This window comes from Legionella longbeachae (assembly GCF_004283175.1).
Lineage (GTDB): Bacteria > Pseudomonadota > Gammaproteobacteria > Legionellales > Legionellaceae > Legionella > Legionella longbeachae.
The window spans coordinates 1-57,671 of the sequence record NZ_RXNW01000022.1 but is presented as its reverse complement, the minus strand read 5'-3'; the positions used below and the strand labels follow the sequence as shown (position 1 = coordinate 57,671).

Sequence of the window (57,671 nt, the reverse complement as noted above, 5' to 3'; positions counted from 1 at the left end):
ATAAGATGGATTTTTGTACAGATTTTCGTTTTTGCAACGGAGCCACATCTTTGTGATGTACTCACTTTATTATGACTTTTGTCCCTTTAAAATCATTATTTTCGCTGGATAATTCAACGAACTCATGGTTTAACCACTTAGCATCTTCTGTAAATAGACGCACACAACCATGACTTGCACGGTACCCAGGAATATCATTAGAACCATGAAGGGCAAAACCTTTATGAAAATACATGCAATAAGGCATCCTAGCGTTATCGTAGGTATTAGAGCGACACTGCTCGTTTTCTTTACTAAAGATGCGAAACATTCCCGTGAGTGTTCTGCATGATTTGGGGCTATCAACGCACTTATCGCGACCTGAGGAGATTGGCCCCCATTTTACTAGATGCCCCTGTTCGTTGTACGCAGACCATGCCAGTTTCTCCTGATCAACAATAATGTGTTTCTCTCCCTCTATCTCAACCTTTAAAGGGAAAGGAGAAATATCAAAAAGGTTTAAATTGGTTAAATTAATAGGAACAGCGATTTCTTTGCCAGGCCAAAGAGCATTGTAACTTCGATTCAACCGTTGCACCAAATCACGATGTTGGGGATCTGGAAAAAGGCTTTCCCAACTATGACCGCGTGTCACTTTCAAGCAATCATATTGTGGGTAAGTACAGAGGGCAGGTCCATAATAGACTGAACTATACGCCCATGATAGTTGTAATGTTGCCAAAAAAGCCAAGAGTATTTTTTTCATAATCCACCCTCGTTTTTGATTGTTGCTCATGAAAAAATCATATGCATTCAAAACCCAAGTGTATGAATAGTATTTGCCCTCCTTCGCTGTGCGCCAAGGAAGGCTGAAAGCCGAGGCGCATAGTCCGCGATAGAGTGCGATTTACGCAGACAGCCCGTAGGGATGCGGAGTAAATCTTTATGCAATCGTTAAGTCGTTGGTGTAGGCATACGCTTTGCTCGTTCAGAGCAAACGTGCCGGAAACAGGACGCTCGCGGCCTTTAACCTGTCGCGTTGGCGAGTGAATTCTGGGGACTTGGATGTCCCAGAATTTTTAACGAGGTAGCGACACGCTTGGATTTAATAATAGGACATTAATTTTGAATTGTCAGACAGAATACGAATCAATGGTTAGTTTATGCAGGAGTAACTTATTTTATTAAAACCGAGCCATATAGGCATTGTAGTTTCGTTTGAAGTCGTCACTTTCCTGGTATTTTAGTAAGGCATTATTAATGCTTTGTAATAAAGTTAAATTATCCTTGTTAACCGCTATGCCTAAACCAAAACCGTAACTAAAAGACGGGCCTAGTACTGCAAATTTTTGTGCAGAGTGTGACTGCCAATAAAGCGAGGTAGGTTCATCCATTAAACCAAAATTAATCTCGCCTCTATTTAATGCTTCGATCAAGTTATTTGAATTCGTATAAGAAATAATGATTGGTTTTATTACTTCCATTTTAAGGAGAAAGTCGGGATAAATAGAACCTTCTGTAATACCAATCTTTCGATAGTTTAGAAGCTCTCTACCAAATGATTGGTTAGCCAGCTTTTTAGGACCAACAAAACGTGTCTTACTTAATAAATAAGGAAAAGAAAAGTTCACCATCTTTGATCGTTCTGCTGTGATAGTAATCGAACTAGTAGCTACATCAACCTTTTTTATACTCACTTCATGAAGCATTTTATCAAAACGAGTGGGAATAAATTGACACGGGCGCTGTATGGTTTTGCAAATGTACTCCATCATTGAAACATCATATCCATAAAGCTGATTGTTAGCCCCTCGCATCACAAATGGGGGGTTAACGGGGTCTACTGCAACTCTAAGTGGCTCGCTTTGAGCTCGAAGTGGTTGAGCAATGAAAACACAAACAGAGAGTAGAAAATAAATAAGTTTCATTTTATCAATCCAAGTTTTATTTACCCAAAGGATATATGGTTATGATTTATTTGAAAACGATTAAGTAAGTACCTCACTTAATACAATCTGTGTAGCACGTAAGGATTTTTCAATTTTATTGGACTCTCACTCGGAATTGTATCGAGCGACAACATCAAGTACACTTACTGTGATTAATTATAAAATAGCTTCATGAAAAAATCAGATTCCTTTTACAACCTAGAAACTCTTGGCGGTACTCTATTATTCATTGCTGCAGTACTTGCAATAATTGTTGCTAACTCCCCTTATCGTATGGGTTATGAACATTTTTTAAGTATTAGTGGCAATGTCTCTGTTGGAAGTCTCTCTATAAAAAAACCGCTCCTTTTGTGGGTTAATGATGGATTAATGGCCATATATTTCTTATTGATAGGACTTGAAATAAAACGGGAAATTAATCGCGGAATTTTAAGTAACAAAACAAATCTTTTAGTTCCTGCCCTTACGGCATTAAGCGGATTGATATTTCCTGCATTAATATTTATTTTCTTTAACGCTCATAATCCAGTGTACCTTAAAGGGTGGGCAATCCCCACTGCCACCGATATTGCCTTTACCTTAGGTATTGTATCTCTTTTAGGCTCTCGAGTTCCTTTTTCACTCAAAATTTTACTGACTGCAATTGCCATTTTTGATGATATTGCAGCCATTATTATTATTGCATTATTTTATACTGAAAACTTATCACTACTCTCGCTTTCACTCGCTTTATTGTTTACCTTGATTTTGATTGGCTTAAATTATTTTAAATGTCGCCGTATTTCATTATTCATGCTTTTTGGGGCCGCTTTGTGGGTTGCGGTATTAAAATCAGGCGTTCATGCCACTCTTGCCGGGATTGTAATTGCCATGACGATTCCTGATGAGGGGAAACAATCTATGCTATCTCGTTTAGAAGATGGATTACATCATTGGGTTGTCTTTTTAATTCTTCCCCTATTTGCATTTGCTAATGCAGGCGTAACTTTTATTGGACTTGATGTATCAATGTTTACTCATCCTATCGTACTGGGAGTCGGATTAGGATTGTTTCTTGGCAAACAATTCGGCATTTTCATCTCTTTAGGTTATTTTGTAAAATTCAAGCAAATTCTTAAAGCAGATAAGGTAAGCCTTACTCAAGTCTATGGTATTGCTCTCATTTGTGGCGTTGGCTTTACCATGAGTCTTTTTATTGGCACGTTAGCCTACCAAAATAATGATTCAAGTTTAATGCCTATGGTTAAAATTGGCGTGGTGCTTGGTTCTTATATATCAGGATTAGCTGGATTTTTAATGTTAAAACGGGCATCAATCAAACGTTAGCCATACAGTACTTTTTTATAGGGACAAACTTATTTAATTAAGGAGGATAATCATGGAAAAAAAGACAGCTATTGTTACTGGGGGTACAGGCGGAATTGGCACTGCAATTTGTCAACGCTTAGCAACAGACTATTCCGTAATTGCCTGTTACTTCAAAAATGGTAATCATGAAGAGGCTATTCAGTGGCAAAGAGCACAACAGAAAGCAGGATTTGAGATTGATATACTGTATGCGGATATTTCACAGTTTAATGATTGTGAACAGCTGGTTTCACTGATTATGGAGCGCTATGGTCAAATCGATGTATTGGTCAACAATGCAGGGGTGACCCAAGATTCCAGTTTAAAAAAGATGTCGCCAGAGCAATGGCAATCTGTATTGGATGCGAATTTAACCAGTGTATTTAACATGACACGCAATACCTTACCCGCAATGCTTGAAAAAGGATATGGACGGATTATCTCCATTTCCTCCATTAACGGACGTAAAGGTCAGTTTGGACAATGCAACTACGCTGCAACCAAAGCCGCTTTATTTGGCTTTACCAAAAGCCTGGCACTTGAAGTAGCGAGCAAGGGCATTACGGCGAACACCATCTCCCCTGGCTATATTGAAACGCCCATGCTGAGCACCATGCGAGAAGACGTATTAAATACTATAATTTCAGCAATACCGGTTGGGCGTGTAGGCCTCCCACAAGATGTTGCAGAAGCCGTTGCCTTTTTGGCATCTTCTGCATCAGGTTTTATCACTGGGGCCAATCTGGATGTGAATGGCGGCCAGTACATGTAAGAGGCTCAAAAGCAATGGTTCAAACACAATGCTGAATCGTTGCTTTCTCAAAAAACCGCTTCAAGGAGGAATAAGTAATGCAACGATTTCATAATATTTTATTTGTTAGTCATGGAGTGAAAGATGAAACAGAAGCCTTACAGCTGGCACTAAAATTAGCTTCTAAAAATGAAGCACAACTGCGTATCTTAATTACCTGCCCTCCTTTTCCTGACACACTGAGTGAGTATAAAGCTTCTTATGAAGAGTCTCTAATTGATAAAATGAATAAAGCCATTCAATCTGCAAAATCAGGACTTGGCTTTGCTAAAAAGAAAATCCCCATCGATGTTGAAGTAGATTGTGGCACGACACCCGATATCCGAATCATTCGCCATGTTCTTAAAAATTCTCATGACCTTCTCATTAAAGCAGCGGAAACACCAGAGAGCATGAAAGGATTTAAAGCCCTGGATATGGAACTATTGCGCAAATGTCCTTGTGCCTTGTTTCTTTATCGCCCGCTGAAACACACCCTACAAGACATTCGCATTGCAGTCGCTATCGACCCCAAAGATGAAGAGCCTGCCGCACAAGATTTGTCGCTTCGTTTATTAGCGCTTTCGCATTCATTGAACACCTTTTATCAGGGGAAATTAAGCATCCTTTCTTGCTGGGGGTTTGTACTGGAAAATTATTTAAGAGACAGCGTCTGGATAAAAATCTCTGAAGATGAACTCGAAAAAATGGTCGTTGAAGAACAACATGCTCACGGATTGTTGCTACGAGATTTAATTAAGCGGTCGCAAATTTCTGGGGAGTACCATATAGAGCACCCCAAAGGGCAACCGGAAGAGGTTATCCCAGAAATCATAACTCATAAAAAAATCGACATTTTAGTAATGGGTACCGTCGCCCGCACTGGTATATCAGGATTTATTATTGGCAATACCGCAGAGAACATTTTGCAGAAAATTGATTGTTCATTACTGGCATTAAAGCCTCTTGGCTTTGTTTCACCGGTAAAAGCGTATTAATCAGGGAAAAAGTATCATGGCAGAACAACAAAAAGACATCCTCTCAGAACCATGCTGGCATGAGCAATCCAAAGAAACCATTTTTGCCACATTAAATACTACAGAACTTGGTCTAAGCGAAGAGGAGTCTCAAAGCAGATTAAAGGTTTATGGCTTCAATCGCTTACCAGAGCCTAAAAGAACAAGCACTTTTTTTCGCTTTTTACTCCAGTTTCATAACATACTCATCTATGTGTTATTAGCAGCTGCTCTGGTGACTTCGTTCTTACAACACTGGGTAGATACTGCGGTTATTTTAGCTGTCGTTATCATCAATGCCCTGATAGGATTCATCCAAGAAGGAAAAGCAGAAAAAGCACTGGATGCGATTCGAAAAATGCTCTCTCCTACTGCTATGGTAGTACGGGATGGTGAACGACTGCGCATTGCCGGCGAGAAGCTTGTTCCAGGGGATATTATTGTGTTGGATGCAGGAGATAAAGTTCCTGCGGATGTACGCATAATAAAATCTCATGGTCTTACTATTCAGGAGGCCATACTCACTGGCGAATCCGTCCCCGTTGAAAAACACATCCATCCTGTTTCAAGAAATGCTGCATTAGGAGACCAGTCGTGCATGGCCTTTAGCGGGACTTTAGTGACCAACGGCCAAGGCAAAGGGATTGTTGTAGAAACAGGCTCCACGACTCAAATTGGATGTATTAGTGGATTATTGTCACGCGTAGAATCATTAACTACGCCATTAGTCCTACAGATGGGGCTGTTTGCAAAATGGCTCACTTTATTCATTTTATTAATTGCTGCAATTCTTCTTGGCTATGGTTATTTTGTCCAGCATCATCCGTTTGGTGAATTGTTTATGGTCGTCGTTGGTTTGTCGGTTGCGGCTATCCCTGAAGGCCTTCCTGCAGTTCTTTCAATTACCCTGGCTATTGGCGTGCAAGCCATGGCGCGACGACACACTATTGTACGCCGACTACCTGTCATTGAAACCTTAGGCTCAGTTTCGGTTATCTGTACCGATAAAACCGGTACCCTGACCCAAAATGAGATGACCGTCTCTTCAGTCTTAACCAGTAATCACTTATTTATTTTGGATGGCATCGGTTATGAACCTCAAGGAACGATTACGTTAAACGAAGAAGTGATTGATAACAACGAGCATCCTTTGCTTAAAAAACTCGCACGTGCTGCAATGCTTTGTAATGATGCCGCACTTCATGAACAAGAAGGGATTTGGACTGTAGAAGGAGATCCCATGGAGGGTGCTTTACTCGCATTTTCCGGTAAAACAGGATTGATTCTAAAAGAAGAAAACGCATCCTGGGTACGTACCGATGTGATTCCTTTCGATGCCAGACATTGCTTCATGGCTACCTTAAATCATAACCATTTAAAGCATGCAATGATCCTTGTAAAAGGCGCTCCTGAACAAGTTTTGAAGATGTGCCAAAATCAACAAACCAATTGGGGTGAAATACAGCCTTTAAATGAAATGTATTGGAAAGAGCAAATGGAGCAAATTGCGGCCCGTGGACAGCGTGTACTGGCGTTTGCAATCAAAAAAACAAAGCCAGAACATACCGTTTTGGAATTTGCGGATGTTGAGGGCAGTTTGACGTTACTTGGAATGGTTGGCTTAATTGATCCTCCAAGGCTTGAATCCATTGCGGCGGTGGCACAATGCCATGCTGCAGGAATTGCCGTCAAAATGATTACAGGGGATCATGCCAGTACCGCACTTGCCATTGGTCGGCAAATAGGACTTAAAAATTTGGACACGGTATTAACGGGTATTGACTTGGATAACATGAATGATGCGACACTCCGAAATGCGGTATTGGATACCGATATTTTTGCTCGCACCAGTCCTGAACATAAATTAAGACTGGTCATGGCATTGCAATCGCATGGTATGACTGTGGCCATGACCGGTGATGGGGTGAATGATGCTCCAGCATTAAAACGGGCGGATGCTGGAATTGCCATGGGCAAAACAGGCAGTGAAGTTGCTAAAGAAGCCGCTGAGTTCATACTGACAGATGATAATTTTGCTTCTATTGTGGCGGCTGTTCGGGAAGGCCGTACCGTTTATGATAATCTTAAAAAAGTGATTAGCTGGACTTTGCCTACTAATGCGGGTGAGGCAATGACCATTATCCTGGCACTGCTCTTAGGCTTAAGTTTACCCGTAACGCCCATTCAAATTTTATGGATTAATTTGATTACTGCGGTGACGCTTGGTCTTGCTCTAGCCTTTGAACCTACAGAAGAACGAACCATGGTTCGTCCGCCTCGTCCACGAAGTGAACCTTTGCTCACTGGCGGTTTGGTATGGCATATTATTTTGGTTTCCATTCTATTTATCTGCGGGGTTTTTGGCATCTATTTTTATGCACTGGATCGTGGATATTCACTTGATCTGGCCCGAACAATCGCGTTGAACACCCTGGTTGTACTTGAAATTTTTCATTTGTTTTATATTCGCAACATTTATACCACCTCACTTACATGGAAAGGGGTACAAGGAACCAAAGTGGTGTGGATGGCAGTTATCGTGATTACTGTGGCACAGTTTGCAATCACCTATTTCCCTCCTTTGCAGACACTATTTATTACTGAAAGTATCCCTTTTTGGGATGGGGTACTCATTGTTGCAACAGGAGCTGTTTTTTTTGCTGTGATTGAAATTGAAAAGCAGCTTCGCTTAAGGATAAGTACTATAAGACAGGCCAGTGCAGGAGAAAATACTCTCTATGGGGACAAGGTCTTATGATGGATTGGTCATTAATACATGCTTCCCCATTTTATGAGTTAACTTCGCTTCTCATGATGGCAACCATTGTAGGTTTTTTCTGTTTGCTGCTTCGACAGCCAATGATTGTAGGCTTTATGGCTCCGTTGCAAAAACGAACGATGGATTATACTTCAAACTAAAACTATTAACTGAGACTTCAAATGCGATCCACGAAACCTGTGGCATTTAAATGGCGTCATTTTCATGGTGAAGTAATTCTGCAATGTGTGCGTTGGTATTGTAAATACGGGATCAGTTACAGAGATTTGGAAGAAATAATGTCGGAACGTGGTCTTTCTATAGATCACACCACACTTTATCGTTGGGTTCAGCATTATGCCCCTGAATTAAAAAAAATGTCTTGGCTGGCATAAGAAACGTTATGCCAATCGTTGGCACCTTGATGAAACCTATATCAAGATAAAAGGTGAATGGAAATACCTGTATCGTGCAATCGATGAACGGGGTAATACCATTGATTTTTATCTGTCTCACCGACGCAATGCCATTTCTGCGAAACGATTCTTGAAAAAAATGATAAAGAGCAATCCCACCTGTGATATTAGTGTGATTAACACTGATAAAAATCCGGCCTATGGCCAGGCTATTAAAGAGCTTAAGCAGGAAGGAAATCTGGCTCCCAATATAAGTCATCTGCAGATAAAATACCGCAATAACCGTCTCGAGGCAGATCATGGGAAGCTTAAGCGACTCATCAATCCAGTCAGGGGATTTCAATCCATGAAAACTGCCTATGCAACCATCAAGGGCTTTGAAATCATGCGCATGTTTAAAAAAGGACAGTTCAATATCTGGATGTATGGAACTCGGACTGAGATCTCATTTATTAATGAACAATTTGGGATCTACAGCTGAGATCTATCCAGAAGATGGATTTTTGTACAAGGTTTTGTTTTTGCAACTGAGCCGAACAACTTAATTATGTAAAGCAAAATGTTCTTAGCTCCTTAAATGAAACAATTGCAGATAGAGCATACGGTTCATGTGAAATTATCTCTTTTTTAAGAGCTCAAGCATTAACAACCTATATCCCTTTGTGTAGTTCCCGAAGTGGTTCTTCTGAAAATAGTATTGTTGAAGGTTTTCAGTATGATTCAATACAGAATCAGTACGTATGTCCTCAAAATGCCCTATTAAAACCCCTGTAAATCACAAGGAGATACAACAATCTATATTTCTTCCACGAAGGACTGTAAGCAATGTTCTTTTTCTCCAAATTGTTTGGCAAAGATCAAAAATAAAGGATCAGCTCGATATGTCACTTGGAATAAATATGCTGAGCTTTATAATCAAATGAAAAACGAAATGGAACAACAATATTTTAAAGAAAAACTATATGAACGAATGTGGAAATTAGAAGGAGTTATGAATGAATTAAAAAATTATCATGATTTAAAACGAGCTCAATACAGAGGATTGGAAAACACACAAATTCAAGCCTATTTTGCTGCTATGGCTTTAAATATCAAGAGATTGATATTTTTTATTCTTTACGAAATAGCACTAATTTTGATCCAACTTTAATCATATTTTTCAACAGGCTGCCCCGTTTTATTTCCATCTTATTTATTTCTATAATTTATATAGAAAGTCTCAAGTGGCAGTTCAAACTATGGAAATAAAATATTCAGATACTTCTGTTCGATGGATGGAAGAGACTTTAAAAAAATTTAAAACTAAATGTGAACATGAATTAAGGAAGGACGAGCCTACAACAACCTCAATGAAAATTTTATATCATTACACAAATTTGAATAGTCTCAATCTAATTTTGTTAAATAGAAATTTTTTATTTTCTGATTTTAGATATTTGAATGACAGTCTCGAATTCGAATATGGCTTGCATTTAACTAAAAATATATTGGATGAATTAAGATTTAATAATAAGGAAAAGTTTTTAGATAAACTCATTTCATTGACTAGTGATCAACAAAATATCAATTTCTATATAAGTTGTTTTTCTGACATTTATACGAATTTATCTTTGTGGCGATACTATGCCGATGATGGTTGCGGTGTAGCTATTGGTGTAGATAGTAGGTTTTCTTTCGAACAGGAACAAATTGAAGAAAATCCATATCTAGGAAAAGTAAATTATGGGGAAGCTAGTTTTAATACATCTCTTTATAAACTAATAGGTAGAGTAAATTCTATAATCAATTGCCAGTGCTTCAAAAGATTGGATCAGAATAAACAAGAAGCAATGGAAAAGGCTCTTCATGCTGAATTGGCAGTATTTATTATTACTCTAAGCATTCTTATTAAACATCCCAGTTTCAAGGAGGAAGATGAGATAAGATTGCTTTTAATCGACGGAAAATATAGTAGAAGAGATATTCATCCTATGGGCTTCCATTATCCAAGGGAAAGAAGAAAGGAGTGTACTTTACCTTTTAATCATTGGGGCATTAATGAGACTCTGTCTATTTTAAATTATACTTCTACTAAAGAAAAAAGGTTTCTTATTTCTACTCAATTAAAAAAAGATAATTTTAAGGAAATTTGGATAGGGCCAAAATGTCAGCCTCATATAAAAGGGAGGATAATTAAAATGATAAATGAATTAGGTTACGATACTTCTTTAATGAAAATTGAACAGGTGAACTTACCCTATCAATAGTTTCCCCTTAAATTGTTGAGTTTGAATATTTAATTAATAAATCATCTTCGGTGTGTTTATCCCAATTTCTGCCACTTATAGTTGATTTCCATGCACTCATTTTTTCGTATAAATATTCCTTTTTATAACGCAAATACAAAAACTGGAATTATATAATACCCTGTATTATAATACAGGGTATCACCAAGAATTTCTTTTTATGAAACAATTTAAAATAAAAAAATTTAATAATGAAGCAAAACAGTCATCACTAAAAGATGAGTTATTAATTGATACAATAAATAATTTTTTGAAATTAAGTCGTGAAGAGCAAAAAAAATTTGCTCTAGGAGCTGGGCTTTTTAAATTAAGAATTGCTAGCAAAGAAGGGCGAGGGAAAAGTGGAGGCTCCAGAAGTATTTTAGCTTTTAAAAAGGATAATGGAGTTTTTTGGCTACATTTATTTGCTAAAAATGATAAGGGTAATGTGACCACATCAGAATTAAAAAAACTTAAACATTTAGCTGATATTATGCTTTCTCTAACAGAGGAGCAAATTGAGAGATTAAAAGAGTCAGGTGAACTTTTTGAGGTAAATGAAAATGTCTAACATTCAAGATACGATTAATAGTTTGGCAGAAGGGCTTTACAAGGCTGAAATTATTGACAAAAAAACCCTAAGAGAGCTTTCAGATAAAGATATTCCTGTATTACATGAATTTACAGGAGAAGAAATCCAAGCATTACGAAAAAAACAATGCTTAAGCCAATCGGTATTTGCAAAATATTTAAATGTTAGTCCAGCGATGGTTCGTAGTTTAGAGCAGGGCAAGCGTCATGCTCATGGCGCTATTTTGAAATTGCTAAATATAGTTGAATCTCATGGAATTAATGGATTGCTTTAATTCAGAAAGCGCAAAAACCGATGAGGTAAATCTTTTTTTAAAGTCTGATTAATATTTAAACCAGGCACTGAAGGTGTATTATTTTTCATGATTATTCTAATTCATATGTTGGGGTTGTCTGAAGACCTAACACTGCTCCAAAACGTTGTGAAGCAAAATTAAAAGAACAATAAGAAATTAATTTGCTAATTTCGCTCTATATCTTTATCTTTTAATGCTTTTGTATTGAAATTACTTTTGGTGTGTAGGGGGCTTTGCGTGTAAGTGATGAAATTACTCAAGTGGAATTGGCGAAGAGAGTAGGGTATCTAAACAATTTCTTAGTGATGTTGAGTATATTATAAAAGGTGTCAGGATTGCTTTTGCCAAGAAAATCTTAGATGCTTTAGGTTATTCCATTGAGCCCTTAATTGAGCTTCTAATTGGGATCAATTAAGAAGGTAGCATTTAAATATATTATTGGACTAAAACATGCTTCTTAAATGAACTATTTTAATAAAATAAAGGGGTAATAATTTCCAGTATGAGCCGAATATGCGGTAAAATTAATTTGCTTGAAGAGAGCTATGGCAATAAAATTTATTCGTTCCCATATTGTCAAGAATGATCATATTTGTATTGCGGTCCTCTGACATGCAACGGCTTAAAGCTTTTCCATCGTATGTCTGACTCGAGAATATTTCATTTGCTTCTTCAGATGAGCTAATTAAATCTTGTTCTCCTAAAGCACTTAGTATTTTACTTATGTAAATATTTTTTTCACTTTTAACTATATCTCCGATTTTAATTGGTTCGCGTTTTTCTGTAAGTTGTATTTCTAAGTAATTATCCCCAGTATTCTTGGGGTTGAGTTTGGATGTTTTGGTTTCACATTTTTTTTTAGGATTACCATATCTATAGGTTTCTTGTCCATTTTTGATAGGATCACTAAAAATTCCTATTAACTCGGCTTTTGTGAAACAAACATTATATTCTATAGTTATAGGAGTATCACTTGAATTTATAATATCAAAACTTTGAATCGTTTTATGTGCTAAGGCTGATTGGAATGCTAAAATCAGCAGTAAAAATAAAGCAAATTTCTTCATTTTTTTATATGTAGTGACAAATTAATGAATTATAATTGATCAGTTGGGGTATGTAAATACCACTTGAGCCACTATGTAGACAACGCACTTGCAATTAATCTGTATTGGTTCAACTGGTATAAAGACTCTAACTCTTTAAATGAGCTCTGTAAAAAATAGGTGTCTGGCTCTTCCTCTATATAAGGAAGAGGGTAGTTGCATAGCTAGTTGAATCCGCCGTGAAATTAACAGCATTAAGTCTGATTGCTGTGAAAAGTAGACTTTAAGCTAGAAAACTGATCTCGAAATAGTTCAACCCTTGAAAAAAGGTGTTGCAGATCAATTGATGTTGAAAAATAAAAATACATAAGAGAATAAGTAAAGCTCATTTTTTCTCAGATGCTCTTATCTTTCCATTTTTATCTACATAAAAATAACCACGGAATCCAATATGTTTGCAATCAAATCAAAATAGCCATGTTCCTTATTATTATAAAATTTGTAATTTGAGAATGGAATAAAGAGTGGATTTCTTGAGGATCCTAATTTATCTGAATTAAGTGTAGAGATGTATGTACATGGAATCATTAAAAAATAATTAAATTTTTCATTATATGTGTATAACCTAATTTACTCGCTTGATCTTAAACTTTCTTTTTTGATTAACTTTGGTGTTAGAGTATAAAAAATAGATGGTGCATATTTAAACATGTGTGAAATTTAAATTCAAATTGTTTATTGTAAGGATTGTCAAATCACAGCTGAATCTTGTTGGTACTAGATAGAGTAAATTGCACACCAAATGTAGTTTATTAAAGCCGCTGTTTTCGTGAACTGTAAAGGCTTTGTTTCTTAACCTTAATCCAGGTTGCCGTAGCTGAACTTTAGGCAGATCTATAGCTTCAAGGCATACCCAAAGAAGTTTTATTAAGAACACCACTACCAATCATGGCTTCTTGTTTTTGTCTTACAAAATCTCTGGCGTGCATCGTATTGCCCAGTATTTTTTGATAACCAAACATTGCAAGCTCGGATAGATTTCTCTTGCCATATTTCCTTTTTTTTCTGCCACATCATTCAACCGTACTCTTTGATTTCCTGAATATTTCTGTGCCGGCGCGATTTTGTTTTTTCAACAGCATTGGAACAAGGTGGGATAACCACATCAGCATGGGGAGAATGTTGAAGAATAGAATCATAAACTGATGTCTTGTCAAATGCTTCATCGCCTGTGAAATGGTCAATTACATCATCAAATTGTCCAATAAGGCATCAATCTGCTGATCATCTTTTCAAATCTATCAGTCAGAACACAGGCTTCTATATAGTGACTCTGATTGACACCAGCATGAAATTTTCGCCAGCTTGCTTTGCGAGATAATTCATATTTCTCAGTATGCCATTCACCACGACCAAATCGTTTTAAGCCAGTAGAGTCAATAGCATGAACTCCATCGACTGTCTTATCTGTTTTTTTGTACCCTGGGGTTTTGATATTTAAAACACAAAGCCTTTTGCTTAAGGTGCTGAAATCAGGACACTCCAAGTTTAATCTCATTATCTGAAAAAAGGAAATAATAAAACCTTGGGTTTGTCGTAGCGGTAGACGATATACCTGCCGTATCTCATGGCATGTGATAATGGCAAAATCTGTATAACGTTTTGGCGAACCGCTACCATCATATATCCTTTCTTGCTCATACCACTGGGATATTGCGTCCTCCGATAGCCAAACCTTAATGTTTCCTCGGTTGTTTAAATAGCAGTGAAGGATAACCCAATTAATCGCTATACTTTTAAACCCTTTGTTTATACAATAACCTCTGATCATCATATTAAAGAGGAATTAGCATGATTACGCTTGAAATTTTAGAAGAGGCAGTAGGTATCGAGCATCTTAGTGATAATGAGTATTCAGAGTTAGATACTCACACTCAGGAGTTGTTTTTTTCTTTTTCCAATGAAATGCAACAACCGCACTCTAATACGATTGTTAACTTATAAGAATGCCTAATCTTGTCGTTGTCGGTTCAGGAATAAAATCACTCGCTCATCTAACAGAAGAGACTAAGCGAGTGATCCGAAATGCTGATAAAGTGCTTTATTTAGTTAATGAAGAAATTTTAAAGAGTTGGATCTGCCGTGAGTCTAAAGAAGCTGAATCTTTGGAGCCTATCTATTTTAATTATCCCAAAAGAATAGATGCATACTATCATTTAACTTCCTATATGATTAGCGAATACCGTAGGGTTAAAAATTTATGTGTTGTCTATTATGGACATCCTACGGTTTTTGCTGCATCTGCATTAAATGCAGTCAAGCAAATACAAGCTGAGAGTGGTCAAGCACGAATTTTACCTGCAATATCTGCAATGGATTGCTTGTTTAGTGATTTGCAAGTTGATCCTGGTGAACAAGGTTGTTTTTCAATTGATGCTACAGAGCTGTTGCTTTATGAGCGTTCTATGGATGTTTCATCACATACTATCCTTTGGCAAGTGGCCAATCTAGCTTCCCATGATACACAATCGACAGCACAACTGTCTGTATTGACTGATTATTTAAATAAATACTATTCTTATGAGCAGCGTATATGTATTTATGAAGCAGCTATCTTACCCACGCTAAAAGCTAGGGTGGAATGGATAAAACTAGATATATTGGATAAATCAGATATCACCCCTACATCTACCTTATATATTCCTCCTAATCCCCAAAAGAAATTGAGTCAAAAATATGTCGATCTTTTGGGGATTAATATTAAAAACTATCAATTATCTACTGAGCTGAACACACCCTCTAAATAATTTCGCATCACTAGCAAATTTATTATTCTCAGCACAATAAGAAAACGAAAACCGCTGATCGCTATCAACTATCTCTGTAGAGTTTTTTATCTTATTAGATCCTGTTGCTTTGTAGTGATAAAAAGAGAATTGGATGTTTTTACTAACTTGATAGAGTGAGCTACCGCAAGCATCACCTTCTTCATCGGTAAATTCCTCTTGATAAGCAAGCAAAACATTTTTTAATATCTCAAGCTCAGTTAGCGTGCTATTACTTTGATTGGTTTTAAAGGTATTAATTTTAGAAAAGGGGCAAAGCAGAGGGTAATAAATGGTATCGTTCGGTTGATTTAACGAAGCGGGTACCATTAGGGTAGGCGTATATTCTAATCCGTAACATTCATTATAAATTTTTTGAAGATTATGAGCGGGTAAATACTGTTCATCAACAGCTGGCTTTACGCCTATTCCCGAGCCCATGCAGATATTGAAAATATATTTTGCGGTGTCCATAATGAACGGAGTGGGGCGGAAACGATTTATTTTTTTAGCACTTAAAAACAAGTCATTGCAAGAAGCATCATAAGTGCTTCGAGTTAATTTTTTTCTTAAGCTTTCCGAAAAATAGAGCTTTAATTTTAGCCATTTTTCATTATGCTTTACTTCCTTTATAAACTCTTCCGAGAAATAAAGTATTTGGCTGTGCCAATTTATTTTATTACTTTTATCTTGGAGAAGCTCTTTAAAAACAAGATAATGTTCATAAGGTGATTTCGGCGCAGGTAAAGAAACATTAAAATACTTAAGGATTCTTCCATGTTTTCGGGAGCAACCTATACTGGGTAGCATAAAAGAGGATAAGGCTCCAGAAGAGACTGATAAAACGTTATTCGCTACTGTTTTATCCTCATCAAAGACAATTTGCATATTGAAAATTGCTCCGGGCCCTTGTACGCAATCAGGAAAGATACGCTCATTTTCCCCAAAATAATGCCATTCACAATATTTATCCATAATCATGCCAAGAGGGAGGCTGTTTTTTCCATAACCTAAATGCTGAAATAACACAGGATCGGTATGCTTACTTTCTATCTTCTCTAACTTACCAGAGCTTGTAGGTAAGTAGGCGAAATTTCTAATACCAAAATGTTCTCCAAATTCGTAATGAGCAAGGAAAAAAGGAGTATTTATAGGAGCAATTTGCTCCATAACATGATAAATGGAGGGATTTACTGCTTTGATCTTATGTTTGATTTCATCCCAGGAAACCTGTTCAATTTTGTTCATCCTAAACACCTAATACGCAAGTATGGAATTTATCTTTATATGTAAAATTAGATAAATGAAAAAAAGACTTAATTGCAGGCAATTTTAATGTTAGAGTCGCACCGTTTTCAAGGGAAAGTTAAGGAAAAACATGACTGTTACGATTAAAAAAATGCCCAAAGGACTTATATCGCTTTATTTCATTCAAGCTTTTTCAACATTTGCCTATGCGATACTTTATTCTTCGCTGTCCTTGTATTTAACCAAGCAGCTTGGTTTATCAAACGTTGCTTCCAACAGCATCGTAGGATTATTTTTAGTGTTTAATTATGCACTTCATTTACTAGGAGGAGTGATAGGGGGCAATTATTTAAGTAATCGTGTGCTATTTCTCATTACTACAATTTTAAAAAGTATTGGGATTTTATTTCTTGCTTGGTCACAAACAATAACGTTGTATATGGGGTTAAGTATTTTCCTTATCGGTTGTGGCCTCAATACAACAAGTTATAACTCTTTATTAACACAACAGTTTGATGCAGAAGACAATCGCCGTGAGAAGGCCTTCTTTTGGAGCTATTCAGCAATGAATATCGGTTTTTTTGCTGGCTATATAGTTAGTGGATTTTACGATCAATCCAATTACTATGACTATTTATTCTATGCCAGTGCCTTGATTAATATGTTGACCGTTTTTTTTCTAGCATACAGTTGGAACGATTTAGCAGATCATAATACTTCCCTTAGTTTATTAAAAAATAATGTAATGAAGCACAAAAAGCATCTCTTTGGTGTTATAGGTATTTTCTTTCTCTTACCTTGTCTCATTTTTTGTTTTAATTCAGCTCAATTAAGCAATTATTTAGTTATGGCTATGAGCATTATTATGTTTTTTATAATTCTGTTTTTGGGATTGAGACAAAGAATAAAATCAGACAAACAAAAAATCATGGCTTATCTCATACTAACGGTTACTTCTATTATATTTTGGATGATCTATTTTACAGGACCGATGGGCATTACGCTGTTTATTAAAAATAATGTAAATAAACAATTTCTTAACTATGAGCTGCCAACACAATGGATTTTAAATATAAATGCAATCCTTATCATTATTGGGGCCCCATTAATGTCGAGTTTCATTAATAAACTTCAAATTAAAGGCTTTAAGATTTCTATTACTACCCAGTTTATATGGGCATTCATTATCTTAGCGCTTTCTTTTCTTTTTCTTGCATGTTCTGTTGTTTTTTCAAATGATCAAGGCTACTGCAATTTATGGTGGGTCGTCCTGCATTTTATAGCTCAGTCAATCGCCGAATTATTAATTGGGCCAGTGGGTTATGCAATGATAGGGCGCATTGCTCCAGCAAAACTACAAGGGCTTTTAATGGGAACTTGGATGATGGTGTCTGGGGTTTCAGCATCATTATCGCAATTATTTTCTAATGCTATGGTCAAAGCGGAATCTTCAGTTCCATTAGTGACTAATACGGATTATTTGCATGTATTTAATCAATTGAGTGCTTGGGGTTTACTTGGAGGAATCTTTTTATATTTACTTTCAGGAAAAATTAGATCCTTTATTGATGGTGCAGAGAAACAACAAAACACCATACTCGAAGCTGCTTAACGAATTTACAATATTAAAGAGACTGTGCTCTTAAATGATTCAAAATATATTTTACCCTCAGAAATTTCGAAGGAAAAAGAGTAATTTTTTCCCCTAAAAAGATATGGTTAACTTAGCTTTTAACGGAAAAGTTTTCTTAGGGAATATTGGGGAAGTATTAGATGAATCATTTAAACGATACTTGGGTATCTGGCTCTATTGTAAATTTTAATTATCAAAAAGAGGCTCAGAAGCCTCTGATCGAATTTATATTGAATTACAGTTGTTATGATTTATATACATTAGCAGAATTATTAGAAATTGAAGCGGTTATATTGCGCAATGTTCTGAACAGTAAATGCTATTTAAAACCGATTGTTGCTCTGAAACTTATCAATTGGTTTTTGGTATTGATAAGTGAATAGTATCATTAGGTTTTGTGTTTAAATTATACAGATATTTGGGATATATTTAAGGTATATTAATTAGGAAGAAATGTTAGGGATGTAAAAATTATTACTCCTACCGCGCATAATGTAGATGAAATTTGTAATTTATTGATTGAATCAATAACATTAAGTTGTGCTCCAGATTATGATAATGACCCTCAAATTATAAAAGATTGGCTCGCCAATAAAACGCCAGAAAATATATCTCAATGGATTAACTCCAAAAATAATTTATCTTTTGCGGCCGTTGAAAAAGATAAGATAGTAGGTTTTGCATTAATGAATAGAGAAGGCGAAATATTATTAAACTATGTTTTACCAAGTTATCTATATCAAGTGTGGGTCAGTTCCTGTTAAATGAAATGTAGTAGGTTGCAAAATCAAATGGTATTCAGGCATTAACGGCTATAAGTAGCATTACAGCAAAGAGTTTTTATGAAAAAAGAGGTTTCATTAAAACGGTTAGCCTGGATATGTTGGAAGTCTATTAGGAGATTTTCCACTAATTAAAGCCCTCTAGCGTAAACCTCATCTATATTTTTCCTGTAAAGAATTTCTATTGTAAGAAGCTCTAAACCCATTGTATTTACTGCGCTCACCTACTGTTCAATAAATTGGCCATTTGGCATTTCTTGGAGGAGTATTGTTATATTTCATCTCGGCAAAATCTTGTAATTTTGATCGATAGTTTGGTGGGGTTGCTAAATTAAGTTAGATTGGCCATGTGACCACAAATGTCTCAATTTGTATTTTATCCTATGGAATTTCTATAGAAAAATCATAATTTTTTCCCAAAGTTGGATGTGTTTAACTCGCTGTTTAGGAAGAAAAACTTTTAGGACTGCAAAACAAAATGATGGATTTTAATTAAGGAGTTTTAATGAATAATTCAGCTGTCAATTTAATAAGTAAACCCCTCGCCGAAATTTTTAATAGAGATCAAATCCCTAGTATTCGAAGTATCGAAGAAAATGGAAAACCAACCTATTTAGGCATTGTAAAAAATTTCCGCTCTATAGAGCAATTAGATCAATTCATTCCTCAAAATGGAAGGCTGGCAGCAAGTTGGGTAAGACTAGCAAAAGATGAAATATTAGAAGTGCATACTCATCCAGTTAGCTCATTATACATAATCACAGAAGGTGAGGCTTATCTATTAAATGGAATATCTCAGCAGTTACTTAAGAAAGGAGATATTATTACTATCCCTCCAGACGCTGATCATGGATTTATAGGAGCAGGTTTAAATGGATATTGGGGGCTTTCAATTCAGTTTGAGGAAAGAGGAATTTATGAAGATCCAAAGCAACCCCTTGTTAACTTCAAAGATCCATTTAACTATCTGAAAGAATTACAATTAATAAATTCCAAATATATGGAACGCTTTGAACAGAATGAAATTTTTAATGCATTAGGTGAAGAGCAACTATCAGAGAGTCAAAAAAATAAATTTTTAGATTACTTACAAATACTTTCTGACAATTTTCAAAAAATGGTCCTCATTAGAAGTGGACTTACTGATAATAAAGAATTCGAGTGCCTGTTTAAAGAACATTTAAAAGAAGAGTTTGGACATGATGAAGCATTAAGAAATAGCAGGGATAACCTGGTAAAGAGGGAAGATGCAATTTTTGAATCTTTATGTACGTGGTTCAACTATAAAATGCTAACTCTGGATAATTTGGAAAAAATGGTATTAGTGCACTTAGTCATCGAGTCTTCAGCTGATCTATTTTACAATAAAATTGGGCATATTTTTAATACCAATAAAATCACTCATTTTGAGTGCCATTCTGAGCACGATCATAGTCATAAAGATGTTGATCAAGATCTTTTTAAACATATTAATAAAAACACTTTTGATGCATTGAAAATAATTCAAAAACAAGGTTGGGACATTGTTGAAAAGCAGTATGAACGGCTTGCAGAGCTTATTTTAGATAAAGTAATGTGATGATAATTACAATTATTGGGTTAGGTGGAGTGGGGCAGCAATTGCTCCATTCTTTACTAAGTTCACCGCAGTTGTCAGGAAGTATTAGTGAAATAAATGTCATTTGTCATAATTCAACATTAATAGCAAAAGCCATATATGATGATATTTTGAGCAAAATATATACCTCTCATATATTTGGAGAGCAACAATTTCAGAATATTCCTCTGGTTAATTTTACCTTAAATTATGATTGTATAAGTAAGACTGATCTTCTGGTTTGTTGTTATGGTATACCTAGCACCTTTCCTCTTAAAGATAGGAACAGTCTTGCAAAAGATCATTTGAATTTAACAAATAACATTTTTAACAAAATCAAACCATTTGTTAAAGAAGGCTTAATAATAATCAATTCTGTTAATCCAGTAGATATAATTTCTTGGCATATATCGGAAGTTTCAGACGTTTTGAAAGAACGCATTTTTGGAATATCAGGGGCACATAATACTGCAAGATTTATGATGGCTATTGAAGAAGTATTAGGCTGCAAATACAGTGATATAAATAAGAATAGTTTGTTTGTTGTTGGTGAGCATGGAAAGTATTTCATTCCTCTAATCAATCTCATTAAAATTAAAGATGAGCTACTTATAGACATTGCATCATCTGCATCAATCAATAAGATAATTGACATTGCAAAAAATAAAGGCTTGGAAATATTCAACTCCAAAAAATCTCCCCCATGTTTTGGTCCTTCATCTGCAATTTATGAGTTAATCACTGTTTTGCTTATGGGCAAATCAAGCACGTATTGCGGCTCAATCTGGATGCAAAAATATAATTGTTTTCTTTCATGGCCATTTAAGATTATTGATGGTTACGTAACTCCTCTAGAAATAGATTTAACAGAAGACGATTCTAAAGAATTAATGGATTGTGCATTTCATCTTATTAACTTTAAAGAGAAATTATCCAATGGAAAAAATTCATAAAGATTCATTTAATGCTTTATATTCACTTTTTAAAGATGAATATAAATGGCTTTCTCCTTTAAACGGATTTTTTTGGTTAAATAATGAGCTTATTGAGAAATATTATAATTTTGGAAGTGGCTGCTTAAAATACCAAACAATCCTGGAAGAATTATTTTATCAAAACAAGCAAGTTGAATTTGATGTTACTTCAGATATAAAAAGAAATGGATTTTATTTAACCGATCACATTATTGGGATGTTAATGGTAATTATAATTGAGGCTAGGAGCGCTAATAAACAAATTTTAGACACTACACTGGCAAGTAAAATTTACCATGTGTTAACTAATTCTCCTGATTATCAAAACAAAGTTAATCAAAATACAATTCACCATGCAAATTGCATAAGACTTGGAGGCGTTATTTTAGATATTTATAAAAAAGTAAAAGCTAATATTACTCAAATAGAAAGTAATCTATTAACGTTAGAAAAAAAAGTTAAAAATGAAACGCTTGCGAATAATAAATTAATTCAGCAGGCTGAATTTTGTTATGAAAAAAAGAGTGAATTAAAATTAATTCGAGATAATATTAAAGCAATAAAGCTAAGGAAACAAACAGCTTTAAAACAAGCTGACTCTGTAAGCAAAGGAAAACTAATCACTTTACTCAATGATTCTATTGCCCAAGAAACAGAGGCTCTAAGAGCAAAAATTAAAGAATCATTATTATCTGCCGGATTATACCGGATTTATGAAGAGCGAAATCTTAACATCAAAAATTTAGAATATACCAAAGAGGAACTAACGAAAAAAAAGCAAGATAGGATAGATTCATTCCTATTAATTTTATTGGATGAATGCAATTTACAAGGATTAGATTCCGAGTTTGTGAGAGATTATTTACCAATAGAAAAATACCATCGTTATGTAGAAGAAAAAGTACTTTGTTTTATAGAACGTAATGATCCCCAATTGGAACTTTTAAATAAAGGAGCTCAAGAGCTTGCTAAAGCGTTCGAATATTTAATTTTAGATGATTTCCAATGGCAGAAAGTCGTTAATATTTTATTAGGTTTCTTATGGTTAAAAGTAGGTGGAACTCCAGAGAGAGTCTATCAGTATATTTCGATTTTAAAAAACTACAGCCCAGGAGTTTTTAAACATACTCTATCTGATGAAAAATTTTGCTCTTTATCCCATGATTTATTTTATAGTGAAGTGTTTGGCCGTTTTTTCCCTCCACTTTGTATCACTACCACCTGCACCCCTAACAGCGATACAACAATAACTTTTTCAGATTGCGGAGAAAGTTCATTAAGAAATTTTATTAACATATTGATTAAGAATAATGACGAATTCATCCTGGATTCAAGCTATTTAGAAAAAACGAACCTTAATATAGATGCAAGAGTCATTAAATTTTATAAAGACAATAATAGTATTTTAGATATTAAGAAAATAGAAAGTCATAATCAATGGGCTCAAATTGTCTCTAAATTAAACACATTGGACCCTTCAATTAAATATTTATCGCCCAGGAATAAATCATATTGTGAGCTCGCAGCTGGGGGCCGTAACATGCTTAAAGTGCTGAAAATTCTTTTTGGTACCGATGATGTTGTTAAAATTTGTGAGGAAATTTCGTTAACTTCTAATAAAAGAATCGAATGTGATTTATCTCAATTTTACCCTGAAAATGACAATATTTGTGACTATGAAAATTTCATTAAAATTACAATTAATAAGACGTATGTTTTTTATTGGTATTTTTTAAAACAACATTTCAGGTGCAAAACTACCGATTTAAATAATGAAGAAAATGAATTAAAAATTAATAGCTTGCATGAAATACATAAATGGTTTATAAGTAAACAGATTGATTTTAATTCTTATAGAAATATTATTAGTTTTATTACTAAAGAGATGCATATTAAGGATGTATTAGATTTGTGTAATAATCTCGATATTGGGCAAAATCAAAAGTTAGAGCTAGTATTTACTGCTAAATTAAACTCAATAGACTCTATGTTTGATTTTTGTATGGCAGTACTCAGCAGAGACGAATTAATTTGCGAGAGTACTTTGATTATTATCACTCGCATCATCGATAGAATTACAGATCATCCTGTTATTAAGGAACAAACTAGGGCATTAGTACAATTAGTTAAGAAACTCCAGATTGAACCTCTTTATCCAGTTTTGGAACGCTGGTGGACCAATTAACTAATTCTCATTGCAGAATTGTACATGGAGTATATTGTGAATAAGAAGCTCTCTCTTTTTGTAATCATATCCTCATCATTAATAACATTAATGACGAGTGATATTTTTTTGCCTAGTATGCCGCAAATAGCGGAGTATTTTGCTGTAGACAACTCTAAGGCTCAGCTTTCAATATCATTATTTTTAGGTGGACAAATACTTTCCACACTTTTCTGGGGTCCCTTATCCGATAATATTGGAAGAAGAAAATCTTTTTCAATGGGAATGTATTTATTTTTTTCAGGCACAATAATTTGTATTTTAGCTACTAATATTTATACATTTTTATTGGGTAGAATAATACAAGGTATTGGAGGTGTTGTTGCTCCTGTAGTTGGATGGGCTTTGATTCAAGACATGTACCCTAAAGATAAAAGTGCCGGAATTATGTCCTGGATAGGAAGTATTATTGCTCTAGGACCAATGATTGCTCCAGCACTAGGTGGACAAATCACAAATTACTTTCACTGGAAGGGCGATTTTTATTTTATTGCGTTCATTACTGGTATTATCTTGATAGGGCTATCCGCGCTACCACGGAGCCGCTTAACAACAAAAAAAATGGGTTCAACAAAACATGCTATAAAACAATATTCAAAGATTTTAACGAATAAATTATTTGTAAGTTATGTTTCGTTATTTGCATTATTAGCATGTGGCCAATGGTGTTTCTTAACTATGGCTCCATTTTTATATGAAAATACAATGCATTTATCTGCTGATAAAGTTGGTTTTTTAATGGCTTTAAGCGCATCTTTTTTCATTATGGGAACAACATTAGCGTCTCGTCTGCTGAATAAATTGGGAATTGATAGACTTATTAGTATGGGCACTAAATTATCAACCTTTAGTGGAGCAATATTACTAGGATTTCATTTTACGGGCATTTATAACCCGATTTTTACCTCATTGGCATTTGGATTTTATCTTTTTTGTGCGGCTTTATTATGGGGAGCAAGCTCATCAAGAGCGTTACAATGCTATGAAGAGCAGAGAGGTGCTGCATCTTCAATCCGAAGCTTGCTAATGATAGGTTTTTTTGCCGCGGGTAGTTATCTGGGTACATTAATAAAGAATGATAGTCTTTTAGATGTATCCATAATACTTATTATTTTATCTATTAGTTCGATTTCGGTTCATTTTTCTACAATGCCAGAGAAGAGCAAGATAACTTTAGTAGATAATGCTTAGGCTCGTTTATGGTGGAAGTGTCGTGTGAAAATTGGAACTGGTTCAATTCAAAAAATAATGGAAAAATGGAGCCAACCCATGCACAATTAGGTTTTAATTATCTCTCAGTTACAAATATTTTTTGAAGGACGGTTGGACTGGGAGTTAAGTTAGAATTTCTAAGCTGATACAGTTAAATGAACACTCTCTTTAATTTTTATCGGGTTTAAAATAGGTGTGTCCTTTTATTCCTTGAGGAATAATATTGTGTTCTTTCATTCTTTGTAAAATTTTGAGAAGCTTCTGTTTCGGAAATCGTTTTTTTGAGAAATGCCAATTATTATGAAATTCCTCAATGATAATTTCATCTGTAATTTCTTTTTTATCAATTAGAAGATCATTCCAGCACGCAAATAATGTAGCTACAACTTCAGCCTGATCAGTGTTGAGATCTTTGAACTTGTTGATGATCTTTTCTAGTTCTATTAATTCATTACCAAAAATTTCTTTCTTAATATTTTCGATATTGTCGATATTTTTTCCTGGAATGTATTTAACTCGTTTGCCTTCTTGCGCTGTTGTGAAGTAACCTTTATCAAACGCTAGTTTTTCTATACTAACTTTTTTATTGTAAAGGATATTATAATCAACTGGCCCAGCTACTTCTCGATAATACTTTGTTTTTAAGTTTTTCTTGCTCATCATATCTGCGATGTAAAATACTTTTGCAAATTTTGTTTTACCAAAGCCTTTACTGTTACACAAAGATTTAACTATCATGGTACCTAGTGTTAATCGTACTTCGTTTACGGGGAATATTCGTTTTGGTTCATTCACTATATCTATCACATAGTTTTTTAGAGATGAACCAAAATAATTAATTTGATGAGGGTTAATTAATAACTCGAAAAACAATTTCTTCGTATCTTTTAACAAAGCTCTCATGTCTTTTAATAAGTTTAATAAAATCACGTCATCTCTTTCTCTGGCATAATCCAGAATTTGGACAATACCAGCATTTGGAGTTAGTGTGCCTTCACCAATAAAATATTTCCTCTTATAGGCGACTTTTATTTCGGATGAGTAATGAAATCTACTTTTCCATTCTTTGTATAATTTAAGAACTGCATTGACTAATTTTTTTGGTAAAAAATCTTTATCTGATTCTTCCAAAAAATCAGTTGACATAATTTTTGACCAAAATGAGTCTGGATAATTGGGTGACATAGGATTAGAGCAATATATTTCGTTTAAACCCTCAACGGGGTTATTAGCAGGGAATGATGTTTCTATACAATCATTTTCAGCAAACCCAATTGCAAAGCTATACCAAGTGGCTATTTTTTCTTGTTTTTCTTTTAAAGTGGGTGTCCAAATTTGCATAGCATCAGTCCACATTGGAGGGGGATTATCAACAAATGTTTTTGTTAAGGCGTACCACAAGAATAATTTTTTGGCATCTAAATAATTACTTGCACAATAACCTCGGCTGTCAGGTTGGCCAGAAAAACATCTGTTTCTTCTTACTCTCAGAAAGCGCTCATCTAAAGTAAACCAAGGAACATTTTTCATTTCTGCAAATGTCCTGCAAGGTGTTAAGTCTTCCATAAAACCTATAGTATTACCATCACGATAGCCATATGCGCTATTATTATTTAAGCGGGCATCATCTTTTGGTAGCCCACCACAAAATATATTACTTACTTCATTTTTACGCCTATTTCTTATTAAATCTTTTCTGGTTAGATGAGACCAGTCTTTGATACTTTTCCTTTCCATACCAAAAGGTATTAAAATAGTTTTTTTATCAGAAATTATTTTTTTACAAAATGTATCTACAATTTCACTTTCTTTCCAATCTACCTCACATAATTGTTTCTTCTTTAACCAAGTTAAATCACGCAACTCGATAGTAATTTCTGGATAAGTAATTTTCTGATTTTTATAGGACCAAATTGTAAATGCAATTGGAAATTTTCCTTTTAAATCAAAAAATTCTTTCCCATCAAAGAGTGCACCACCCATGTAACCAAATGAGTTGAAAATCTCTTGCTTTAGTTTAGAAAAAGATTTTCTATTTGTTAACCATGCAGATTTTGTAAATAGGAGTAGTCTAGTATCGCCAGGCAAACCACTTTCCACTACTTGATCGCAAATTAATTTCATTTGTGCTAGGAAACAACAATAACGTTCCGCTTGGGCCTCTTTACCAATACAATTAATAATTGATTGGTGTATGGAGTAATTTATTGATTCAGCAGAAGTATCATCATCTCCTCGATAGGGCGGGTTACATAAAAAGGCAATTGGCTTATCAAATTTCTTTCCTATTTCTTTTAACGCTTGCTCTACAATATCGATATAATCTTTTGCACTTTTATCTAAAAAATTTAAACCTTCGCCTGTTCCTACTTTTGGAACTACCGTAAACCTACCAGCATGCCAGGGATCTTTCTTCAATCGTTGATCTACAGCATATAAAAGGTCAGGTTCAAGCTCGCTAACAATCTTGTGCCGTAATTCTAATGGCGACCTCCAGTTAGTAACTAAATTTCCACTACCACAAGCAGGATCAATAACAATATAGTTTTTACCTAAATCAGGAATGCTTTGTTTCACTAACCACATTACAAATTTTGAGAGATTAAGATCGGTAAAATATATACCATGTTGTACTCTAAAATTTTTATCAACGCTATCTATAGCCTTATCATATTGAGCAAAAAACTCATCCATATTTTCAATATCTGATTGATCAATATAATAATTTTCCACAAATTTTTTAAATTCAACCCTTCGACCTGGAACTAGATATCTTATTGCTTCGCCAGAAAGAGAAGCTTGTGTTTGGTCTCGTTTACTTAAAGAAACAATAGAGTTTTCATCCCAACTGTAAATCATTGTGTAAAAAGCTGCGACAGCTTTAATAGGTTGTGTGTAGTCAAAAAATTGAGCAAGTTCTTTTAGTATTTTTGTAAAGTTAGTCGGAGTAATTTTCAATCTAACTTTTTCACAGGATCTTAATGTGTTCTCAAAAGAAGCAATTTTATCTACGAAGTACTGCTGATTTTCATTGAATAAAAGAAACATTTGATCGTCAGACCAAATTGCTTTCTCGAAGACCTGTTTTTCAAGGTGCTTATAATCTGAGGCTATTTTTTTACCTATTGTGCTAGAAGCGCCTGAAGACGTGAGGCATGCCTCAATTATATCATCAGGGAGATCATTTATTTTCCAGACACCCAAGAAGCCTTTTGTAGCTACTACAATAACCGAAAAATCAAGATCCCTCTTATAAGCTAATCCCTGAAATAGTCCACTGTACCAGTCTTTTGTTTTGCCTTTAAGTTCTAAAACAAAATGACCTTTTACATAACCATCGCTTCTGCTTGCATCAGATTGACGAGTAAAGTTAGGAAATATCTTTCTAAAATAACTTAAAGCTAGATCTTCATTTGCTTTTTCATGAGGCTGGCCTAAATATCGAAGCAATCCTTCAATATGAGCAGGTAAGCTATTTTTAGACATTATATTCCCTTACGATTTAACCGATTATATTTTGGCCACTAATTAAAATTATAGTTCTTTATTTATAGTTCACTTTCATAATAATTTAGTTTTGAATCAATCTGTAAAAATGTAATCAGCATGAGAAAAATGTATTTATATTCAAACATTGCCCCGTCAGAGCCACATGAGGCTTTGAGTTTTAATATATATTGAATTTACAATGACATTAACCATCAATTGACTATGGGCTGCATTAAACACAGTAATGTAATTCATAGAAAACCTTACCAGTTATAAGCGAAAAGGATTTAAAGCAGAAAACCTAGTTCAAAGATTGGTTTGTAAGTCATATAGTAATATTCCCTTCGTATCTTATTGGATATCGATATTTATCGTTTCTTTTCAAGAAATTACGTGATATTTCGGATGGAAAAATACAGATGGTGGGCGCAGCTGGAATCGAACCGAGCGACTTCTGTAAAGTAAGAACAGCACTCTACCACTGAGTTATGCGCCTTTAGTAGGGGCAAATTTTATCAAACATTAAGGTGTCTGTCGATCATTAACCGATTGATTTTTAATGTGTTGTTCAGTGAATAAATAGGCTATGTCCTATTGATAGATTATTAACCTGGCAACAAGAAAAAGAATTATTGAAAGAATGGAGTTTGGGGTATTATTAAAAGCGTTTGAATCATTCTAAATCTCTTTATTAGTGCCATTAGCCTCTACAACTGAGTTATCCTCTGCCTTAACATAACAAAATAGAATTAACTCCTCGTCAACGACAATCTGGTTGTTTGTATTACTAGGTAACACTGAAAATAAATAGTGTTTTATTATAATTTTTTACTGTGGCTGCTAAATTTTCAACGCTCTACTTAAACTAATCAGTGTGCCAATAATGATACCATGAGTTTCTGTGCCAACCTTAACATTGGCCCAATCTGGATTAAGTGCAATGAGTTCAAATTCTAAAACGGATTTTGAAGCAGATAATTGTTTGTATTTGCGAATAATGACTTCATTATCCTGTTCTAATTTAGCCACCACAAAATCTCCAGGATTAGGTTGAGTATGTGGATCCACAACAGCCACATCTTTAACCTTTAATTCGGGATACATGCTGTCGTCTTTTATTTCCAGTGCAAATACATGCTCGCCAACGCGTTCAGCCAGCGGGGCACTAATTGGAATCAGTTTCACTTTGTCTGAATAACTTTCACTCTTAATATCATGAATGATTGGTTCAGGATTACAGGCCTGTTTAAAATCTAAAATAGGAATCAAAGCACCTAGCCCAGGAGCTTGTTTTAGCTTTCCTTGTTTGTCGTCCGACAAACACATTAAAAAAGCAGGGGCAACCTCGAGGGCATGCGCCAGTTGTTTTATTTCATTAGGTCCAGGAGTGCGTTCTCCGCGTTCATAATTGTTAATCCGTGATACTTTTAGGTTCTCAGTGAGCTCTGCAAGCGCTTTTCGAGTTAACCCTTTAGCAAGACGTTCATTCCTAATTCGGTTACCAATTTTTTCTTTAATGCTCATATCCGTTTGTACATAAGTAATTTTTAAAAAATAGAATAACACATATTGATTAATTCTCAATATGTGTTAACTTATTATTTTTATGCACATAACGTGCATTTAAGCACGATATGTTTCTATTCTCGGTTCAAGGAAATGAAGAGGACAAAATGTACTTCATGATTAATGAAGAAGAATTAGGGGCTTTATGTGGGTTACCCCACATTCAGCAGTTAGCCTATTTAAGAGGGATTAGGCCTTATATGAATGTGAAGACATGTCTCGTTGGTATAGAGCGAGGTATTAGCTATCAATCGATTGCCGAACAGCTCTATGTAGAGCCTCATCAAGGCATTAAAAGTTCCAGTTTTTCTCGGGCACAAATTAGGCGCGCTTTGGCAGGACTAGAGCGTGCTGGGCTTATTCAATTTCAATCGGAAGAAAAGCAACTTATTTTAAAATGTAATTTAGCAATTACGGATTATTGTGCGCAAAAAAAAGCCGTCACAAACCCGTCATCTCAACCCGTTCCAGTCGATTCCTTAAAAAGCATTGAAAGCACTGGGTTTTCTGGCCATAAGCTAGCAAAAGCCGACACAGGTGAACAGGAGAAAGCCGTCCTACCTCATAATTTAAATAATAATTATTTATTTTTATATACGCATTTCAATCAATTTTGGGCTGTTTATCCCAACAAGAAATCACAGCAAAAAGCTTGGCAAGAGTTTCAAAAAATTAATCCTAACGAATCACTGGTGAAGAATATGCTAGATGCGTTGACACTACAAATTCAACAACATGAAGCGTTACAAGATGCTGGCCATTGGGTTCCAAACTGGAAAAATCCAGCTAATTGGTTAGCACAACATTGCTGGAATGATGAATTAACCCCTGTTACAACTTTGGAGCAAAACCATGCAAAGAATGCAAGATATTCTACAAAAAAATCGCCCATTGAACACTTCAGCGAATCCTGTAGTGATGCACCTTTCGAATTTGAAGAAGATCCCAAACCAGACACCAGTTCAAGCAACATCGTACAGTTCAGAACGGCCTGAAATCAAAGATACACGAATTGATACTTTGTTTTTTCGCTTCGGAGCTATTTACGGCCATCTGTGGTTGAGCTTGCATCAAAATGAAAGGCTATTGGCGTTTGCTAAAAAAGAGTGGTCTGAGGGGCTGTGCTCTTTTGATAACACCACAGTAAAAGAGGTATTGTTAAAGTGTCGGGAGCAAAACGCTTATCCACCGACACTGCCTCAGTTCATCGAGCAGTGTAAAAACATAAAAAAACGCAAAGAGGCGTATGTCTCTTCAGGATATGCCAAAGATCATATATGCCGTCCTGATATAGCAAAAAAGCATCTTAAAAATATGCTGGAATTTTTAAAACGATAATTATTGATAGGAGAAAACGATGTTGATTTTAAGTAGGCGTGTCGGTGAAAGCGTTGTCATTAATGGTGAAATCATTTGTACGGTTCTTGGTTTTAAGGGCAACCAGGCTTCTTTAGGCTTTGATGCGCCTGAGGATGTAGTGATTCATCGAGAGGAGATTTTTAAAAAAATTCAGGAGGAACAAATCGAGCGCATTAAGGAACAGGCGGCTTAGTTATCCAACGTTTGCCTGGGCATTTGTTCAGGCAATAGAGTCTAACGAGGTGAGAGTATGAGTTTAGTAGAACCACTACAAAATAAAGTCTCGAGTTGGATTCAAGGATGGCCTATAAAAACGATTCTTTTTTTTAGTATTTATTTTATTGCCCGTTTGTGTTTTGCAGAAGATGCTTTGGTAGATGCAGAGCCCGTAATCAAAGACACTTATAACGGATCGCTTAAAACCTACCTATACGTAGGTGAGGCAGTAGCTGCCATAGTAACGCTAATTTTTACGCGTAACATTAAGCATTTAGGTGGTGTATTGCTTCTTGCGGTATTTCTGAACATCGTTGCACGACTTGCAGGGTTTATCTAATGGATCAGGCGCAAAAATATAAGACACCACAATACCTTAATGAGCCTTATCGTTTGATTCTGTTCACTTTGGATGAAGTGTTCGTTGTAGTCACCATACTTTATTTTTTGGGTTTTGTGTGTGAATTAGTGATTACTTCAATGGTGATGAGTTGCTTCGTTTTGTTTTTGATGAAGCGCATGAAGGGCAATGAAGGCCCTTCGTTTTATACCCATTTATTTTATTGGTTTTTTTCAATAGCACCTAAGTTACGAGCAACACCACCCTCATGGATACGAGAATTTTTAGGATAATGCATGAAATTAAAACAAAAACAATCGGAACTCCTTCAAATGAAAAAGAATCAGATAATGCTTTTAGCCCTCAGTGGGACTTTGTTGGCATTAGCGCTGATTCAAGGGTTAACCGTTGTTTTTTTGTTGCAGTATGCTCATAACAAGCATGAAATTCATTTTATTCCTCCGCATATTTCTAAAGAGTTCAGCATCTCTCATACAGGTATTTCTGAAAGTTATTTACGCGATATGACCTCTTTTTTGGTGCAACTGCGATTTAATGTAACGCCTACCTCGGCGCACTATCAATTTAATACACTTTTAGGTTATGTGGATTCCTCATTGTACGGAGTGATTCGTGCACAACTGGTTAAGGAGGTGGAGCTGATTCAGCAAGAGCATTTATCCAGTGTGTTTTATCCCATCCTAATTGAATTGGATTGCAAAGGTTTAACTGCCAAAGTCTCTGGCCAAATGAAGCGCTCAGTAGGTGCAGAACTCATGTCTGAGGTCAAAGAAACTTATCTAATCCACTTTGCTTACGAGCAAGGTCTTTTAAAAATAACACGGCTTGAGCGGGTGAACGGATGAAAAAAGCAAGCATCATCGCGTTGTGTCTGACCATAAACGCAAGTTTTGCAGCGCAAATAAAAACGATTATGAATTATGATGAGGTGTCGGTTAATGCATCGATTACAGAACCCAATACTTTATTATTACGAGATGATCGTATTGCACAAATGCAGGCACCGGCAAATACCTTAATTGATGTATGTAATGGTAAACCTAATTGCAAACTCATCGACCAAACAACAGGTGCATTGACGTTTATGCCATCGCCTTTATTTCATACTAGAGCATTTAGTCTGAACCTCACAACTGAGCAAGGAAATTTCTACACAATTCGAGTAACTCCAAAACCTATTTCCTCACAAACGATTTTACTCAAAACGTACCAAAAGCCTGTGATTCCCAAAGTGCCCCAACTGTCTTTCTATGAACAGAGTTTACTTATTTTTTTGCGCCATTTGGTGAATGAACGTATTCCAGAGGGTTTCACTCAAGTCACTAGCAGTAAGCCAAAATTATATAAAGGACGATTCACGCATCTTCGCTTATTGACTACGCTCACAGGCAATCAATGGCAAGGAGAAGTCTTTGAGCTAACCAACACCTCACAGCGTCCCATTGACGTTAAGGAGTCTTGGCTGAACTGGAGCAAAACAAAAGCAATAGCCGTTGTTAGTCATCATCTTTTGCCGCGTCAATCAACTCTTGTTTATAGGATAAGTACTCATGTCCATTAAAATCAAAAAACAACAATGGTGGGCTTTAGGTTTAATCTCTGGCTCTTTAACAATTGTTTTGGGTGGGTTGGCTTATTGGAGCTCAAAATCCTCCGAAACTCCATCAGAAGAGAAACCTAAGTACCACAAGCACCAGCTAGCAAGTCCCGTGTCTTCGGCAACGCGAGAGGCCTATTGGATTGAGAAAACACAAAATGCATGGAAAGCACAAGTGCAAAAAAGCCAACAAGTAGACAAACACCTTAAAAATTTAGGTGACGAAAAAAATCGTCAGCAAAAACAAATTCAGTCGCAAGAAGAACAACTCAAAGAACTGAAAGCTATTGTAGTCGCGTTACATGAAGAGGTTAAAACCACACAAGAGGTGATGAGAAAAACCAAAAATGAATCGCCTGAAATGACCGAAGTGCAACAGTCTTCTTTGTTAGCGGCGGATTCAGGCTTTATTAATTATTCTGCCAAACTAAACCAAATCAAAAAACCTCGAGTAAAAACATCATCCAATTACGTGTTTTCAAATACCTTCGCTAAAGCCAAAGTATTACAAGGTGCTGATGCTGCCGCAGGGGTGTTAAGCCAAGCGAATCCTGATGTCATGATTCTACAAATTATTGATGATGGCGTCATGCCTAATGGTTATCGTGCGCCTCTGAATGGGTGTTTTGTCAGTATTTCAGTAGTAGGCGATATTTCTAGTGAACGTGGTAAAGGACGAACCGAGCGTTTAAGTTGTATTCATCCTAATGGCACCATTATTGATACCCAAGTTACGGGAATTGTATCGGACTCTAAAAATGGAATTCGTGGTCGTCCAGTCTGGCGTGATGGCCCTATGGCGAGAAAAGCATTTTGGGGGAACTTTTGGGAAAGCTTAGGGAGCATTGGCCAACGTTATGCATCCGATTACAGTACATCCCCATTAGGTTCTATAGAAACTATTCAAGCACCTAAGATTCCTTTAGCTGCAGTATCCAGTGGAGGTGCTGGAGCGGCCAAAATGTATGCGCAATACACCATCAAACGAGCGGAATTGTATCACCCAGTCATCGAGCTGCCCCCTGGGACTATTGTGGATGTGACTTTTCTTAAAGGGTTTTGGCTCGATGGAGGAACAGATACTCAAGAACCAGCGGTTCAAGCTTCACGTGAAGCACCTTCCGTCAATGAACCTGTTGTTTCTAGTGAGGAGCGTGCTGCCCAGCAATTTTTCAACCAAAACCATTCTTTTTAATGGAGTACATCATGAAGGCAGTTATTTATTGTTTCTTAGCAAGCAGTGCTTTACTCACAGGATGCAGTACATTGAATGAGAATTTTGATTGTCCATCACCGCAAGGTGGCTCTTGTAAACGCATGGATGAAATTTATGATGAGCTCAATGGTACAGAAAGACATAGACAAGAGGTTGTTCGTATACAGAAAGCGCCTGGAGCAATGAAAATTTGGGTAGCACCTTATCAAGATGAAGAAGGGAATTATCATCCTACAAAAGCAATTTACAGCACGCTTTCCGAGGTGTAATTAAATGGTTGCTTCCTTGAAAAAAACAGTTTCAAAATGGAGTTCTGTAACCAGCAGTTTTTTTGAAACAGTACGGGATGAATTGGGTTTTGCAGATCAAGATCAGTCACCAATTATTGATGCTTTATTTGAAGCCTACAGTCTTGCCCACTATTTACCCGATGAAGTATATGACGTAGAAAATGACATTTATCCTTACCAACAGGCATCTCATATGATGTTTGAGTGCAGTACATTGATTGGGGCGAGCGAAGAAACGGTCAATTTACTCACCAGTATCTTAACGGATATTCTGCCTCCAGAAAGTATTTTGCATACCTTATTTTGGGCTTCTCCCAAAATTGGTCCTATGATTGATGAAATGGAGCGTCAACGAAGCCAAGGCTCCGAGGTGCTCAATGAATTAGCGAAACGCCGAGCTCAGTTTTATCGAGAAGGAGTTTATGGTTCATTGACTCGAGAAAGTCATTTTATGTTGCGTGATTTTCGCCTGTTTTTGTGTGTTTCGGTCCCACGTAAGAGCTTGGATGAAGATCGCACATTGCTTACCGTGTTACGTGAAGACATCACTAATAATTTAAGATCAGCCAATATTGCGTGTATGCACTTAACGGTTGATACCATTTTAAGCTTAAAAAGAGAATGGCTCTATCCATCACAAAGCTTGTATTCCGAGGAGTTACGCTACGATTCTAATACTGAGTTACGCTTTCAAATTACTGATATTGAGGCTCGGATGCGGGTGAAGGTCAATCATATTGAAATCGAGCGCGAAGACGGTGTTGGTGCGATTAAATGTCTTTCAGTAAGACAATATCCGAAAGCCCCTATGCAATGGCAAATGGGTGATCTGTTTGGAAAAATGTTTAATACAGCACTCCAAATCACCTGTCCTTTTCTCTTTAGTTTCGCGGTAAAAATTAAAGACAAGGAAAAAGTGATGGCCCTTTTGGATGCAAAATACGCCGATGAAGGTCAAAATGCAAAACAACCCTTTATTGCCAAATGGGTTAAGAATTTTAATAAAAAATATGCGGAAATTGAGGAGCTTCGTGAGCGTTTAAGTAGTGATGACTCGCTGGTTGATTCTTTTTACAACGTTATTTTATTTACCACTCCCGAACAATTACGCCGTGATGTCCGCCGTGCTCAAGATGTGTTTCGTGCCAATCAGTTTGATTTACGAAGCCCATTGGGTTTGCAGCTTCAAACCTTACTGGCATCTCTTCCTTTTGCACCGGCTGAAGGTCTATTTGATGATTATAAAGCTTTTGGTCGTGTCAGAGCGTTAACCAGCTTTAATACTGTGAACCTTTTACCTATTCAAGGTGAGTGGAAAGGAATAGGGCGTTTTGCACAAATTTACCCGCAGCGCCGAGGCCAATTCAGCAGTATTTACTTCTTTGACAATGTGGTTCGTAATTTTAATGTGGCCATTATTGCCCCACCAGGCAAAGGTAAGTCCTTTTTAATGAATGACTACATTCAAAGCATGCTTTCTCAAGGTGGTTTTGTGTACATTATTGATGTAGGCGGCTCTTATGCTAAATCGTGTGAAATTTTAGACGGACAGCTTATTGATTTTAACCATGAACGGGCATTAAGTCTTAATCTTTTTTCAACAATCGATGCAGCATCTAAAAACGACAGTGCGTTTAAAGAGGTGCATAATCAATTAATCCAATTGGTAGGTATGATGGCGCGTCCCTCTGGATTGATTAGCGATGAAGAACGCCATCATATTGAAAAGGCCATTGAGCTTATGTGGCGTAGGCATCAAAATGCAACGACCATCACTTTAATTGCTCACTATCTTGAAAGTCATCAAGATCCCATTGCTCAAAACTTGGGGAGGCTTTTATACAGTTATACAAAAGATGGACGTTACGGTACTTATTTTGAACCTCCATGTACGCTTAATTTCCATAAAAATTTGGTCATTTTGGAGCTAGGTGGTTTGGATGGCAACAGAGAGTTACAGCGTATTGTCTTAAAAATATTGATGTATCAAATCATCAATGTCATGTATTACAAGCCTTTGCACATTCCCAAAACCTGTTTGATTGATGAAGCTTATGATTTGCTAGCTGATGACGGCAAGGGAGGTAATGCTAATTTTGCCAATGAAGGCTATAGACGTGCGCCTAAATATGGAGGCAATTTTATTACTATTACTCATGGTTTGGATGACTATGAGAATAATTCCACTGCTAAAATGTGCTACGACAATGCTTATTACAAAATATTTCTCGGTGCATCTAAAAGTACCATCGATGTCTTAAAGAAAAGCAATCAATTGGATGCTTATGGGGAGCGCCTCCTTCGAAGTTTAAAAATCACCAAAGAATATTCTGAGTTTTTACTGATGTGCGAGGAGCAATTGACTGTTCATCGTTTGATTGTTGATCCTTTCTCGCGAGTTCTAAATACGACACGCGGAACGGAAGTTGAGGCGATTAAGCGCTTAAGGACACAAGGATATTCATTAATTGAAGCCATTAACCACGTTGCGAAGGAGGTTTATGGTGAGCACATCTAAAAATCTGTTTATAGGTCTTTGTGTGTGGACAATTACTTGGATTTTTCTGTTTTATAAGCAATCGGCTCCAGAAATAGTCACCGTTGATATTGCTGTAATTACAGAGTCTTTTATCAAACAAGAAGCGCAAAAAAATTTGTCACCACAAGAGAAACAACAAGCAGTGAAACGATTTTCCTTTCAATTAGAACACGCGCTTGGTGAGCTCGTTCATGCTCATAAGCACTTCATTATAGTTCCCAAGGAAGCCATTCTAAAGGGAGCAAAGGATTGCACGAACCAGGTAAGGAACCTCATGCACTTGGAGCCTTAAGTGATGAGATTTGTTTTTTTATTAATGGGCATTATGACTTGTTTTATGGCGCAAGCACGTGATTTTGGTGTGGTTGGGCAAACTTATACTATCCTGGAAGAGGATTTTTTAAAGTACATCGAGAAAAAAATTCAAGCGATGCAAGCCAATGGACAATGGCAAACACTTGAAACTCGATTTCAAAAGCAGGCTATTGCCCATTTAGAGCGTCCTACATCACATTCTTTGCCGCGTGCTCTAAAGGATAAAACGTATCTGTATGATCCTTCATTTACCGCACCTTTTGATGTTTGGGATACCCAAGGGCATCTTCTGGTTAAAAAGGACACGATCATTAATCCTTTAGAGCGTATTCATTTAAGCAGTACCTTGCTCTTTTTTAATGGAGACGATAATGAGCAATGTGCCTGGGTGCTACAACAAGTTCAAAAGAAAAAAGCAGTCAAATTAATTTTAACTTCGGGTTCGATTAAATCAGCAACTCATTATTTTAAACAAGCAGTGTATTTTGATTTAAATGGCTTTTTAGTAAATAAGTTTCAGATAAGGGCCTTGCCTGCCCGAATAAAGCAAGATGGAAATCGCCTGCAAATTCGTGAGGTGAAGTTATGAGATGGTTTTCATTGTTAGGTGCGGTGTTCTTATCAGGTATGGTACAAGCAGGTTCTTGCCAGGGACATTTTGTGAACCCTATCACCGATGTGTGCTGGTCATGCCTGTTTCCTTTAAGTCTGGGAAGCCAAAAATTATTTTCCTCGAACCAATTACCAGATACCTCTAATCCTAATTTGCCTATTTGTGAATGTCCAGGAAATCCATTGCCGCGAATTGGCTTAACCATTGGTTTTTGGGAGCCTGTAAATTTGGTGGATGTAACACGAACTCCTTTTTGTTTGGTGAATTTAGGCGGTATTTCTTTAAATATGGGACAGTATTATCGTAAAGGCGGTGTTGAAACCAGTAGTCACCTATCTAATCAATCTTTTTATCACGTGCATTGGTATCGTTTTCCCTTGTTGTATTGGCTAAATATTTTAACTGATGGTCTTTGTGTGGAGCATGGCGATTTTGATATTGCTTATCCTTCTGAAGTCGATGCGATGTGGAATGATGATGAGTTAGGGTTCATCATTAATCCTGAAGCCGCTTTATTTGGCAGTTTGTCTGCACAAGCTGCGTGTGCCTTAGATGCCAGTACCGCATTAATAAGTAGTCCTATCGATAAGTTGTTTTGGTGTGCTGGCGCTCAAGGCAGTATGTATCCCTTAACAGGACATGTTCAAGAACATGTCGGTGGGGTTCAGGCTTCAGTCCTTTTATCTGAGCGGATGAATTATAAGATGCATCGCCAAGGTCTAGTGGAAGACAGCAGTGGTGCTGATAATAAATCCATTTGCCATAAGCATTATGCTCCCATTTTACCTAAGTCTCGCTATCGCTATCAGATGGTGAATCCTCTACCCACGGCGCACGCATGTTACCCCTTAGGTCGGGCGACTTCGATTTGGGAGGCAGGGCATGAATATCCGTATAAAGGAGAAGATTTTGGGTATTTGATTTGGCGCAAACGTAATTGTTGTGCTTGAGCGGGGTTTGTGATGCGTACTTTATTTTTAATTTGTTTAACGTGTTGGGTATCTATAAGTCAATCTCAAGAAGAGAACATGATGATTCGTGCACTGCAAGAACAATCGATTGCTAATGCCAATCGTTACACCAATGAGGTGCAACACATAGCACAGAGTAATTTTCGGCAAGATTCAATTAAGGATCATTTACAAAAAGTGGGACACATCTTGGTATTTTTATCTTTTTCAATGCCTGAGCAAAGTTTGGAGGTGTGGCTTAAGCAGTGCAAGCAACAAGGGGCAACGCCAGTAATTCGAGGATTAATTCATAACTCGTTTAAGGATACCTTACAAAGAGTATCCGTTTTAAGTGAAAAAACCGGTATGGGTGTACAGATTGATCCTATTTTATTTCAAATCTTTAGTGTTACTCAAGTGCCTTCAGTGGTCACGATTAAGTCCTACCACTATTGTCCTAAAAAGGCTAGATGTAAAGAAGTCTCTTTTAACAAAATTTATGGCGATGTGACTTTAGAATATGCATTGCAAAAAATGAAGGGGCTGTAAGAGATGAAGCGAATAGTATTCCTAATGAGTATTTGGACTTTTTCGGTTTGGGCTGCTGATTTAAATAAGGCCTATCAAGAGGGTTCACAAACGGCAACATCTCATGCGAATCAATCCACTGAGTTGTTAAAGTCTTTAAATCTTTCCGAGTTTCCTGGTTATGAATCTCATGTACCCCAAGAAAATTACTATCAAGGAGTAACGCAACAAGGTACGCGATTAGAAGCAGATGCTCAAAAACCCAATGAGTTAAATCAAGAAGTACAACAAAGTTTTAATCAGCTTCCATATTACCAAATGAACATGCAAACGGCTCGAATGCAGCAACTAAACCAAATTGCAGAACATGGCGATGAAATCATGCAGGGAAAAGATACACAACAAACCAAGTGCTCTTTACAACCCAAACAATGTCAGTATTCATGGCAAGAAAAAACGTGTCGTGTCGGAAAGCAACTTGGTACTCTAAGTTGTATCCAACAACTGCATATTGATTTGCTTCATCATAAAACGGAACAATACACACTGTATCTTCGAGCCACGAAGCATCAACTATCTTATAAGATGCAAGTGAATTGGTCACAGCCTAACACCTGCAAACAAGGAATAATTCCTTGCTACATTTTGTATAAAGACGGCAAGGAGGCCTTGCCTTCTGCATTGAATGCGGATTGTACCATGGTGAAACTAGGTGTTTCCGATAGCAAGGGGTATACAACACTTCAAGAGAAACCTACATGCCAAAAGAACTCATTTACTTTATCTGTAGGCAAATGCCGTTTAGGTTACTGTCAGGTTCCTTATACTCACTCAGTAAATCTTTCCTGGGAGGTCTATCAAGGACAAGAATATTGGGATGATCAATGTACCAGTTTAGTTCAGCAAGAACAAAAAGGCAGTTGTCATCTGAAAGAAGCATTAAAATGTATTGAATCCAATCAAAAACGTATCATTGGTGAACTTTCTTATTTTCGCGCTTGTTGGAAAAAGAAAGCGGTGTATCAATGTGGTCAAAGTAATACAGAGTCCTGTGATGTTTTAAAAGCTCAAGGTTGTGATCAAATTAATTCTAGGTGTGTGGAACAACAAGAGTCCAAATGTGTGCTCTTTGAGCAGAGATTTCAATGTCCCATAAAGCAATGTACAGACAATCAACTTATTTGTGGTCAAGAGGCCTTTTGTCTTGATGGCAATTGCAGTGCTCATGACTATCAACCCTCAAACGATGCAGATTTTAAAAAAGCTATTGCTGCTTTGTCTGCGGCCTCGCAAGCTCCTCAAGAGTTTAATGGAGCATCCAATTTTCTTTTTAAAGGCCAGAAATTGGAATGCTCTGATGATATGATGGGCTTTAAAAACTGCTGTCGCGATTCAGGCTGGGGCATTGATTTAAATTTGGCTCATTGCACCGATAGTGAAAAGCAATTAGGCCAAGCCAAAGAAAATAAATTGGTGGTCGCCACAGGCAGCTATTGCTATAAACGTGTTAAGTTACCAATAGGTTCGGTATGCAAATCCACTCATAAAACTTATTGTGTTTTTCAGTCTAAATTGGCTCGGATCATTCAAGAACAAGGACGTTACAAACAGTTACATATCGATTTTGGCCATGGGAAACACTCCAATTGCGTAGGTATTACCCCCCAACAATTACAATTGATTCATTTTGAATCAATTGATTTTTCAGAATTTTATCAAGATATTCAAGATAAACAAAAACAACCGGATTGGCAAAAAACCACCAAAGGCATTAGTCAGCGAATCAATGATTTTTACCAGCAGGGAGAAGTCAATGGCTAAATGGTTTTTATCTTTTTTACTCAGTATTAATACAGTTCATGCGTCACACTTTTTAAATCACCATGAAGAAGGGTGGTATTGGCACAATGAGTGTGTCGAAAGAGAAAAAAAAGAACTCAAAGCCACTCCTGAGCTATCCCAATCTAATCCTGAGAAAACCTGGAAATTGATAGGGCAAATGGTGGAACAGTCACGAGCTCGTGCTATTTTAAATCCTAGCGTACACAACATTACTCAGGCAAGACGCATGCAACGCTTGATGGTGGCACAAGCCAATTTATTTTCTGAGCGTTGGATGCTTGATCTACTTCTTCACCCCGAGATGGATGAAAATCTAACCAATCCCAATAACAGTGCCGGACGAACCTTATACCATGAGCAAAATAGCTTACTAAAAGAAAAAGTCATTGCGCAAATAAGTCAAAAATCCGGTCTCTTTTATTTTTATAAAGGAGGTGAGCCTTATAGTGAACGAATGGCTGAAGTCGTCCGTGATTTTGCAAAACAACATCACATGCGCTTAATTCCAGTAGCCATGGGCGCACAGTTTTCACCTCTATTTCCAGACTCTCAAACGGATTTAAGTTTAGCACGTCAAATGAAGGTGAAACATGTTCCAGCAGTATTTGCTATGAATCCCTACACACAAACCATGATGCCTATAGCTTATGGTTTAGTGAGCCAATCGGAGTTAAAAGAAAATCTATTTCTGGCTACTCTATCCTTTCAATCAGGAGCGACTTATGAGTCTTAAACAGATATTGATTTTAGTTCTCAGTCTTTTTTACTCCTCTTGGTCTTTAGCAAATGATAGAGAAACTCTGAAACATGCCGCACAAGAACAAGGTTTATTTTTCTTTTACAGCTCCAGTTGTCCCTATTGTCAACGCTTTGCACCGGTACTCAAAGAATTTAGCGAACACTATGGTTTTAAAGTACTGGCGATTTCTGTGGATAGGGGCTATTTGCCTTCGTTTCCTGATGCCGAATTGGATGAAGGACAAAAGAATCAATTTCAGGTTACGGTATTGCCCTCCCTTTTTTTAATAAATCCCTACAAAGAACAAGCTGCTTTAGTTACAGAAGGAGCCTTAGAGGAAGAAGAGCTATCACGGAGAATTTTGAAAATCATTCATTTGCAAGTACAGAGGTAACATATGAAAAAAACCTTGGTTGTGCTTTGCTTTCTAGCTTTTCAGGTAGAGGCTAAAAATATAGGTGAGGATTTAAATCATTATTTCAATGCACTAAATATGGGGGCAAACATCACTCAACCGCATGCTTATCAAGCACAACGTGCCGGATTTTATACCGGTGGAAGCCTCTATGCGCGAAGCACCGTGCGCAACGTGCAATTTATGCGGGTGAATTGGCCTAAAATCTCAGTTGGATGTGGCGGTATTGATGTAACCTTTGGTGGATTTTCTCACATTAAAGGCAGAGAGTTTGTTGATTTTACCAAAAATGTTTTAAATAACTCTCAAGGTTTGGCATTTCAATTGGCTTTAGAGCAAGCCACGCCACTTTTAGGGAATGTTGCTACCAAAATGCAAAACGTGGCGACCTGGATTAATCAAACCAATTTAAACTCGTGTCAGACGGCAGAAAGTGGCGTACTAGGACTTTGGCCACGAACACGCCAAGCACAACAACATGCCTGTCAGAATATAGGTCAAGCTAAAAATATTTTTTCCGATTGGGCTGAAGCACGCCAAGGTTGTGGTAAAGGTTCTGGTAATTACGATTACGATCGGGTGATTGATGAGAATAGCAGTAATGATGAAGTCATCGATAACACCAATCTGGCTTGGAATGCACTCAAGAAAAACGGATTATTTTCCAATGATAAAGAATTGGCTGAGCTCATGATGAGTCTGTCTGGTACCTTAATCATTACGCGTGATAAAAGTGGCGTGCACTTTCAACGGTTACCCTCATTAATAGCCAATAAAAATTTATTAATCACACTTCTTCGTGGCGGAGAAGTATCTCTTTATCACTGTGATGAACCAATAAAATGCTTACAACCCGCTTTAAGTAAAGTATCGATTGACGCAAGCCATGGCCTTGAGTCCAAAGTCCGTGAATTGATTTTGGATATGGCAACAAACATCAAAGAAAATGTGGAGCAAAGTGCGGTGGTAAAGGGGCTTATTGAGGCTACCCAATATCCTATTATGAAAATGGTCAGTGTTCAGCTTGCTTTTGTAAAAGACAGCGCCATGATGGATGTGACGCGTTATTCTGAAGCAATCGCAATTGACATTTTATTTCAATACTTAGGTGAAAGCCTGCATCTGGTAAAGCAGGCGGTTAATACTCAGTCTTATCCTCAAAGTTTGATGCACGAATTTCAACAAGATTTAACGGAAGCTCGCAAAGAGTTATTGCATGTTGAAACCAGTGCTCACGAGCGTATGAGTAGAACCCTGCAAATGATTACTGAAACACAAACTATAGAACGCATGTTGGTGGGGGAGTTTTCTTCGGAGCTTTCACAGTCGCTTAGTTGGGCGAATCAATTAAGATGAGGATATTATGGCCGTAACTCTACCAATTTACACAATTACGGGCGGTGAGCTAATTCGTGCTTTTTATAATTCTGTAGCCGGTATGTTTCAGTATGCGGGAATTATTGGCTTATTTAAAACTGCTGTTGCTCTGGGGGGTATTGTCACTGTAGTTCATTTTATTGTTTTTCGAGATGCCAAACGGATGTTTCTTTTTTTACTTAACTATACCTTTGCCATAGCCTTTATTTTAACCCCGAAATGCACCGTACACATTGATGATCGCACCGATCCGCTGAGTAACTTATCAGTAGATAATGTGCCGTTAATTTTAGGTGTTTTAGGAAGTATTAGCTCGCAATTGAGCTCTCGTATCACCCAAACCTTTGAGCTTTTTTTTCATTCCCCCAACGATATGAATTATAGCCAAACGGGGATGATCATGGGGGCAAAGCTTTTCTTATCAGCCAGCCAAATTAAAATTACCGATCCCAGCTTTAATGCCAACATGCAAAAATTCATGCAGCAATGTGTTTTCTATGATTTGATGTATGGGCGCTATACATTAAAGGATCTCAATACTGCAGCAGATATTTGGACTTTAGTGAAACAAAACGCATCCGTTGCCCGAGGATTTATTTACGATGGTTCTTTTAAGTCATGTATCGAAGCCGCTTCCTTATTAGATAATGCTTGGAATAGTGTAATTGCTGACGCTAAAGCAAAATATGCGGGTTTTGCCTTTGGTAATCGTACCGATACCTTAGCCAATTTTGAAAAATATTTACCTCAAGCCTATCAACATTTAACGAATTTATCGTCTGATGCCGCCAGTATTATTCGTCAAAATATGATGGCTAATGCCATCCGCGATGGAGTATTTGCAATGGGGGCTCGCCTTAATTCAAAAGCAGCCATCGAGAGCTTTTCACAAAGCAGGGCTTCTGAAAAAATTCCTGCTGCCTTAAGTAACATTGGATTGATGTCAGCCTATTGGTTACCCATTATCCAAAGTGTTGTATTTTGTATTGTGATCGGTTGTTTCATCTTTGTGTTGTTTTTTATCCCCTTTCCTTTTGGCTTTTCCTTTTTGCAGTTTTATATCACGTTATATATTTGGCTTGCACTTTGGGCTCCTATCGCCACTGTAATTAATTACATCATGACTATTGTGGCACAATTTTCTCTTTCTTTTGCATCGAACGGGGCAACAACACTGAGCTATCAAACAGGGATGAATCAAATGTATGAACATTTGGCGGCTGTGGGTGGCTATTTGGAGCTTGCTGCAATTGGCTTAAGTTATACCTTGATTAGCAGACGTATTGATGGATTGATTGGTGTTGCGCAACAAAGCGGTGGTGTAATTAGCAACGCGGCGACTTCCGCAGCTGAGGAAGTACAAACTGGAAATTACAATTATGGTAATACCAGTTGGGGCAATCAACACAGTTTTAATACGAATGCCTATCACCAAGATCAAAACGCGCGTATTTCTATGGGTAATGTGGAAACCAGTCTGGAGGGGGGCTCTATTGCCCGCATGGCACGAAATGGCAGTGAAACCTTGAGTATGGCTAGTGCCACATCACATACCCCCTTAAACATTCAAATGGGGGAAAGTACACGGACAGCGTTTTCGCAAATGTCGGATAAGGCATTACAAACGGCCTACTCTCAATCAAATGCAGCATCGGAGCAATACGGCTCATCACTTCGCAGTCTAGTGGAGCTTGGTGAGACACAAATGCATACCGAACAAAGTGGAGATGGGTATAGTATTTCTAATTCTTCTGGGTTTAATCAAGCAGCCTCTAAGGTATCCAATCTAGTAGATCATTTTGCAAAGGATCACAACCTTTCCCATGATGAAGCAGTTAAGGTGCTTACTGCGGCCAGTATTGGCGGTAGTGCTTCTGCAGGTGTAGGGGGTAATTTTAAAGTATTTAAAGGAGGGCTCGAGGTTAATGGGAATGTACGATGGGAACGAGATAAATCGCATTCAACTCAAGAAGCACATTTGGTGAATGAAGCACAACGTTTTACTGAAGAAAATCATTTTAATGATGTCGTTAATCAAGCACGGCAAGCTACAAAAGACACCCATTTTAGAACCTCTGATGATAACAATGCTCGACTAGCCGATAGCTTTAGTACTGGATACGACAAATCTATGCATTACCGAGAAGAGGCTCAAGCAAGCCTCACTCAATCAGAAGGGTACCATAAGCAAGCCATCTTAGCTCAAGAACAAATCGCATCCATTAACTTGGATGCTCAAACTGGATTTATAGATTGGTTATCACAACATCGCGCACCAAATAGTCATGGTGCTATAGGGCTTCAACAAGCTGAATGGATGATTCGTCACGATCCAGAAATGGCGCAAGCTTATGCCAGACAATACGTGACTGAGAAAACGGCTCAATCTGTACGCCAATTTCAACGGCAGCATCCTATAGATGAAAACCAAATACGACATGCGTATCAAAAAAATCAAGGATATATAGAACGTAATCAAGTTGACTCAAAGGGCTCAGAATACAACCAAGCATTTCAAGAACAAGCCAAATCAATCCCAGTGAGGCAGGTAGATACCAAAGCACGTCAGGAAGTGGATCAGGATAGGAATTATGTGCATCAAGAAATTAAAGCTCGTAATCAAACTCTAATTAAGGGTGGGGAAGAGGTTATGCGAGGGGTGATTGTTACTGAGGCAAATATTAAATAAATCTTTAGTATTCAAAATAGTTAAGTTTTTTTAGTGAAAAATAAAATTCGCTAGCCTGAGGAAGCACCTTATATGTGTTTTTGATGGCCAGATTGAATAATTGAGATGGTTTTTTAATGTTTTTTTGTTATTCTTTTCATCCCCAATTAGGGCACAAATACGAATGCCTAATACATAGGAGAATTGTAATGAAAGCATCTTATAGAGATCATTTAAAATCAAAATTCAAACCCACTTTTTTCGGCTTATTCGAAACCCAGTATGATTCTTTGCTCAAAAATGTCTCCGCCTACATATATAATGATACTGTTTATAATCCTCCTGCTATTACTGGATGCAGAGGACCTGTTTCTGGAGGATATAAAAATATAACTTTAGCTCAGATCCAAGGAGAATTTGATGCATATGGATATGACCCAAAGTTGCAAGCCGAATTGCTTGCTAGGATAGAGAAATATGTTGTCGATTTTGAAGCGTCTACGGTATTTATACCTACTCAAGAACAAAGTGAGCGTTTATTCACTGTACGAAATTATTTTCGAGACCATATCAAAGAAGCTACGGCTAATACAATTCATAATGATTCCATCTATACACCAAGATAATATTCCTCTTTGCAGGGCGCTACAAAGTAGCGCGCTATATAGTGAATGATCGGGATGAATTAAGTCCAAGAGTTTGAGCCAAAAGGATTACCTCTACAATCCATTCCTGAGCTTCCACTCATAGGTAAACCTGAAGCTGGATTAATGCTCATCGATGGGCTTGAGGATGAAGATGTAATGCGATGAAGTTCATGGTCTCCCCAATACTGGGTGTTTGTTGGGGAATAACAATTGGGTTCATAGGCTCTCTTATAGCCTAAATCCATCAATTGTGTGAAATCACCAAATGCGTAACCTAAAGCAAACAAAAAGAGAGGAGGAACAATCGAAACCAAACAACTTATGGCAAAAAAATCTTTTGGCCGATCGGTGAATGGGTAAATATCTAGGCAATACAAGATGCTTATCCCGATGAAGCAGGTTAAAAGACCAATACCAATTGCAACAAAGCGAACTTTTTTTCGTTCGGCTAAGGACAGCTCAGAGAGTGAATGGATTTGTCTCATGGAAAACTCCTTTTTATGAATTTCAGTATAACCTGGATCTTGAATGAAAGGCAGAAGTACATGGCAAAAAATCCAACTAAATTATTTATTCGAGGTGGTCTACTCTTTTTACATAACGTGCGAATGTTTACGCAAGTAGGTAAAAAAGTATTTTTAGCGATGATCCTGATAATCGTTTTGACCATACCGTTATTTTTTATGCTGCATACCAGCTCGTATCAACGCTATTTAGGCGTCATCTACGTTAAATCTGAGCTGATTTTGTTAGTTCAATATCAAGCCAGAATTAAGGTAAAGATGCCTACTGGTGAAACTTATTCTTTATTTTGCGAACGTGTAGTGCATTCTTCTTTAATTAAAACAAATAATCAAAAGCTATTTGAAGCGTTTCTAAAAAGTTGCATTGATGCATTAGTAGCCGCGGCATTAAGTGTGGTGTTTCTGGTGAAATGGTTACAAAGGCGAGGAGAGCATCAGAGTAAAACCAAAGTTATTCGTGGAAGCCAACTTGTTGAGGCAGCAGAATTACAGAAAGAAATTAAAGAAAAAGCCCAAGTTTCTCCTTATCCTGTGGCAGGTATTTATTTACCTCACGGTTCAGAGACGCAACACATTCAAATGGTAGGTACTACGGGTTCAGGGAAAACGGTAGCGATTCGGGAGTTATTAAACATTATTCGGGAGCGAGGAGAACGTGCCATCATTTATGATAAAGGGGGTACCTATTTATCGCGATTTTACCGAGAAGGTAAGGATGTTATTTTAAATCCATTAGATGCGCGAGGCCATGCTTGGAATATTTGGGCAGAATGTGAGGATAAAGCGGATTTTGAGGCTTTAGCAGAAGCTTTAATGCCGATGCCAATTAATAACACCATGGATCCCTTTTGGGTCAATGCAGCGCGGATGATTTTTGTTTCCACAGCCAATGAGTTGAAAAACAATCCTAAACGTTCGAATATTATGTTACTGCAATATCTTTTAACCGCTGATTTAAGCCGTATTTATGATTTATTAAAACATACTGAAGCAGAGTCGTTAGTTTCTACTAAAGTGCAAAAAACAGCTTTAAATGTCAAAACGGTGATGGCTACCTACCTTAAATCATTAGTGTATTTGCAAGAAGAGGGTGAGATGTTTTCAATACGTAATTGGATTTTGAATGAACAACAAAATAACTTTCTTTTTGTAAGCTCTGATGGACGCAAACACCCTACATTGAGACCATTAATTTCTGCATGGATTAACACAGCAACTAAAGAAATATTGGGAATGCCTGCTGATGAAAATCGGCGCATCTGGTTTATATTAGACGAGCTGGCTACCTTACATGCCTTGCCTTTTTTAGAGTCGGTGAAATCAGAGAGTCGCAAATTTGGTGGTTGTTTTATTTTAGGACATCATGGCCCCTCTCAATTACGTAAAATTTATGGACGTGAAGGGGCTTCCATATTATCTAACCTATGTTCCACACGATTGTATTTGCGCTTACCAGAACACGATGATGCAGAAGTTGCATCGCGCAATATCGGAAGCTATGAAATTGATGAGGTTAATGAGTCCATCAGCTATGGAGCAAATACAATGCGTGATGGAATTTCAGTCTCAAGACAAATTAAAGAGAAACGTTTGGTATTGCCGAGTCAAATTCAAGAGCTCAATGATTTGGAAGGTTACTTGCGCGTTAAAGGCAAATTTCTTGCCGCTCATGTGCAGTTAAAGTATGTTGATTATCCTATCAAGAATCCAGAGTTTGTTGCTCGTAGCCTTGAATCTGATCCTTTGCGCCAAAATATAGAGGGGTTAATTGATACATACAACGATCCGCTTTTGGCTTGTACACATGAAGCAACATTGAACGAACAGCGAGCGGTAACAGAAAAAGAAGTCATGGATTTTTTATAACCTAAAATTACGAGGCTCTATGCTAAGCATCCAACCGTTGGAGAGTGCAGAAGGAGCTGCTTCGTATTACCTTGATGTAGTGAATTATTATGCGCAGGATTCTAAAAGTATTCGCTGGTTAGGCAGTGGTGCAAAAGAGTTGGGTATTAATGGCCAAACTGTAGATAAAGAGCAGATGTTGACGTTGCTTCAAGGCATTTTGCCTGATGGTCGGCAATTAGGCCGAGTAGATAAAGATGGAATACACCATCGCCCGGGTTTTGATATGACCGTGAGCGCACCTAAATCTTTTTCTATTTTACTAGAAACAGGTGCAGATCTCAGGCTTGCACCAATTCTTGATGATACTGTTGATTGGTTTGTATCCGAAATGGAAAAAGAGTTTGCGCAAACTCGCCAAGTTGTTGATGGAGAGGTGGAGTACGTTAATACTCAAAATCTTGTGGTTGCAGCCTTTCGCCAACCCAATTCCCGCGCTAATGATCCTCAATCCCATGTTCATTTAGTGGTGCACAATATGACCCATTGCCAGGATGGTCAATGGCGATCTCTTGCAAGCGATATGGAAGGACATAAAGGGGTTGTTGAGCAAATTATGAGACATCAAGTCTATGGAGGTCTTAAATTTCGTAATAAATTAGCTAATACAGTGAAGGGATTAGGGTATGAATTAGTTTCAGATCATGAAGGTCTTTGGGAAATTAAAGGGGTTCCAGAAGCATTAATGACTCATTTTTCCAAACGCCGTGGAGACATTGAAGCATTATTGGAAGAAAAAGGGTGGTCTGGTTCTAAAGCTTCTTCTATTGCGGCACAAAAAACCAAAATGGATAAGGAGCTGATTGATATAGATAGCTGGCGCAAGGATATTTTACAAGAATGCCATGAGCATGAATTTGATCCGCATCATTTTGTAACCACAATCACCCAAAACAACACTTTCTTAGTGAAAACCCTTAAAGAGCGGGTAATGGAATGCTTCTACAATAAAGAGCAGCGCCAAATGCAGCAAGCTCAACAGGCTGTTTATGTGGCTATTGAATCGGTTAGCCAGCAACAAGCTGTTTTTGATTGGCGAACTTTAAAAAAAGAGGCATTAAAATACAGTATTGCTGGTCATCATATTATTGATGAAGAATTCATCAATAAAGCAATCCAAGAACAGATTAAAACACAAAATTTATATGAGGCCATTCATCCTTATACGAAAAAACATTTGTTAACCACTCCATGGCAATTGACCTTAGAAAGTGAATCGATTGCTTGTATTGAGCAGGGTAAAAACGCGATTGATTCTATTTGCTCGAAACAAAAGGCCTCGGAATTTATTCACTCGAAAGAAAATGAATTAGAGTTTTCTTTATCTGCTTCTCAGAAAAAGGCCATGATAAGCTTTTTAACAACCAAAGATCGTTACATCGCGATTCAAGGCTATGCGGGTACGGGTAAGACAACGATGTTACGCCTTACCAATGAACTGGCTTCTCAGCAAGGTTATACAATTCGCGGCATTACAGCAGGATCTTCTGCAGCACATGAGCTTTCAGTAAAGGGAGGATTAGATGCTACTACCTTTGCAAGAGAGTTAGGCCGATTACAACAACAAAAAGAAGATTTAAGTAAAACTATTTTTGTGGTTGATGAAGCTTCGATGTTGTCTAACCCTCAAGGCCATAAAATCATAAAACTTGTTGAGCAATTTAATACACAATTAAAAATTATTGGTGATAAAGCCCAACTTCCTTCACCATCGAGTGGTCGTTGGTTTTCAGTAGTTCAAGATTATGGCATTCATACGGTGACGATGACCGATAATCTACGCCAAAAAGATGAGCAACTTAAAGAATCGGCTTTGCATGCCAGTCGTGGAGAAGTGTATGATGCTGTAGAGAAGTTAACACATGTTCATACAGAGGCAACCTATTTAGAGCGAGTTCAGTATATTGCTAAGCTTTGGTTGTCTTTAACGCCTTCAGAACGTGATAATACCTTATGTTTTGCGCCTACTCATCGTAATCGCCATGATATTACCGTAATTCTACGGGAAGCATTACAACAAGAGGGGCAGCTTACAGGGGCCACTTATCAGCAAGCCGTCCTTAAAGAGCGCAATCTAACCAGCATTCAATTAAGAAATTCCATGTATTATTCATCACAAGATGTGATTCGTTTTAATACTCCTATCCCACGTTATCGTATTCAAGCAGGAGATTATCTTTCAGTTAATTCATTAAGTGATCAAAATAAAAGAAAAAATACCCTATCACTAAAACGCGCTAATGGCACATCAGTTACTTTGCCCTTGGCATCACTACCTAAATTTAAAACCCACCAAAAAGATTTAGAGCGTCCCATCGAGGTGTATCAGCAAGACCAATTACAATTAATGGTAGGGGATAAAATCCAGTGGAAACGAAACAGTGAACTCCATGGAATACGTAATTCTGAGCTGAGTACGATTAAAGCAATTACTTCAAACTTGATGGAGGTAGTGCAGGATAATCAAAAAGTCATTCAATTAAGCCTTGATGCCCCTGAGCTTAAACACTTAGACCATGGTTATGTGTTAACGACTTATGCAGCACAGGGAAAGGATAAAAAGCGAGGTATTGGGTTGATTGAAAGTTTTAATCGATTTTCTACGACCATTCAAAATTTTTATGTGGAAATTACGCGCGCTATTGAGTCAATGACTGTAGTAACCGATGACAAAGATACGATGGTCAAAGCAATTACCTGTAATGATGCTGAAAAATCATCTGCTTTGGAAATGGTATCTTCCGACACGCTTAAAGCACACGAGACCAGATTTAAAAGCAGATTGAATCTTCGTGAGGTTGTTGAGAAAAAAATAACTAAAGAAACCGAATGGAATAACCTAGAACGAAAAGTCGCAGCTTATTTGCACAGTAAACAAGAGAACAAAGCGCCTGTTTCTGCAAAAATAGCCTATGATATTGTGTATGATTCAAAGCTATATTTCTTAGCCAAAGAACGTCTTGGTTTTAAATCTGGGACTTATCGAGCAGATGCACTGCGTTATCAAACTTCCAAACTTTTTCATTCATTAGATTCTTCTGAGAGGTACGCTTTTTCCACAGTACGCCAATACATTGCTTTAAACCAACGTATTGCGCAAAAGACGCAACATAAAACAATAAGCCATTCTGTGCTATCCAACAAAAAGGAATTAAATGCGTTAACCGTGCAACGTAATCAAGTTGCAGCAATGATTGTAGTGGATTTGGAACGCTTTAAGCCTTATTTAAAACACTATTCAATTGGTGAGCTGAATCGAATTGGATTGCCACAGCATGAATACCGACAGGGCGAGGAAGCGGCTGTCAAAAATTTGGAAAATTTATCAAAGCATGCCCAATTGGATGGGTTAAGAAAGCAAGTAGTTGCCTATTTAAATAGCGAAGGGCAGGAAAAAGAATTTCTTGCAGTACAAATCAAACGTGAAGCAAAATTAGCACATCCTTTAATTTTAAGTCATGCACAAAGTCTGAATCAAAAACCGCAACTTCTTTGGCAAGCAATTCATCAAGATGCCCAGATTCATCGTGACCGATTATTTCGAGAAGCTTTAAACCCCTTGGCAAGAGAGGCTTTTGATAAAGCAAAATCTTATAAGAAAATTCAAATACAATTAAAAATGCATTGGGCAGGGGGGCTAAAAAATCCTAATGCTTTAAACGATGTATCTCAAGAGCTTTTAATTGAGCGCAATAAGCTTGCAGAACAATTACTTCAACATCAGCACGTTAATGATGTTTTGGATTATTTTAAACTGGATAGGGATAAGCTGGGGCAACACAAAGAGAAACATGCCTATAGAGCAAACATACAGAGTTTTGTTCAAAATACCAGTAATTTTAAAGCACGTCTGGAAGTGATTGAACGCATTAAAGAAGATATAAAAGGACATTATCCCTTCATTCATGAAGCGAGTTTAAGCCCAAAGTTACTTAGCAAATACGGTCAAGTCGCGGAACGACAGGAGCGGTTAAGGAATTCGTCTTTAGCCGAACGTAAGAGTTACCAAATTTTTTTACATTATAAAATGGAAGGAAAAAATGCCTATAGACAATGGCAAGAGGTACATCAAAATAATCAGAGCTCACAACAGCACGGATTAATTAAGAAAGCGATGAGCCATTCAGCAGCTCGGGATGCTTTAGCCTATCAATTCGCAAAATCACCTTTTATTAACTCCATTTTGAGTGTTGAAGGAGGTAATAAAGACAAAATACTGGCCCATAGCGCACAACACGAACTTAAACTAAAGGAGCTTAAACAATTAAATAAAGCACTTCAAGTGCATGCCAACCAGTTTCTTTCAATCCATGACAATGATTCAAAGGAAGAGGTTATGGCTTGGCAAAATAATTGGGCACAATTAGGAAAACAAATACAGCGTGTAGCACATCATGAAACTTATAAGTGGGCATTGAAAGAGTGTTGGCTTGATGTTAGCCGCGTGAATGAAATTAATAAGGAGCTTGCAGAACTCTATGATTACAATCTAGATGCAATAACTGCACCTTCTCGTTCAGTCACATCGAAGCACCTTCAACGGTTTGATAAGACATCAAAAAAATTAGATGCCCAGACCATCAATGAAGCGCTGATGGTGGAGCCCGAACGAACTTACAAGGCCATATGGGGTGAACCTAAATTACAAAGTGCAAAAGAGTTACGTTACGGTGGTGGCTTAATTGTGACCTTAAAAGGTAAAAGCAAAGGTTTATGGTACGACTTTAGTGATGGCATTGGCGGTTCACCGATACAAGCAATTATGAAAGAACACAATATTCCTTTTCCAGAGGCTTTAAAAAAAGCGTCAGATTTACTTGGATATTATCCTATTGAAGCAAAGCCTACTTTAGAGAAACATTATTCATTGCCTGATGATAAAGAACTGGAAAATAAAATTCGTGCAGCACAAAGTATATGGAATGGTGGTATTCCAATTAAAAGGTCGATAGCTGAGCGCTATTTAAAGAAACATCGAGGTATTGATCATGCTAAAGAAATTGAGGCACGTTTTTGGCCAGCAGGCGCTCCATGGACAAATTACAATGAACAAGGAACATTAGAGCAAAAAACAAATAAAATACCTGCTCTTCTTTTTGCGGCTCGAAATAAACACGGGGAGCTCACTGGTGTACAACGTATTTATCTTGATGCAAAAACAGCGAAGAAAAATGTGTTTTTAGAAAATGCTAAATTATCTAAAGGAATTATTGAGGGAAGTGCAGGTCTAATCCAAAAAGGCATGAAAGGTTCTAGATTGTACATTGCTGAAGGCCCAGAAACTGCTGCATTTGTTGCAATGGCCGATAGAAAGGCTACGGTATTAATCTCTTTTGGTATCTCTAATATTAAAAATATGAGTGGCATAATTCAAAAATATAAGCCCAAAGAGGTGATATTGGCTGCTGATAATGATGGAAGTAATTCCAAGTCGAAAGAGATGGTTTGTAATGCGATTGAGCTCTTAAAGGCAAATGGGATTGAGGCCAGCGCTTTATTTCCTGATGCGCTACCAGGTAAATCCAAAACTGATTGGAATGATATACTTTTAAACAAAGGGGTTGGAGCAATACAAAAGCAATTATTAGTTCCTAATTTAAAAGAAGAGGCCCTTAGACTCAAAGATTATATTAAACCTCATGATTTAGCCAAGCCCAATTTTAATAAATCTATCTCATTTGATGTGACCAAAATAAACCAAGACTTGGAGGTAAGCCGATTGTTGGATAAAAATAGTCTGAAAAATAATTCACTACCTATTGAACAAAATCTCATTAAAAGAGAGCTTGATTTGGAAGTGGGATAAATTTAATAGGATTTCTCTTATTAAAATTATCCGTCATATACTAGAAATCACTATAGCAATTGTTCATTGTATTATCACAGTAAAAAAGAAGAAAATAGTTGGAGTCAAGACTGTTTTTTTATTTGGGGTTTGTTTAAAATAGCCAGGTATTTATTTCTTATACCCCTTTTATCCTGTGGATATTTTTCATACTAAATAAACTTATCACAATCATCTAGTGCTCAAGCTCCTTGTTTTATATAGTTTATTTGCTTACGATAATCAAAACTCCTTTCTTAAGTTATACACAATTTCTGTGGATAAGTCTGTTTATATTCTGTCAAATCCTATATAAAAATAGAGGTTAGTTATATGTTTCTTTATTGCCCAATGCTTGTGAGAAAATAAGCTACACTTTTAAAAAAAAGAGTGGATAAAACTATGTGCGGTCGTTTTGCTTTTATTGCCTCTTATGAGACCTTAAAATACCAATTGCACCTCACTAATGAGGTTGAAATTACCCCACGATTCAATATTGCACCAGGGGCTGAATTGGTGTGTCTTGTAGAAACTCAAACTCATGAAGTTCAAAGTATGTTATTGCGCTGGGGGTCTTGTTCCTTCTTAGGTAACGGATAGAAAAAAAATAGGAAGCCTTATTAACGCACGTGCCGAAACTCTTTTTGAAAAACCAGCATTTCGAAATGCGGTGAGATCCAACCGTTGCATAATGCTCATGAGTGGATTTTATGAATGGCACCAAGAAGGACGATGTCAAACAACCTTATGTCTTTCAATAAAAGAATCATGACTTACTGGCTGTAGCCGCTCTTTGGGATACCTGGCAGTATGAAGAAGTAATTCATTCTTGTTGCCTGATTACTACCGATGAAAACCCCTTTATGATGCCCGAGCATCATCGGATGCCGGTCATTCTAGATGAAGAGGCACAAGCTATTTGGCTTAATAACACCCAATGTGATAAAGGAGGGAGGCAAAGCTAGAGTTTTAGATTTAATTCAAAATAGTTTATAAACTTTGTGCATAAATCAAAGCTCATTTTTCTTATTTATTAGAATTTCTGACAGGACTGTAGTGATTTTTGCAATCGATATTCATTGTAAGGATTAATTTAGTGGATTTGCATGCCCATTTCCTCGGCTTTTTGCATTTATTAATTCCATCATGGATATATATTTAAGAGCTAAACAAAATTTTATAACTATAAAAACTTACTATACTTAAGGGAGAAAAAATTTAGTAAGGAAAATTGTGAGTAAAGATTTTTTACAAGACTTACGAAAGAGTAAAATACCTTCACCAACTAATCCCAATTTCAACTTAGATGAGTGGCAAAAACATATTGATGTATATGATTTAAAAGATAAAAAATCTCTTATGATTCACAGTGCAGGAGTAATAATTTATCAACAATTGTTAACAATAAAAAAATATTACAAAGAACTAGTTAGCAATAATGTAAATAAAAACGATTTGATACCAATTCAATACATTATTGGAAGAGTAAACAAAGAAAGAATAATTTTGGAAAATAGTTTCTTATCAAATAATTCTTATAACTTTAATTCGATCACTAGTGTCAATCATATCAATGGAAGTGTCAGTATTATCGAGAGTGCTAAATTCGTCTTAAATTATTGGCTACTCCCTGACATGAAATATAAAAAATCAAATGAATTGGTTTTAGATCAACAAATAACATTATCTTCTTTTCAAAATGTTTATGAAAATCTTTGGCTAGGAACTTTATATGGATCTTTAG

Annotated in this window: 51 protein-coding genes and 2 pseudogenes; 45 read left to right on the top strand and 8 right to left on the bottom strand. The window is 36.8% G+C overall.

Annotation, left to right across the window (positions count from 1 at the left end; all coding sequences use genetic code 11):
* Positions 1-61 precede the first annotated feature (61 nt).
* Together EKG34_RS17310 and EKG34_RS17305 are read right to left on the bottom strand one after the other, a co-directional pair.
* Positions 62-745 (bottom strand): L,D-transpeptidase, encoded by a 684-nt coding sequence (locus tag EKG34_RS17310; RefSeq protein ID WP_080619969.1) that lies wholly within the window; start codon positions 743-745, stop codon positions 62-64.
* Positions 746-1,163: 418 nt separating this feature from the next.
* Positions 1,164-1,907 (bottom strand): transporter substrate-binding domain-containing protein, encoded by a 744-nt coding sequence (locus tag EKG34_RS17305; protein ID WP_080619740.1) that lies wholly within the window; start codon positions 1,905-1,907, stop codon positions 1,164-1,166.
* A gap of 192 nt (positions 1,908-2,099) precedes the next feature.
* On the opposite strand from EKG34_RS17305, the gene nhaA reads away from it, so the two are divergent.
* The 10 genes and pseudogenes from nhaA (at position 2,100) to EKG34_RS17260 (ending at position 11,385) form a co-directional block, all read left to right on the top strand.
* Positions 2,100-3,254, top strand: a complete 1,155-nt coding sequence (nhaA, locus tag EKG34_RS17300; protein WP_080619741.1) for a Na+/H+ antiporter NhaA — start codon at positions 2,100-2,102, stop codon at positions 3,252-3,254.
* 52 nt (positions 3,255-3,306) lie between these two features.
* Positions 3,307-4,047 carry an acetoacetyl-CoA reductase gene (phbB, locus tag EKG34_RS17295; RefSeq protein WP_080619742.1) on the top strand — a complete coding sequence of 247 codons (741 nt, stop codon included), beginning with the start codon at positions 3,307-3,309 and terminating at the stop codon, positions 4,045-4,047.
* Positions 4,048-4,124: 77 nt separating this feature from the next.
* A complete protein-coding gene (locus tag EKG34_RS17290; RefSeq protein WP_080619743.1) occupies positions 4,125-5,063 on the top strand; it encodes a universal stress protein in 939 nt (312 codons plus the stop codon).
* Positions 5,064-5,079: 16 nt separating this feature from the next.
* Positions 5,080-7,839, top strand: a complete 2,760-nt coding sequence (locus EKG34_RS17285; protein ID WP_080619744.1) for a cation-transporting P-type ATPase — start codon at positions 5,080-5,082, stop codon at positions 7,837-7,839.
* On the top strand, positions 7,836-8,000 hold the full coding sequence (locus EKG34_RS18350) for a hypothetical protein (RefSeq protein ID WP_165391555.1): 165 nt from the start codon (positions 7,836-7,838) through the stop codon (positions 7,998-8,000). Before EKG34_RS17285 ends, EKG34_RS18350 begins: the two co-directional genes overlap by 4 nt.
* Positions 8,001-8,021: 21 nt before the next feature.
* Positions 8,022-8,736, top strand: a pseudogene (locus tag EKG34_RS17280) (IS6 family transposase).
* A 312-nt stretch (positions 8,737-9,048) separates the two neighbouring features.
* The gene (locus EKG34_RS17275; RefSeq protein ID WP_080619745.1) at positions 9,049-9,405 is read left to right on the top strand and encodes a transposase; all 357 of its coding nucleotides are present in this window, start codon (positions 9,049-9,051) and stop codon (positions 9,403-9,405) included.
* Between the two features lie 73 nt (positions 9,406-9,478).
* The gene (locus tag EKG34_RS17270) at positions 9,479-10,501 is read left to right on the top strand and encodes a DUF2971 domain-containing protein (protein ID WP_080619746.1); all 1,023 of its coding nucleotides are present in this window, start codon (positions 9,479-9,481) and stop codon (positions 10,499-10,501) included.
* A 199-nt stretch (positions 10,502-10,700) separates the two neighbouring features.
* A complete protein-coding gene (locus EKG34_RS17265) occupies positions 10,701-11,090 on the top strand; it encodes a type II toxin-antitoxin system RelE/ParE family toxin (RefSeq protein WP_080619747.1) in 390 nt (129 codons plus the stop codon).
* Entirely contained in the window at positions 11,083-11,385 is a 303-nt protein-coding gene (locus EKG34_RS17260) for a helix-turn-helix domain-containing protein (protein ID WP_165391558.1), read from the top strand. Before EKG34_RS17265 ends, EKG34_RS17260 begins: the two co-directional genes overlap by 8 nt.
* A gap of 545 nt (positions 11,386-11,930) precedes the next feature.
* On the opposite strand, the gene EKG34_RS17250 is transcribed toward EKG34_RS17260, so the two are convergent.
* Positions 11,931-12,473, bottom strand: a complete 543-nt coding sequence (locus EKG34_RS17250; protein WP_080619749.1) for a hypothetical protein — start codon at positions 12,471-12,473, stop codon at positions 11,931-11,933.
* Positions 12,474-13,354: 881 nt separating this feature from the next.
* Positions 13,355-14,235 (bottom strand): annotated as a pseudogene (locus tag EKG34_RS18740) (IS5 family transposase); the annotation flags it as partial.
* A gap of 68 nt (positions 14,236-14,303) precedes the next feature.
* On the opposite strand from EKG34_RS18740, the gene EKG34_RS18345 reads away from it, so the two are divergent.
* Together EKG34_RS18345 and EKG34_RS17240 are read left to right on the top strand one after the other, a co-directional pair.
* Positions 14,304-14,456, top strand: a complete 153-nt coding sequence (locus EKG34_RS18345) for a hypothetical protein (RefSeq protein ID WP_165391557.1) — start codon at positions 14,304-14,306, stop codon at positions 14,454-14,456.
* 2 nt (positions 14,457-14,458) lie between these two features.
* On the top strand, positions 14,459-15,259 hold the full coding sequence (locus tag EKG34_RS17240) for an SAM-dependent methyltransferase (RefSeq protein ID WP_080619751.1): 801 nt from the start codon (positions 14,459-14,461) through the stop codon (positions 15,257-15,259).
* Here EKG34_RS17240 and EKG34_RS17235 read toward each other — a convergent pair.
* The gene (locus tag EKG34_RS17235) at positions 15,227-16,525 is read right to left on the bottom strand and encodes a hypothetical protein (RefSeq protein WP_080619752.1); all 1,299 of its coding nucleotides are present in this window, start codon (positions 16,523-16,525) and stop codon (positions 15,227-15,229) included. The genes EKG34_RS17240 and EKG34_RS17235 overlap by 33 nt on opposite strands.
* 130 nt (positions 16,526-16,655) lie before the next feature.
* Here EKG34_RS17235 and EKG34_RS17230 point away from each other — a divergent pair, with 130 nt between their 5' ends.
* The 7 genes from EKG34_RS17230 to EKG34_RS17200 all read left to right on the top strand — a co-directional run bounded on the left by EKG34_RS17230 (position 16,656) and on the right by EKG34_RS17200 (position 24,926).
* Positions 16,656-18,137, top strand: coding sequence for a peptide MFS transporter (locus tag EKG34_RS17230; RefSeq protein ID WP_080619753.1), 1,482 nt, complete (start codon positions 16,656-16,658; stop codon positions 18,135-18,137).
* A 161-nt stretch (positions 18,138-18,298) separates the two neighbouring features.
* On the top strand, positions 18,299-18,541 hold the full coding sequence (locus EKG34_RS17225; protein ID WP_080619754.1) for a hypothetical protein: 243 nt from the start codon (positions 18,299-18,301) through the stop codon (positions 18,539-18,541).
* Between the two features lie 132 nt (positions 18,542-18,673).
* Entirely contained in the window at positions 18,674-18,922 is a 249-nt protein-coding gene (locus EKG34_RS17220) for a GNAT family protein (RefSeq protein WP_080619755.1), read from the top strand.
* A 523-nt stretch (positions 18,923-19,445) separates the two neighbouring features.
* Complete coding sequence (locus EKG34_RS17215) at positions 19,446-20,519, top strand: cupin domain-containing protein (protein ID WP_080619756.1); 1,074 nt, start codon at positions 19,446-19,448, stop codon at positions 20,517-20,519.
* Positions 20,519-21,490 (top strand): lactate/malate family dehydrogenase, encoded by a 972-nt coding sequence (locus EKG34_RS17210; protein WP_080619757.1) that lies wholly within the window; start codon positions 20,519-20,521, stop codon positions 21,488-21,490. Before EKG34_RS17215 ends, EKG34_RS17210 begins: the two co-directional genes overlap by 1 nt.
* Positions 21,474-23,696, top strand: a complete 2,223-nt coding sequence (locus EKG34_RS17205) for a hypothetical protein (protein ID WP_080619758.1) — start codon at positions 21,474-21,476, stop codon at positions 23,694-23,696. The genes EKG34_RS17210 and EKG34_RS17205 overlap by 17 nt, the downstream gene beginning before the upstream one ends.
* Positions 23,697-23,732: 36 nt before the next feature.
* Positions 23,733-24,926 (top strand): multidrug effflux MFS transporter, encoded by a 1,194-nt coding sequence (locus EKG34_RS17200; protein ID WP_223800025.1) that lies wholly within the window; start codon positions 23,733-23,735, stop codon positions 24,924-24,926.
* 189 nt (positions 24,927-25,115) lie between these two features.
* Here the strand turns inward: EKG34_RS17200 and EKG34_RS17195 are convergent, their stop codons facing one another.
* Together EKG34_RS17195 and EKG34_RS17185 are read right to left on the bottom strand one after the other, a co-directional pair.
* Entirely contained in the window at positions 25,116-28,433 is a 3,318-nt protein-coding gene (locus EKG34_RS17195; RefSeq protein WP_080619760.1) for a hypothetical protein, read from the bottom strand.
* An 843-nt stretch (positions 28,434-29,276) separates the two neighbouring features.
* On the bottom strand, positions 29,277-29,960 hold the full coding sequence (locus EKG34_RS17185) for a helix-turn-helix domain-containing protein (RefSeq protein ID WP_080619970.1): 684 nt from the start codon (positions 29,958-29,960) through the stop codon (positions 29,277-29,279).
* Positions 29,961-30,109: 149 nt separating this feature from the next.
* Here EKG34_RS17185 and EKG34_RS17180 point away from each other — a divergent pair, with 149 nt between their 5' ends.
* The 20 genes from EKG34_RS17180 to EKG34_RS17085 all read left to right on the top strand — a co-directional run bounded on the left by EKG34_RS17180 (position 30,110) and on the right by EKG34_RS17085 (position 47,653).
* Positions 30,110-30,997, top strand: a complete 888-nt coding sequence (locus EKG34_RS17180) for a Vir protein (RefSeq protein WP_080619761.1) — start codon at positions 30,110-30,112, stop codon at positions 30,995-30,997.
* Positions 30,998-31,088: 91 nt separating this feature from the next.
* The gene (locus EKG34_RS17175; RefSeq protein WP_226910789.1) at positions 31,089-31,340 is read left to right on the top strand and encodes a Vir protein; all 252 of its coding nucleotides are present in this window, start codon (positions 31,089-31,091) and stop codon (positions 31,338-31,340) included.
* Positions 31,341-31,359: 19 nt separating this feature from the next.
* Complete coding sequence (gene csrA, locus EKG34_RS17170; protein ID WP_080619763.1) at positions 31,360-31,554, top strand: carbon storage regulator CsrA; 195 nt, start codon at positions 31,360-31,362, stop codon at positions 31,552-31,554.
* A gap of 57 nt (positions 31,555-31,611) precedes the next feature.
* A complete protein-coding gene (locus EKG34_RS17165) occupies positions 31,612-31,917 on the top strand; it encodes a fimbrial protein (protein ID WP_080619764.1) in 306 nt (101 codons plus the stop codon).
* The gene (traL, locus tag EKG34_RS17160) at positions 31,917-32,210 is read left to right on the top strand and encodes a type IV conjugative transfer system protein TraL (RefSeq protein ID WP_080619765.1); all 294 of its coding nucleotides are present in this window, start codon (positions 31,917-31,919) and stop codon (positions 32,208-32,210) included. The genes EKG34_RS17165 and traL overlap by 1 nt, the downstream gene beginning before the upstream one ends.
* Positions 32,211-32,213: 3 nt before the next feature.
* A complete protein-coding gene (traE, locus tag EKG34_RS17155; RefSeq protein ID WP_080619766.1) occupies positions 32,214-32,783 on the top strand; it encodes a type IV conjugative transfer system protein TraE in 570 nt (189 codons plus the stop codon).
* Positions 32,780-33,499, top strand: a complete 720-nt coding sequence (traK, locus tag EKG34_RS17150) for a type-F conjugative transfer system secretin TraK (protein WP_080619767.1) — start codon at positions 32,780-32,782, stop codon at positions 33,497-33,499. Before traE ends, traK begins: the two co-directional genes overlap by 4 nt.
* Entirely contained in the window at positions 33,489-34,730 is a 1,242-nt protein-coding gene (locus EKG34_RS17145) for a TraB/VirB10 family protein (RefSeq protein WP_080619768.1), read from the top strand. Before traK ends, EKG34_RS17145 begins: the two co-directional genes overlap by 11 nt.
* Before the next feature lie 11 nt (positions 34,731-34,741).
* A complete protein-coding gene (locus tag EKG34_RS17140; protein ID WP_165391556.1) occupies positions 34,742-35,020 on the top strand; it encodes a TraV family lipoprotein in 279 nt (92 codons plus the stop codon).
* 4 nt (positions 35,021-35,024) lie between these two features.
* Positions 35,025-37,559: a type IV secretion system protein TraC gene (gene traC, locus EKG34_RS17135; RefSeq protein WP_080619770.1), complete on the top strand. Its 2,535-nt coding sequence runs from the start codon at positions 35,025-35,027 to the stop codon at positions 37,557-37,559.
* Positions 37,543-37,872, top strand: a complete 330-nt coding sequence (locus EKG34_RS17130; RefSeq protein ID WP_080619771.1) for a TrbI F-type domain-containing protein — start codon at positions 37,543-37,545, stop codon at positions 37,870-37,872. Before traC ends, EKG34_RS17130 begins: the two co-directional genes overlap by 17 nt.
* Positions 37,873-37,875: 3 nt before the next feature.
* A complete protein-coding gene (gene traW / locus EKG34_RS17125) occupies positions 37,876-38,484 on the top strand; it encodes a type-F conjugative transfer system protein TraW (RefSeq protein ID WP_080619971.1) in 609 nt (202 codons plus the stop codon).
* Positions 38,481-39,458, top strand: a complete 978-nt coding sequence (traU, locus tag EKG34_RS17120) for a conjugal transfer pilus assembly protein TraU (RefSeq protein ID WP_080619772.1) — start codon at positions 38,481-38,483, stop codon at positions 39,456-39,458. Before traW ends, traU begins: the two co-directional genes overlap by 4 nt.
* 12 nt (positions 39,459-39,470) lie before the next feature.
* A complete protein-coding gene (trbC, locus tag EKG34_RS17115) occupies positions 39,471-40,007 on the top strand; it encodes a type-F conjugative transfer system pilin assembly protein TrbC (RefSeq protein WP_080619773.1) in 537 nt (178 codons plus the stop codon).
* 3 nt (positions 40,008-40,010) lie between these two features.
* Positions 40,011-41,807 (top strand): type-F conjugative transfer system mating-pair stabilization protein TraN, encoded by a 1,797-nt coding sequence (traN, locus tag EKG34_RS17110; RefSeq protein ID WP_080619774.1) that lies wholly within the window; start codon positions 40,011-40,013, stop codon positions 41,805-41,807.
* The gene (gene traF, locus EKG34_RS17105; protein WP_080619775.1) at positions 41,800-42,561 is read left to right on the top strand and encodes a type-F conjugative transfer system pilin assembly protein TraF; all 762 of its coding nucleotides are present in this window, start codon (positions 41,800-41,802) and stop codon (positions 42,559-42,561) included. Before traN ends, traF (EKG34_RS17105) begins: the two co-directional genes overlap by 8 nt.
* Complete coding sequence (traF, locus tag EKG34_RS17100; RefSeq protein ID WP_080619776.1) at positions 42,551-42,961, top strand: conjugal transfer protein TraF; 411 nt, start codon at positions 42,551-42,553, stop codon at positions 42,959-42,961. Before traF (EKG34_RS17105) ends, traF (EKG34_RS17100) begins: the two co-directional genes overlap by 11 nt.
* A gap of 3 nt (positions 42,962-42,964) precedes the next feature.
* Positions 42,965-44,338 (top strand): conjugal transfer protein TraH, encoded by a 1,374-nt coding sequence (locus EKG34_RS17095; protein ID WP_080619777.1) that lies wholly within the window; start codon positions 42,965-42,967, stop codon positions 44,336-44,338.
* Positions 44,339-44,345: 7 nt separating this feature from the next.
* Entirely contained in the window at positions 44,346-47,048 is a 2,703-nt protein-coding gene (locus EKG34_RS17090) for a conjugal transfer protein TraG N-terminal domain-containing protein (RefSeq protein WP_080619778.1), read from the top strand.
* A gap of 188 nt (positions 47,049-47,236) precedes the next feature.
* Entirely contained in the window at positions 47,237-47,653 is a 417-nt protein-coding gene (locus tag EKG34_RS17085; protein ID WP_080619779.1) for a hypothetical protein, read from the top strand.
* A gap of 59 nt (positions 47,654-47,712) precedes the next feature.
* Here EKG34_RS17085 and EKG34_RS17080 read toward each other — a convergent pair whose 3' ends face one another.
* On the bottom strand, positions 47,713-48,159 hold the full coding sequence (locus EKG34_RS17080; RefSeq protein ID WP_080619780.1) for a hypothetical protein: 447 nt from the start codon (positions 48,157-48,159) through the stop codon (positions 47,713-47,715).
* A 60-nt stretch (positions 48,160-48,219) separates the two neighbouring features.
* Between EKG34_RS17080 and traD the strand changes: the two genes are divergently transcribed.
* The 6 genes from traD to EKG34_RS17060 form a co-directional block, all read left to right on the top strand.
* Positions 48,220-50,064 (top strand): type IV conjugative transfer system coupling protein TraD, encoded by a 1,845-nt coding sequence (gene traD, locus EKG34_RS17075; RefSeq protein ID WP_080619781.1) that lies wholly within the window; start codon positions 48,220-48,222, stop codon positions 50,062-50,064.
* Positions 50,065-50,083: 19 nt separating this feature from the next.
* Positions 50,084-55,909, top strand: a complete 5,826-nt coding sequence (traI, locus tag EKG34_RS17070) for a conjugative transfer relaxase/helicase TraI (RefSeq protein ID WP_080619782.1) — start codon at positions 50,084-50,086, stop codon at positions 55,907-55,909.
* A gap of 420 nt (positions 55,910-56,329) precedes the next feature.
* Positions 56,330-56,527: an SOS response-associated peptidase family protein gene (locus EKG34_RS19065; protein WP_223800024.1), complete on the top strand. Its 198-nt coding sequence runs from the start codon at positions 56,330-56,332 to the stop codon at positions 56,525-56,527.
* A 7-nt stretch (positions 56,528-56,534) separates the two neighbouring features.
* Positions 56,535-56,699: an SOS response-associated peptidase family protein gene (locus EKG34_RS19060; RefSeq protein WP_396426638.1), complete on the top strand. Its 165-nt coding sequence runs from the start codon at positions 56,535-56,537 to the stop codon at positions 56,697-56,699.
* Positions 56,700-56,703: 4 nt separating this feature from the next.
* Positions 56,704-56,892, top strand: coding sequence for an SOS response-associated peptidase family protein (locus EKG34_RS19055; protein WP_396426637.1), 189 nt, complete (start codon positions 56,704-56,706; stop codon positions 56,890-56,892).
* 268 nt (positions 56,893-57,160) lie between these two features.
* On the top strand, positions 57,161-57,671 hold a 511-nt coding region (locus EKG34_RS17060; protein ID WP_130560098.1), incomplete at its 3' end, for a hypothetical protein.

What these genes read in the sequence shown, in the direction of transcription:
- traC (WP_080619770.1), top strand. Translation starts at nt 35,025, where the DNA reads ATGGTTGCTTCCTTGAAAAAAACAGTTTCAAAATGGAGTTCTGTAACC.
- EKG34_RS17250 (WP_080619749.1), bottom strand. Translation starts at nt 12,473, where the DNA reads ATGAAGAAATTTGCTTTATTTTTACTGCTGATTTTAGCATTCCAATCA.
- EKG34_RS17145 (WP_080619768.1), top strand. Translation starts at nt 33,489, where the DNA reads ATGTCCATTAAAATCAAAAAACAACAATGGTGGGCTTTAGGTTTAATC.
- EKG34_RS17180 (WP_080619761.1), top strand. Translation starts at nt 30,110, where the DNA reads ATGTACTTCATGATTAATGAAGAAGAATTAGGGGCTTTATGTGGGTTA.
- traF (WP_080619775.1), top strand. Translation starts at nt 41,800, where the DNA reads ATGGCTAAATGGTTTTTATCTTTTTTACTCAGTATTAATACAGTTCAT.
- EKG34_RS17085 (WP_080619779.1), top strand. Translation starts at nt 47,237, where the DNA reads ATGAAAGCATCTTATAGAGATCATTTAAAATCAAAATTCAAACCCACT.
- EKG34_RS17305 (WP_080619740.1), bottom strand. Translation starts at nt 1,907, where the DNA reads ATGAAACTTATTTATTTTCTACTCTCTGTTTGTGTTTTCATTGCTCAA.
- EKG34_RS17195 (WP_080619760.1), bottom strand. Translation starts at nt 28,433, where the DNA reads ATGTCTAAAAATAGCTTACCTGCTCATATTGAAGGATTGCTTCGATAT.
- EKG34_RS17205 (WP_080619758.1), top strand. Translation starts at nt 21,474, where the DNA reads ATGGAAAAAATTCATAAAGATTCATTTAATGCTTTATATTCACTTTTT.
- EKG34_RS17230 (WP_080619753.1), top strand. Translation starts at nt 16,656, where the DNA reads ATGACTGTTACGATTAAAAAAATGCCCAAAGGACTTATATCGCTTTAT.
- csrA (WP_080619763.1), top strand. Translation starts at nt 31,360, where the DNA reads ATGTTGATTTTAAGTAGGCGTGTCGGTGAAAGCGTTGTCATTAATGGT.
- EKG34_RS17235 (WP_080619752.1), bottom strand. Translation starts at nt 16,525, where the DNA reads ATGAACAAAATTGAACAGGTTTCCTGGGATGAAATCAAACATAAGATC.
- EKG34_RS17080 (WP_080619780.1), bottom strand. Translation starts at nt 48,159, where the DNA reads ATGAGACAAATCCATTCACTCTCTGAGCTGTCCTTAGCCGAACGAAAA.
- EKG34_RS17165 (WP_080619764.1), top strand. Translation starts at nt 31,612, where the DNA reads ATGAGTTTAGTAGAACCACTACAAAATAAAGTCTCGAGTTGGATTCAA.
- phbB (WP_080619742.1), top strand. Translation starts at nt 3,307, where the DNA reads ATGGAAAAAAAGACAGCTATTGTTACTGGGGGTACAGGCGGAATTGGC.
- EKG34_RS17290 (WP_080619743.1), top strand. Translation starts at nt 4,125, where the DNA reads ATGCAACGATTTCATAATATTTTATTTGTTAGTCATGGAGTGAAAGAT.
- EKG34_RS17265 (WP_080619747.1), top strand. Translation starts at nt 10,701, where the DNA reads ATGAAACAATTTAAAATAAAAAAATTTAATAATGAAGCAAAACAGTCA.
- traI (WP_080619782.1), top strand. Translation starts at nt 50,084, where the DNA reads ATGCTAAGCATCCAACCGTTGGAGAGTGCAGAAGGAGCTGCTTCGTAT.
- trbC (WP_080619773.1), top strand. Translation starts at nt 39,471, where the DNA reads ATGCGTACTTTATTTTTAATTTGTTTAACGTGTTGGGTATCTATAAGT.
- EKG34_RS17285 (WP_080619744.1), top strand. Translation starts at nt 5,080, where the DNA reads ATGGCAGAACAACAAAAAGACATCCTCTCAGAACCATGCTGGCATGAG.
- EKG34_RS17225 (WP_080619754.1), top strand. Translation starts at nt 18,299, where the DNA reads ATGAATCATTTAAACGATACTTGGGTATCTGGCTCTATTGTAAATTTT.
- nhaA (WP_080619741.1), top strand. Translation starts at nt 2,100, where the DNA reads ATGAAAAAATCAGATTCCTTTTACAACCTAGAAACTCTTGGCGGTACT.
- traF (WP_080619776.1), top strand. Translation starts at nt 42,551, where the DNA reads ATGAGTCTTAAACAGATATTGATTTTAGTTCTCAGTCTTTTTTACTCC.
- EKG34_RS17210 (WP_080619757.1), top strand. Translation starts at nt 20,519, where the DNA reads ATGATAATTACAATTATTGGGTTAGGTGGAGTGGGGCAGCAATTGCTC.
- EKG34_RS17130 (WP_080619771.1), top strand. Translation starts at nt 37,543, where the DNA reads ATGGTGAGCACATCTAAAAATCTGTTTATAGGTCTTTGTGTGTGGACA.
- EKG34_RS18350 (WP_165391555.1), top strand. Translation starts at nt 7,836, where the DNA reads ATGATGGATTGGTCATTAATACATGCTTCCCCATTTTATGAGTTAACT.
- traU (WP_080619772.1), top strand. Translation starts at nt 38,481, where the DNA reads ATGAGATGGTTTTCATTGTTAGGTGCGGTGTTCTTATCAGGTATGGTA.
- traW (WP_080619971.1), top strand. Translation starts at nt 37,876, where the DNA reads ATGAGATTTGTTTTTTTATTAATGGGCATTATGACTTGTTTTATGGCG.
- EKG34_RS17095 (WP_080619777.1), top strand. Translation starts at nt 42,965, where the DNA reads ATGAAAAAAACCTTGGTTGTGCTTTGCTTTCTAGCTTTTCAGGTAGAG.
- traN (WP_080619774.1), top strand. Translation starts at nt 40,011, where the DNA reads ATGAAGCGAATAGTATTCCTAATGAGTATTTGGACTTTTTCGGTTTGG.
- EKG34_RS17215 (WP_080619756.1), top strand. Translation starts at nt 19,446, where the DNA reads ATGAATAATTCAGCTGTCAATTTAATAAGTAAACCCCTCGCCGAAATT.
- traL (WP_080619765.1), top strand. Translation starts at nt 31,917, where the DNA reads ATGGATCAGGCGCAAAAATATAAGACACCACAATACCTTAATGAGCCT.
- EKG34_RS17140 (WP_165391556.1), top strand. Translation starts at nt 34,742, where the DNA reads ATGAAGGCAGTTATTTATTGTTTCTTAGCAAGCAGTGCTTTACTCACA.
- EKG34_RS17260 (WP_165391558.1), top strand. Translation starts at nt 11,083, where the DNA reads ATGTCTAACATTCAAGATACGATTAATAGTTTGGCAGAAGGGCTTTAC.
- traE (WP_080619766.1), top strand. Translation starts at nt 32,214, where the DNA reads ATGAAATTAAAACAAAAACAATCGGAACTCCTTCAAATGAAAAAGAAT.
- traK (WP_080619767.1), top strand. Translation starts at nt 32,780, where the DNA reads ATGAAAAAAGCAAGCATCATCGCGTTGTGTCTGACCATAAACGCAAGT.
- EKG34_RS17240 (WP_080619751.1), top strand. Translation starts at nt 14,459, where the DNA reads ATGCCTAATCTTGTCGTTGTCGGTTCAGGAATAAAATCACTCGCTCAT.
- EKG34_RS17310 (WP_080619969.1), bottom strand. Translation starts at nt 745, where the DNA reads ATGAAAAAAATACTCTTGGCTTTTTTGGCAACATTACAACTATCATGG.
- EKG34_RS17185 (WP_080619970.1), bottom strand. Translation starts at nt 29,960, where the DNA reads ATGAGCATTAAAGAAAAAATTGGTAACCGAATTAGGAATGAACGTCTT.
- EKG34_RS18345 (WP_165391557.1), top strand. Translation starts at nt 14,304, where the DNA reads ATGATTACGCTTGAAATTTTAGAAGAGGCAGTAGGTATCGAGCATCTT.
- EKG34_RS19065 (WP_223800024.1), top strand. Translation starts at nt 56,330, where the DNA reads ATGTGCGGTCGTTTTGCTTTTATTGCCTCTTATGAGACCTTAAAATAC.
- EKG34_RS17090 (WP_080619778.1), top strand. Translation starts at nt 44,346, where the DNA reads ATGGCCGTAACTCTACCAATTTACACAATTACGGGCGGTGAGCTAATT.
- traD (WP_080619781.1), top strand. Translation starts at nt 48,220, where the DNA reads ATGGCAAAAAATCCAACTAAATTATTTATTCGAGGTGGTCTACTCTTT.